The sequence below is a fragment of the Pelomonas sp. Root1217 genome, from assembly GCF_001425705.1.
Lineage (GTDB): Bacteria > Pseudomonadota > Gammaproteobacteria > Burkholderiales > Burkholderiaceae_C > Pelomonas.
Genome location: NZ_LMDC01000028.1, coordinates 531,816 through 588,967 on the forward strand (window position 1 = coordinate 531,816; position 57,152 = coordinate 588,967).

At 67.6% G+C, this 57,152-nt stretch carries 51 protein-coding genes (2 of these 51 cut by a window edge); 21 read left to right on the top strand and 30 right to left on the bottom strand.

Features of this window, described 5'->3' with window-relative positions:
* A protein-coding gene (locus ASC95_RS22435; protein ID WP_057299910.1) for an excinuclease ABC subunit UvrA crosses the window boundary here: on the top strand, nt 1–954 show its 3' portion. Its footprint begins 1,419 nt before the window's first position; 954 of the gene's 2,373 nt are visible here — the last part of the coding sequence; the start codon falls outside the window, past its left edge; it ends in the stop codon at nt 952–954.
* On the opposite strand, the gene ASC95_RS22440 is transcribed toward ASC95_RS22435, so the two are convergent.
* Complete coding sequence (locus tag ASC95_RS22440; RefSeq protein WP_157256458.1) at nt 951–2,618, bottom strand: ATP-binding protein; 1,668 nt, start codon at nt 2,616–2,618, stop codon at nt 951–953. The genes ASC95_RS22435 and ASC95_RS22440 overlap by 4 nt on opposite strands.
* 9 nt (nt 2,619–2,627) lie before the next feature.
* A complete protein-coding gene (locus tag ASC95_RS22445) occupies nt 2,628–3,560 on the bottom strand; it encodes an ABC transporter substrate binding protein (protein WP_057299912.1) in 933 nt (310 codons plus the stop codon).
* A 493-nt stretch (nt 3,561–4,053) separates the two neighbouring features.
* Between ASC95_RS22445 and ASC95_RS22450 the strand changes: the two genes are divergently transcribed.
* A complete protein-coding gene (locus ASC95_RS22450) occupies nt 4,054–6,177 on the top strand; it encodes a TonB-dependent siderophore receptor (protein WP_057299913.1) in 2,124 nt (707 codons plus the stop codon).
* Here ASC95_RS22450 and ASC95_RS22455 read toward each other — a convergent pair.
* From ASC95_RS22455 to ASC95_RS22500, 10 genes are all read right to left on the bottom strand, one after another.
* Nucleotides 6,145–7,314 carry a cytochrome P450 gene (locus tag ASC95_RS22455; protein WP_082568016.1) on the bottom strand — a complete coding sequence of 390 codons (1,170 nt, stop codon included), beginning with the start codon at nt 7,312–7,314 and terminating at the stop codon, nt 6,145–6,147. The genes ASC95_RS22450 and ASC95_RS22455 overlap by 33 nt on opposite strands.
* Nucleotides 7,311–8,120, bottom strand: coding sequence for a citrate/2-methylcitrate synthase (locus tag ASC95_RS22460; protein ID WP_057299915.1), 810 nt, complete (start codon nt 8,118–8,120; stop codon nt 7,311–7,313). The genes ASC95_RS22455 and ASC95_RS22460 overlap by 4 nt, the downstream gene beginning before the upstream one ends.
* Nucleotides 8,117–8,905: a hypothetical protein gene (locus ASC95_RS22465; protein ID WP_057299916.1), complete on the bottom strand. Its 789-nt coding sequence runs from the start codon at nt 8,903–8,905 to the stop codon at nt 8,117–8,119. Before ASC95_RS22465 ends, ASC95_RS22460 begins: the two co-directional genes overlap by 4 nt.
* The gene (locus tag ASC95_RS22470; protein ID WP_235538016.1) at nt 8,902–10,755 is read right to left on the bottom strand and encodes a thiamine pyrophosphate-binding protein; all 1,854 of its coding nucleotides are present in this window, start codon (nt 10,753–10,755) and stop codon (nt 8,902–8,904) included. Before ASC95_RS22470 ends, ASC95_RS22465 begins: the two co-directional genes overlap by 4 nt.
* Nucleotides 10,756–11,067: 312 nt before the next feature.
* Nucleotides 11,068–12,309: a M28 family metallopeptidase gene (locus ASC95_RS22475; RefSeq protein ID WP_057299917.1), complete on the bottom strand. Its 1,242-nt coding sequence runs from the start codon at nt 12,307–12,309 to the stop codon at nt 11,068–11,070.
* Nucleotides 12,310–12,342: 33 nt separating this feature from the next.
* Nucleotides 12,343–13,254 carry a hypothetical protein gene (locus ASC95_RS22480; protein ID WP_057299918.1) on the bottom strand — a complete coding sequence of 304 codons (912 nt, stop codon included), beginning with the start codon at nt 13,252–13,254 and terminating at the stop codon, nt 12,343–12,345.
* Nucleotides 13,255–13,299: 45 nt separating this feature from the next.
* Nucleotides 13,300–13,779 carry a carboxymuconolactone decarboxylase family protein gene (locus ASC95_RS22485; RefSeq protein WP_057300466.1) on the bottom strand — a complete coding sequence of 160 codons (480 nt, stop codon included), beginning with the start codon at nt 13,777–13,779 and terminating at the stop codon, nt 13,300–13,302.
* Between the two features lie 43 nt (nt 13,780–13,822).
* Nucleotides 13,823–14,779, bottom strand: a complete 957-nt coding sequence (sigJ, locus tag ASC95_RS22490; RefSeq protein WP_057300467.1) for an RNA polymerase sigma factor SigJ — start codon at nt 14,777–14,779, stop codon at nt 13,823–13,825.
* 57 nt (nt 14,780–14,836) lie between these two features.
* Nucleotides 14,837–16,642, bottom strand: coding sequence for a glycoside hydrolase family 9 protein (locus ASC95_RS22495; RefSeq protein ID WP_057299919.1), 1,806 nt, complete (start codon nt 16,640–16,642; stop codon nt 14,837–14,839).
* Nucleotides 16,639–17,748, bottom strand: coding sequence for a hypothetical protein (locus ASC95_RS22500; protein ID WP_082568019.1), 1,110 nt, complete (start codon nt 17,746–17,748; stop codon nt 16,639–16,641). The genes ASC95_RS22495 and ASC95_RS22500 overlap by 4 nt, the downstream gene beginning before the upstream one ends.
* Before the next feature lie 384 nt (nt 17,749–18,132).
* Between ASC95_RS22500 and ASC95_RS22505 the strand changes: the two genes are divergently transcribed.
* The 7 genes from ASC95_RS22505 to tsaA all read left to right on the top strand — a co-directional run bounded on the left by ASC95_RS22505 (nt 18,133) and on the right by tsaA (nt 27,565).
* Entirely contained in the window at nt 18,133–19,386 is a 1,254-nt protein-coding gene (locus tag ASC95_RS22505) for an ROK family transcriptional regulator (RefSeq protein ID WP_057299921.1), read from the top strand.
* A gap of 64 nt (nt 19,387–19,450) precedes the next feature.
* Nucleotides 19,451–20,401: a carbohydrate kinase family protein gene (locus ASC95_RS22510; RefSeq protein ID WP_057299922.1), complete on the top strand. Its 951-nt coding sequence runs from the start codon at nt 19,451–19,453 to the stop codon at nt 20,399–20,401.
* 5 nt (nt 20,402–20,406) lie between these two features.
* Nucleotides 20,407–21,639 carry an MFS transporter gene (locus tag ASC95_RS22515; RefSeq protein WP_057299923.1) on the top strand — a complete coding sequence of 411 codons (1,233 nt, stop codon included), beginning with the start codon at nt 20,407–20,409 and terminating at the stop codon, nt 21,637–21,639.
* Nucleotides 21,640–21,716: 77 nt separating this feature from the next.
* The gene (locus ASC95_RS22520) at nt 21,717–24,353 is read left to right on the top strand and encodes a TonB-dependent receptor (RefSeq protein ID WP_057299924.1); all 2,637 of its coding nucleotides are present in this window, start codon (nt 21,717–21,719) and stop codon (nt 24,351–24,353) included.
* A gap of 333 nt (nt 24,354–24,686) precedes the next feature.
* Nucleotides 24,687–26,453, top strand: coding sequence for a phospholipase D-like domain-containing protein (locus tag ASC95_RS22525; RefSeq protein ID WP_057299925.1), 1,767 nt, complete (start codon nt 24,687–24,689; stop codon nt 26,451–26,453).
* A 278-nt stretch (nt 26,454–26,731) separates the two neighbouring features.
* A complete protein-coding gene (locus tag ASC95_RS22530; RefSeq protein WP_057299926.1) occupies nt 26,732–27,127 on the top strand; it encodes a YciI family protein in 396 nt (131 codons plus the stop codon).
* 30 nt (nt 27,128–27,157) lie between these two features.
* The gene (tsaA, locus tag ASC95_RS22535; RefSeq protein ID WP_056195984.1) at nt 27,158–27,565 is read left to right on the top strand and encodes a tRNA (N6-threonylcarbamoyladenosine(37)-N6)-methyltransferase TrmO; all 408 of its coding nucleotides are present in this window, start codon (nt 27,158–27,160) and stop codon (nt 27,563–27,565) included.
* Here the strand turns inward: tsaA and ASC95_RS22540 are convergent.
* The gene (locus tag ASC95_RS22540) at nt 27,562–28,305 is read right to left on the bottom strand and encodes an ankyrin repeat domain-containing protein (RefSeq protein ID WP_057299927.1); all 744 of its coding nucleotides are present in this window, start codon (nt 28,303–28,305) and stop codon (nt 27,562–27,564) included. The two genes, tsaA and ASC95_RS22540, sit on opposite strands and share 4 nt — an antisense overlap.
* 134 nt (nt 28,306–28,439) lie before the next feature.
* Here ASC95_RS22540 and ASC95_RS22545 point away from each other — a divergent pair, with 134 nt between their 5' ends.
* The 4 genes from ASC95_RS22545 (at nt 28,440) to ASC95_RS22560 (ending at nt 32,593) form a co-directional block, all read left to right on the top strand.
* The gene (locus tag ASC95_RS22545) at nt 28,440–30,011 is read left to right on the top strand and encodes a sodium:proton antiporter (protein WP_057299928.1); all 1,572 of its coding nucleotides are present in this window, start codon (nt 28,440–28,442) and stop codon (nt 30,009–30,011) included.
* Between the two features lie 147 nt (nt 30,012–30,158).
* A complete protein-coding gene (locus ASC95_RS22550) occupies nt 30,159–30,761 on the top strand; it encodes a DUF1326 domain-containing protein (RefSeq protein WP_057299929.1) in 603 nt (200 codons plus the stop codon).
* Nucleotides 30,762–30,843: 82 nt separating this feature from the next.
* Nucleotides 30,844–31,734 carry a DUF2182 domain-containing protein gene (locus ASC95_RS22555; protein WP_082568020.1) on the top strand — a complete coding sequence of 297 codons (891 nt, stop codon included), beginning with the start codon at nt 30,844–30,846 and terminating at the stop codon, nt 31,732–31,734.
* The gene (locus tag ASC95_RS22560) at nt 31,727–32,593 is read left to right on the top strand and encodes a DMT family transporter (protein ID WP_057299930.1); all 867 of its coding nucleotides are present in this window, start codon (nt 31,727–31,729) and stop codon (nt 32,591–32,593) included. The genes ASC95_RS22555 and ASC95_RS22560 overlap by 8 nt, the downstream gene beginning before the upstream one ends.
* On the opposite strand, the gene ASC95_RS22565 is transcribed toward ASC95_RS22560, so the two are convergent.
* The 15 genes from ASC95_RS22565 to ASC95_RS22630 all read right to left on the bottom strand — a co-directional run bounded on the left by ASC95_RS22565 (nt 32,594) and on the right by ASC95_RS22630 (nt 48,032).
* Nucleotides 32,594–33,109 (bottom strand): hypothetical protein, encoded by a 516-nt coding sequence (locus ASC95_RS22565; RefSeq protein WP_057299931.1) that lies wholly within the window; start codon nt 33,107–33,109, stop codon nt 32,594–32,596.
* Between the two features lie 56 nt (nt 33,110–33,165).
* A complete protein-coding gene (locus tag ASC95_RS22570) occupies nt 33,166–34,734 on the bottom strand; it encodes a hypothetical protein (protein ID WP_057299932.1) in 1,569 nt (522 codons plus the stop codon).
* On the bottom strand, nt 34,731–35,597 hold the full coding sequence (locus tag ASC95_RS22575) for an ABC transporter ATP-binding protein (RefSeq protein ID WP_057299933.1): 867 nt from the start codon (nt 35,595–35,597) through the stop codon (nt 34,731–34,733). The genes ASC95_RS22570 and ASC95_RS22575 overlap by 4 nt, the downstream gene beginning before the upstream one ends.
* Nucleotides 35,598–35,717: 120 nt before the next feature.
* Nucleotides 35,718–36,419, bottom strand: a complete 702-nt coding sequence (locus ASC95_RS22580; protein WP_057299934.1) for a phosphodiester glycosidase family protein — start codon at nt 36,417–36,419, stop codon at nt 35,718–35,720.
* A complete protein-coding gene (locus tag ASC95_RS22585; protein WP_057299935.1) occupies nt 36,419–36,634 on the bottom strand; it encodes a DUF3820 family protein in 216 nt (71 codons plus the stop codon). Before ASC95_RS22585 ends, ASC95_RS22580 begins: the two co-directional genes overlap by 1 nt.
* Entirely contained in the window at nt 36,631–37,296 is a 666-nt protein-coding gene (locus tag ASC95_RS22590; protein WP_057299936.1) for a response regulator, read from the bottom strand. Before ASC95_RS22590 ends, ASC95_RS22585 begins: the two co-directional genes overlap by 4 nt.
* 17 nt (nt 37,297–37,313) lie before the next feature.
* The gene (locus tag ASC95_RS22595) at nt 37,314–39,998 is read right to left on the bottom strand and encodes a DUF4118 domain-containing protein (protein WP_057299937.1); all 2,685 of its coding nucleotides are present in this window, start codon (nt 39,996–39,998) and stop codon (nt 37,314–37,316) included.
* Entirely contained in the window at nt 39,995–40,963 is a 969-nt protein-coding gene (locus tag ASC95_RS22600; protein WP_057299938.1) for a magnesium and cobalt transport protein CorA, read from the bottom strand. The genes ASC95_RS22595 and ASC95_RS22600 overlap by 4 nt, the downstream gene beginning before the upstream one ends.
* Before the next feature lie 16 nt (nt 40,964–40,979).
* Complete coding sequence (gene kdpC / locus ASC95_RS22605; protein ID WP_057299939.1) at nt 40,980–41,564, bottom strand: potassium-transporting ATPase subunit KdpC; 585 nt, start codon at nt 41,562–41,564, stop codon at nt 40,980–40,982.
* Between the two features lie 3 nt (nt 41,565–41,567).
* Nucleotides 41,568–43,619 carry a potassium-transporting ATPase subunit KdpB gene (gene kdpB, locus ASC95_RS22610; protein WP_057299940.1) on the bottom strand — a complete coding sequence of 684 codons (2,052 nt, stop codon included), beginning with the start codon at nt 43,617–43,619 and terminating at the stop codon, nt 41,568–41,570.
* A complete protein-coding gene (gene kdpA, locus ASC95_RS22615; protein ID WP_057299941.1) occupies nt 43,616–45,307 on the bottom strand; it encodes a potassium-transporting ATPase subunit KdpA in 1,692 nt (563 codons plus the stop codon). The genes kdpB and kdpA overlap by 4 nt, the downstream gene beginning before the upstream one ends.
* Nucleotides 45,304–45,396 carry a K(+)-transporting ATPase subunit F gene (gene kdpF, locus ASC95_RS30135; protein ID WP_082568021.1) on the bottom strand — a complete coding sequence of 31 codons (93 nt, stop codon included), beginning with the start codon at nt 45,394–45,396 and terminating at the stop codon, nt 45,304–45,306. Before kdpF ends, kdpA begins: the two co-directional genes overlap by 4 nt.
* Before the next feature lie 177 nt (nt 45,397–45,573).
* The gene (locus ASC95_RS22620) at nt 45,574–46,278 is read right to left on the bottom strand and encodes a riboflavin synthase (protein WP_057299942.1); all 705 of its coding nucleotides are present in this window, start codon (nt 46,276–46,278) and stop codon (nt 45,574–45,576) included.
* A 49-nt stretch (nt 46,279–46,327) separates the two neighbouring features.
* Entirely contained in the window at nt 46,328–47,533 is a 1,206-nt protein-coding gene (locus tag ASC95_RS22625; protein ID WP_369820631.1) for an ammonium transporter, read from the bottom strand.
* Nucleotides 47,534–47,669: 136 nt separating this feature from the next.
* Complete coding sequence (locus ASC95_RS22630) at nt 47,670–48,032, bottom strand: Spx/MgsR family RNA polymerase-binding regulatory protein (protein ID WP_057299943.1); 363 nt, start codon at nt 48,030–48,032, stop codon at nt 47,670–47,672.
* A 23-nt stretch (nt 48,033–48,055) separates the two neighbouring features.
* On the opposite strand from ASC95_RS22630, the gene ASC95_RS22635 reads away from it, so the two are divergent.
* From ASC95_RS22635 to ASC95_RS22645, 3 genes are read left to right on the top strand one after another with little or no spacing between them, the layout of a single operon-like run.
* On the top strand, nt 48,056–48,787 hold the full coding sequence (locus tag ASC95_RS22635; protein ID WP_057299944.1) for a leucyl/phenylalanyl-tRNA--protein transferase: 732 nt from the start codon (nt 48,056–48,058) through the stop codon (nt 48,785–48,787).
* Nucleotides 48,784–49,521: an arginyltransferase gene (locus ASC95_RS22640; RefSeq protein WP_057299945.1), complete on the top strand. Its 738-nt coding sequence runs from the start codon at nt 48,784–48,786 to the stop codon at nt 49,519–49,521. Before ASC95_RS22635 ends, ASC95_RS22640 begins: the two co-directional genes overlap by 4 nt.
* On the top strand, nt 49,518–50,435 hold the full coding sequence (locus ASC95_RS22645; RefSeq protein WP_057299946.1) for a hypothetical protein: 918 nt from the start codon (nt 49,518–49,520) through the stop codon (nt 50,433–50,435). Before ASC95_RS22640 ends, ASC95_RS22645 begins: the two co-directional genes overlap by 4 nt.
* A gap of 18 nt (nt 50,436–50,453) precedes the next feature.
* Here the strand turns inward: ASC95_RS22645 and ASC95_RS22650 are convergent, their stop codons facing one another.
* Nucleotides 50,454–51,716 carry a pyridoxal-dependent decarboxylase, exosortase A system-associated gene (locus ASC95_RS22650; protein ID WP_082568022.1) on the bottom strand — a complete coding sequence of 421 codons (1,263 nt, stop codon included), beginning with the start codon at nt 51,714–51,716 and terminating at the stop codon, nt 50,454–50,456.
* Nucleotides 51,713–53,302 (bottom strand): acyl-CoA ligase (AMP-forming), exosortase A system-associated, encoded by a 1,590-nt coding sequence (locus tag ASC95_RS22655; protein WP_057299947.1) that lies wholly within the window; start codon nt 53,300–53,302, stop codon nt 51,713–51,715. Before ASC95_RS22655 ends, ASC95_RS22650 begins: the two co-directional genes overlap by 4 nt.
* Before the next feature lie 98 nt (nt 53,303–53,400).
* Between ASC95_RS22655 and ASC95_RS22660 the strand changes: the two genes are divergently transcribed.
* The 5 genes in view from ASC95_RS22660 to ASC95_RS22680 are tightly spaced (at most 23 nt apart) and all read left to right on the top strand, a layout consistent with a single transcriptional unit that may run on beyond the window.
* The gene (locus tag ASC95_RS22660; protein WP_056195895.1) at nt 53,401–53,655 is read left to right on the top strand and encodes an acyl carrier protein; all 255 of its coding nucleotides are present in this window, start codon (nt 53,401–53,403) and stop codon (nt 53,653–53,655) included.
* A 17-nt stretch (nt 53,656–53,672) separates the two neighbouring features.
* Nucleotides 53,673–54,854: a DegT/DnrJ/EryC1/StrS family aminotransferase gene (locus ASC95_RS22665; RefSeq protein WP_057299948.1), complete on the top strand. Its 1,182-nt coding sequence runs from the start codon at nt 53,673–53,675 to the stop codon at nt 54,852–54,854.
* Between the two features lie 23 nt (nt 54,855–54,877).
* Nucleotides 54,878–55,903, top strand: coding sequence for a GNAT family N-acetyltransferase (locus tag ASC95_RS22670; protein WP_057299949.1), 1,026 nt, complete (start codon nt 54,878–54,880; stop codon nt 55,901–55,903).
* The gene (locus ASC95_RS22675) at nt 55,900–56,709 is read left to right on the top strand and encodes a hydrolase 2, exosortase A system-associated (protein WP_057299950.1); all 810 of its coding nucleotides are present in this window, start codon (nt 55,900–55,902) and stop codon (nt 56,707–56,709) included. Before ASC95_RS22670 ends, ASC95_RS22675 begins: the two co-directional genes overlap by 4 nt.
* Nucleotides 56,706–57,152, top strand: the 5' portion of a protein-coding gene (locus tag ASC95_RS22680; RefSeq protein ID WP_057299951.1) for a hydrolase 1, exosortase A system-associated. The gene runs 408 nt beyond the window's last position; 447 of the gene's 855 nt are visible here — the first part of the coding sequence; the start codon lies at nt 56,706–56,708; the stop codon falls past the right edge of the window. Before ASC95_RS22675 ends, ASC95_RS22680 begins: the two co-directional genes overlap by 4 nt.

The window sequence follows — 57,152 nt, forward strand, 5'->3', positions numbered from 1 at the left end:
AAAGACACCGTTCGCAAATCCAAGGCCGCGCTGAAGGTGCGCGGCGCCAGCACGCACAACCTGCAGAAGGTCAATGTCGACATACCGCTGGGCGTGCTGTGCGTCGTCACCGGCGTGGCCGGCTCGGGCAAGAGCTCGCTGATCCACGGCTCGGTGTCCAAGCTGGAGGGCGTCGTCGCCATCGACCAGGCCGCCATCCGCGGCTCGCGGCGCAGCAACCCGGCCACCTACACCGGCCTGCTCGATCCCATCCGCAGCGCCTTCGCCAAGGCCAATGGTGTCAAACCCGCGCTGTTCAGCGCCAACTCCGAAGGCGCCTGCCCGACCTGCAATGGCAACGGCCTGATCTTCACGGACCTCGGACCGATGGCAACCGTGTCGACCGTCTGTGAGGACTGCGGCGGCAAGCGCTTCCAGGCGGCCGTACTCGAATACAAGCTGGGTGGGAAAGACATCAGCGAAGTGCTGGCCATGTCGGTTGCTGAGGCGGCGGCGTTCTTCTCCAAGCTGACACCCGCTGCGCATGCAATTCTGGAAAGGCTGTCAGACGTCGGCCTGGGCTATCTCAGCCTCGGCCAGCCGCTAACCACCCTGTCAGGTGGCGAACGCCAGCGCCTCAAGCTCGCCACGCAGATGGCCGAGAAGGGCGACGTCTACGTGCTGGACGAGCCGACCGCCGGCCTGCATCTGGCTGACGTCGAGCAACTGCTGGGCCTGCTGGACCGGCTCGTCGACGCGGGCAAGTCCGTCATCGTCATTGAGCACCACCAGGCCGTCATGGCGCATGCGGACTGGATCATCGATCTTGGGCCGGGTGCGGGGCACGACGGCGGGCGCGTGGTTTTCGAGGGCACACCGGCCGATCTGGTTGCCAAGCGCTCCACCCTGACGGGTGAGCATCTGGCGGACTACGTCGGCGCGGCCAAGCCCAAGGGGCGAGCCAAGAAATCCTAGCCCTGCACGGGCACGCTGATCTCGAACCAGAACCGGCTGCCCTGGGCCAGCCGGCTCTCCAGCTTGATTTCGCCGCCCATCATGCGCACCAGCTGCCGGCTGATGGCCAGGCCCAGGCCCGTGCCGCCGACACGCTGCTCGGCATTGCCGGCCTGCTCGAAGGGCTCGAACAGGCGGTAGACCTGGTCGTCGGCGATGCCCACGCCGGTGTCCTGCACTTCGAAGCACAGCCGCACATGGCCCGGCTCCGTGTCGGCCAAGGGTGGCAAGGCGCGCGCCATCAGCAGCACGCCGCCGACATGGGTGAACTTGACCGCGTTGCCCAGCAGGTTCAGCAGGATCTGGTTGAGCCGCTTTTCGTCGGTCAGCACCACAGCAGGCAGATTCGGGTCGAGCTGCAGATCGAGCGTGATGTGCTTGCCCTCGGCCATGACGCGCACGATGTCGATGACGGCCTGCAGGCGCGGGACCAGCTCGATCGGGCCGATGCGCAACTCGGCCTTGCCGGCCTCGATGCGCGACAGATCCAGGATGTCGACGATCAACGTCAACAGGTGCTGGCCGCTGCTGTGAATGATGTCCAGGCCGTTGCGTTGCTTCGGCGTCAGGCCGTCGTCCATCTTCAGGATCTGCGCGTAGCCCATGACGGCGTTCAGCGGCGTGCGCAGCTCGTGGCTCATGCGCGCCAGGAACTGGCTCTTGGCGCGGCTGGCGATCTCGGCACGCTCCTTGGCGTCGCTGAGTTCCAGCGTCCGCTCGGTCACCAGGTCCTCGAGGTGGTCACGGTGGGCGCCGAGCTCGGTCTCGCGCTCCTGCAGCGCCGTGATCATGCGGTTGAAGGTCTCGGCCATCGCCGCGATGTCGCGCGGGCCGCCGGCCGGCGCACGGGCATCGTTGTCGCCCAGCTCGACCCTCTCCATGGCCTCGGACAAGGCGCCCAGCGGCCGCGTCAGGCGCAGGATGAGAAAGCGCACCGCCAGCAGGAAGATGGTTGCAAACAGCACGGCCACGCCGAAGTTGGCGAGGAAGAGCGAGGCCTGGGTGCGGTGCAGCGTCGCCTTGCTCAGCACGATGCGCACATGGCCGAGCAGTTGCGCGGGGCGCAGCGTCACGTCGAATGGTGAGGCCTCGGGGCGGGTCCAGACCGGTGCAGCGAAGGCCCAGCTGTCTTCCGTCTCCTGGTCGAGCCAGGGTTCGCTGGCCGCCGGGTCGGGCACGGCCGGTGACGTGGTCGTGGGCAGGCGGTCCCGCTCGGGGCCGAGCGCCAGCAGCAGGCGGCCCTTGGTGTCGCGGATCTCGATGCCCATCACATCCGGGAAGGCCAGCGAGGCGCGCACCGCCTCCTCGGCGTTGTCGGCGGAGGCGTACAGCAGGGCCAATGAGCTGTTGGACGCCAGGTTGGCTGCCACACGACCGCCCTGCTCCATCAGCATGGCCCGCACCTGGCGACCACCTTGCCAGGCGTTGACGACCGCCATCAGCAAGGCCAGGCAGAGCGTGCCCAGCGCGACGGCGACGCTGAGATGGCGGCGGAACGAGGTCTCGCGCAACCAGCGCGCGTAGACGCGCAGCGGCCACGACCGCTGCGGCGGCGCGGCCACAGGCACGCTTTCATCCCGAAGGATGAGGGGCGGCTGGCTGTCCAGTGGAACGGGTGGCGTCACTCTCGAACCTCAGCTGGAGGGGTAGACCAGATCGAATCCCGACTGCACGGAGGCGACGTCAAGCCCCAGGTGCGCGGCGGTGCGGATGTTGATGGCGGCGCGGGCCTGGCGCAACGGCAGCACACCCGCCGCGCCCGATTTGGGGTTGGACGCGAGGCGTTGGGCAGACACGGCCAGTGAACGCCCGAGCTCATGGTTGTCCGGGTAGAGCGAAAACAACGCGCCGCGCTTCACATGCGCCAGGTGGCTGGAGAACACCGCGATATTGCGGTTCCAGCCTTCCTTGAGTACCAGCGTGAGCACGACGTTGTCATCCACGGTCGTCGGGTCCTGCGGCAGCCAGACGGCATCGCGGGCCGGGTCGGCCGAGGCCAGCAACTGGGTGTAGGCACGCAGAGCCTCGGCCTGGTCGGCGGCTTCCTGGGCCAGCAGCTCCAGCCCTTCGGTGCGGGCCGCCTCGCGCGCCAGCTTTACCAGCCAAGCGTTCAGCTTGGGGTCGTAGACCAAATGCACACGACGCATGGACGGCTTCAGGCGCCGCAGCCGTGCGAGCAGCAGGGCCGGGTCGGGCGCCAGTGTGTGGATGGGAAAGTTGCGAGCCTCGGACTCCTGAACCGACACGACGCAGCCGACCATCACGGCCAGTTCGTCGGCCAGCGCCGCCGCGACGCGCATGCCGCCGCGCCCGAGGCCGATCAATACCTTGACGTCTCGCTTGCGCACGTCGTCGGCGACCTGTGCCGGATTGGCGTTGCTGGCCAACGTGAAGGTCGTGACCGCGCCGCCGAGCCTGTCCTCGATGCCTTCGATGATGGTGGTGAAGACCTGGCGAAAGGGCTCGCCGAGCTCCGGGTAGACAACCACCAGCGAGCGCCCGAGCTCCGCCGCCGCGGCTGAACCGCCGGTCAACACCACGGCACCGCCCAGGGCCTGTTGCAACAAGGCGCGGCGCGTGGCGGGGCGGAGGCAACCGGGCTCAGTCAAAAGAAGAACGCTGTGTGGCAGGGTCGGGAGGGGTGGGCGGCATTATGCAAAGGCCCGCGCGCCATGGCGGAACAGGGCCGGAACAGCGGCGCGCGACGACGAACAGCGTCGTCCTCGACGAGCCACTGCGCAGCAGCGGTTCAAGCATGAACAGGTTGCAGATGCCGAGGCAGGTGCACGCCGGCACGGACCGGCCGGGCACCGCCGAAAGCCCGTCGCAATGGCGCATGGCAAGGGGCTTTCGATGGGCAACCGGAGGCAATCAATGGGGCTCTAGGCGTTCCGACGCCGGGCGCAGGGTGGGGCATTATGCAGACGGCCACCGGCCTTATGCGCGCCACTCCGGGAGGAGTTCACGATCACGCCACAGTCCCTGACGCCACTCGCTGGACCACCCCGGGGTGACAGCACAATACGCGCCCATTCACCCTCCACCTCGGAGACGCTGGCGATGAGACCTTTCTTTGGCTTGGTGATCCTATGCGGCGTCTGCTGGGCAGCCGGGCTGCCGGCCGCGTTTGCGCAGCCACCGAGCGAGGAAGAGGAACTGGCGCAGATCTACGGCGACAAGACGACCATCAGCATCGCCACCGGCGCAGCCCAGGCCTTGCGCCGCGCACCCGCCGTCGCCACGGTGATCACTGCCCAGGACATTGCCGCGATGGGCGCGACGGGCATCGACGAGGTGCTGGAGAGCGTGCCCGGCATCCATGTCAGCCGCAGCAACAACTCCTTTGCGCCGCTGTACCTGATCCGAGGCATCCACAGCGAATTCAATGCCCAAACGCTGATGCTGCTCAACGGCGTGCCACTGACCACCCTGTTCGTCGGCAACCGCGGCCTGGGCTGGGGCGACATGCCGGTGGAGAACATCGCCCGCATCGAGATCATCCGCGGGCCGGGCTCGGCGCTCTATGGCGCCGACGCGTTCTCGGGCGTCATCAACGTCATCACCAAGACGGCGGCCGACGTGGCGGGCACGGATATCGGCGCCCGCCTGGGCTCGTTCCGCAGCCGGGACGGCTGGCTGCAATACGGCGGAAAGGTGGGCAGCTATGACGTGGCCGCTTACCTGCGCGTCGGCAGCACCGATGGCCAGCGCGAGATCGTCGGCGCCGACCAGCAGAGCTTTCTGGACGGCCTCTTCGGCACCAAGGCCAGCCTGGCGCCCGGGTCCATGAACGTCGGCTTCAAGGCCCTGGATGCCAACGCCGACGTCAGCCGCGACAAGCTGCGCCTGCGCGGCAGCTACAAGCTGCGCGACGATCTGCAGACGGGCGCCGGCGTCGCCGGTGCGCTGGACCCGGTCGGGCGCTACAGGATCGAGCGAGTTACCTCGGACTTCTCCTGGTCGGACATCGAGCTCGGCAGCGACTGGCGAGGCACCGCGACGGCCAGCTACCTGCACTACAAGCAGACCTTCAACGTGCCGCTGCAACTGTTCCCGCCAGGCGCCTTTGGTGGATCGTTTCCCAAGGGCATGCTGGGCGCGCCCAATACCTGGGAGCGGCAGATCCGGCTTGCGGCCGTAGCGTCCTACGGCGGCTTCAAGGGCCACAACCTGCGCATCGGCGTCGGGCATGACGACCTCGACATGTACCGCACGCAGGAGTTCAAGAACTTCACCATCATCCCCAGCGGCCCCGCTGTCGGCCTGCCCGTGCCGCTGCCCAGCGGCCAGGTCCAGGAATTCCCCCCCGCGGAGTCCTTCGCCGAGCCGCACCGACGCGCGGTGAGCTACCTGTACGTACAGGACGAATGGAGCGTGGCCAAGGATTGGACGCTGACGGCGGGCCTGCGCCACGACCGCTACTCGGATTTCGGCAGCACCACCAACCCGCGCGCGGCGCTGGTGTGGGACGCCAACCTCGACCTTACGGTCAAGTTGCTGTACGGACGCGCCTTCCGCGCGCCGGCTTTCACCGAGCAGTACAGCATCAACAATCCCGTCATCCGCGGCAACGACGCGTTGAAGCCCGAGACGATCAGCACCTGGGAGGGGGCGTTTTCCTGGCAAGTCCGCTCTGACACCCAGCTCAACCTGAGCCTGTTCCGCTACGACATGAAGGACATCATCCGCACGAGCGACACCGGCGGCGGGACGGCCCAGTTCAACAACATCGGCGCCCAGCACGGGACTGGCCTGGAACTGGACGCGCAATGGGACGTGACGCGCAAGCTGCGCCTGAGTGGCAACCTGGCCCTGCAACGCTCCACCGAGGACATGACGGGCACTGACGCGGGCTATGCACCGCGCCAGCACCTGAACGCCCGGGCCGACTGGAGCATCGTGAACGGCTGGCTGCTCAGCGGGCAGGTCAACTACGTGGCCGAGCGCAAGCGCTCCGCGGGCGACGTGCGAGCACCCATCCCTGACTACACCACCGCGGACATCACCTTGCGCACCGGCAATGGCAAGAGCAGTGGCAAGGGCGCCTGGGACTTCGCGGTCTCGGTGCGCAACCTGTTCAACGCCGACGCCCGCGAGCCCAGCATGGCGCCCGGGCTGGCCCTGCCGGGCGACATCCCGCTGGCGCGGCGTTCACTCTACGTTCAGGCCGCCTACCACCTCTGAGGTCACCTCCGAGGCCTCGAAGCGCACCGGCAGGCTGCTGAAGCCGAACAGCACGAACGACGACAGCGGCTCGGCCGCGCGTTGCTCGTCCAGGCGCAACCCGCTGAAGCGACGCAGCAAGGTGGCGATGGCCACGCGCGCTTCCAGCCGGCCCAAGCCTGCGCCGAGGCAATAGTGGATGCCATGGCCGAAGCTCAGGTGCCGGTTGACGGTGCGAGTGATGTCGAAGCTGTCCGCGTGCGGGAAGGCCGACTCGTCACGGTTGCCCGAGGCGTTGAAGGTCATCACCTGCTGGCCGGCCTTGATGAGCTGGCCGCCCAGCACCACGTCGCACTTGGCGATGCGGGCGAAGAACTGGAACGGCGTGTTGAAGCGCAGCGCTTCTTCAATGGCCGACGGGAGCAGTCCGGGGTCCGCGATCAGCTGGGCGAGCGCTTTGGGATGGGACAGCAGCAGCTGCAGCGTGTTGCCGATGAGGTTGGCCGTGGTCTCGAAGCCGGCGATGAGCAGCAGCCGGCAGGTGCTGGCGACTTCCTGCAGCGTGAGCTTCTCGCCTTCTACTTCTGCAGCCAGCAGGCCGCTGACGAGGTCCTGGCGGGGCGTGTCGCGACGCTTCTCGATGAGGTCGGCGAGGTAGGCGTCGAGTTCGTCGACGGCCTGCGTCAGCTCGGGCGCCGGCACCTGGCCCATCAGCTCCATCTCCGCGGCGCGGATCGCAGGCACCGACCATTGCTTGAACTTGTCGCGGTCAGCCACCGGCAGGCCCAGCAACTCGGCGATCACCGTGACCGGCAGCGTGAAGGCCAGGTCGCTGACGAGGTCCATGCGGCCGGTGCTCTCCACACGGTCCAGCAGCTCATCGGTGATGGCCTTCACACTGGGCTCCAGGTCAGCAACGACCTTGCTCGTGAAGGCGCGCGCCACCAGGCGGCGGAACTGCGTGTGCCGCGGCGGGTCCATGAAGACCATCATCTTGCCGTCCGACAGGTCCGACGAAAAGGTCTTCGCATCGCCCAGCACCGTCTGGATGTCGTGGTAGCCGTAAACCTCCCAGACACCCAGCGCGTCGTTGAAATGCACGGGTGTCGTGGCGCGCATGTGCGCGTAGTGCGGGTAAGGGTTCATGTGTGCGGTCATGGTTGTGATGGAGCAGTGGGCCAGCGGCGTTCGGCCGGACCTTCATAGGCGATGTGGGCGCAAGACATCGGGAACACCGTGCCCGGCGCCCGCTCGGCGGCCTCGATGAAGCAAGGCGACATGCCGGCCAGGAACACCGGCACCTGGAAGTGGTGCATCTCGGTCGGCGAGAAGCCCAGGTCGGCGCACAGGGCTGACATCAGCGCCGCGTAGTTCATGCGCAGCTTGGGATTGCACTGCACCAGCAGCCGCTCGACTTCGAGCGCGATGTGCAGATGCGGGCCGTCGTCCAGCCGAAGTTCGCGGGCAATGCCCAGCACCCAAGGCAGGCGCTCGTCGATGCTGGCGATCGGGCGGCCGTAGCCGTAGATGCGGCCCTTCGCCAACTCGGCGTCGACGAACTCGTTCAAGGCTCCGATGCCATGCTGCTGCGCGCGGATCAGGAAGTCGATGCTGCTGACATAGGGGTGGCCGCCATAGATGGTGGCCTCTGACATCGCCAGCGCCGCTGCGATGCCCAGGCCCGGCGTGCTGCGTACCGAGCCGGCCAGCGCGGCCGTGCGGTTGTTCCAGATGCGCGCGTCCGGGTAGCTGGTGCAGACCCACAGGGCATGCAGCAGCTTGATCTGCGGCTCGGTGTGATGGCGCCCAGTGATGCCGAGCACATACAGCGCCATCCAGTCCAGATGACGCAGCTCGGCATGCAGGTCCTGGCCGCGGAAGACGGCGCGGGTGCCGACGAAGGCCTGGCCCATACGGGTGCTCATGCGGTCAGCGCTGCTCACCAGTGCTTCGGGTCCGTTCATGCCTCACCTCGCGGATCGTCCTGCAGGTCCAGGGCGAAGAACGGGAAGCTCTTGTGGCCCAACTCCTTTTGTTCCAGCGCATGCGCGGCCGCGCCGGGCAGCCGCAGCAGCAGGTGCAGCATTTCGCCCTGGTCGGGCGTGAAGCCCAGGTCGACAAAGGCGGCGGCGGCGACGCCAGTCATGGCCAGGCCACGGCCCGCGGCGGCTTCCAGCGGGACCCGGCTCTGGAGCAGCCAGGGCAGGCAGGGGCCGTCGCTCAGCGCGGCGAGCACCTGCAGCGTCCGCTCAACGACGCCGCCGCACCGTGCAGCATGCAGCTCGAACCCTGGTGGGTGGTCGGCCTGCGGCCAGATGCCGGCGCGCTCGGCAGCCGGTGTGGCCAGCGCACGCTCCCAGGCAGACGGGCTGCGGCCGCAGTCTTTGAACAGCTGTATCGCGGCCCAGACCTCACGCGCACCGCCTGCCTTGCCGGCGCCCACCGACAGTGCGGCGATCAGCGCCGCGGCAGCGGTCGAGCCGCCAACGCCGGCGCACATCGCGGCATGCACCGCCGCATCGCGCGGCCCAGGGTTGGACAGCGCAAGGGCCAACGCCTCCAGCATTCGCGCCTGCCCGGCGGACGGTGCTTCGCCGCGGAACAACAGAAAGAGCATGTCCACCCAGCGTGCTTGACCCAGCATGTCGCCATAGACGTCATAGCCGTGGCAGAGCGCGCGGCGAGCGGCGAAGCTGTTGTCGGGTTCCGGTTCCTCGTGCCAGATGCGCGTTCGGACCTGCGCTGTCATCGCGCCGTTCCCAGCGTCTTCATACGCAGGTTCATCGGCGGCACTTCCTCGCCGTCGATGCGGATGTCCAGCAGCGTCGGCCCCTGGCGCGACAGCAGCGCGTCGAAGTCCAGCGCGTCCAGGTCCTTTGGCGAGCGGATCACGTGTCCGGGGATGCCCATGGCAGCGGCCATCATGGCGAAGTCGACCTTGGGCAGCTGGAAGCCGATGGGTTCTGCGCCGGCCAGGCGCTGGCCATGCTTGACCATGCCCAGGGCCCCGTCGTTGAGCACCACATAGAGCACCGGCAGGCCCAGCTCAGCGGCCACCGTGATCTCCTGGCCGTTCATCAGGTAGCTGCCGTCTCCCGTCAGGCAGACGACCGGGCAGCGCCGGTTGGCCATCGCAATGCCGACGGCGGAGCCGATGGCCCAGCCCATGGGCGCGAAGTCCATCGTCACGCGCAGCCAGCTGGAACTGCGCGTGCGCCTTTCCTTGCCGGCCGGCAGATAGGCGCCACCCGGCATGCGGGCGCGCTGGTCATGCGGCGCCAGGTAGTGCACGGCCCAGGCCGCGCTGTTGCCGGCGTCGGCTACGAAACGGGTCTGCGGCGGGCAGCGCTCGCTCAAGGTCGCCAGCAGGCGCTGCGGCTTCACCGGCGCGCTGTCGCTGTGGATGGCTTGCGGGCTGTCGACCATGGCCTCATAGGCCTGGCGCGCCGTCTGCGGATGCATGAAAGGCAGCAGCTGCCCTTCCGGACCGTTCTGCGATGGCGCCAGCAGCGTCATCAGTTGCTCGCAGACCGACTTGATGTGGCCGCGCACATGCAGCCGCGCCATTTGCGAGCGCATCAGGTTCTCGTCGCTGTCGTCCACGTGGACGAGGCGGCTGTTCAGCAGCGCGGCCGACCAGCCCCCGCTGTTGAACTCGCCAAAGCCCGTGCCCAGGGCGATGACCAGGTCAGGCTCGCTCGACAGCAGCTCGGCCGCGCTGGCGTGGCCACCAAAACCGAACACGCCGCGGTAACGCGGGTGGCGCGGGTTGATGAAGCCCTTGCCGTCAGGCGTCGTGATGAAGCTGCCGTCGGTCAGCTGCACCAGCTGCATCAATTCGTTGGCGGCATCGCCGCAACCGTCACCGATCAACCAGACGGGCTGGCGGGCCGAGAACAGCAGGCGTGCGAGCTGGCGCACGGCGGGAAGGTCGACCATGGCCGGCGCGCGGCGCAGCAGGCCGGCGAAGTCCGGCGTCTCCATGTCGTCGGGCAGGGGTTCGCGCAGGATGTCCACCGGGATGGACAGGTGGCTCGGCCCGCTCGGTGCGCGCTGGGCCTGCATCAGTGCATTGAAGAGCTTGGTGGGCAGTTGCTCGACATGCGAGACCAGCGAGTTGTAGCGCGTGCACGGGCGGAACATCGCCATCGTGTTGATGCCGGTGCAGCTGGACTCCTGCAGCGCGCCCTTGCCGAAATTCTTGATCGGCGGCTGGCCGGTGATGACCAGCATCGGCACGTTGTTGTCATAGGCGCAGGCCACGCCGGTGATCAGGTTGGTGGCACCCGGCCCGGAGGTGGCGATGCACACGCCGATGCGGCCGGTCTCGCGGGCATAGCCGTCGGCCATGTAAGCCGCACCTTGTTCGTTGCGGGCCACGACGGCCTGTGGGCCACCGCGGCGGGCGCTGCGCGCGAGGGCGTTGTAGAGCGGCTCGATGGCGCCACCCGGCACGCCGAAGACGTATTCCACGCCCAGCGCGGCCAGCGCATCGACGAGCAGGTCCGCTGCGTCGCGCGCGGCAGGTTCGCGCGCCCCATCCGACGCCGGATGGGACGCCTCGGTATAGAACGGGGCGAGAGCAGTATTTGATTCCACGTTGCAGCAGTCGATAGACACCGCACCGGAAGGCCGCATGGCGCTGCGAACAGCGCCATGCACCTGCTTGTCGGCACGACATCGGGAGAGATGAATCCACCCACGGTGGACCCCGAACGGCCGCCGGGCAAACACCCGAACGACCTTGCCCCTCCCTGCGTGCGCTTGGGGCGCCGGCGCTGACTACACCTGGCCCTGCAACATCTAATGGCTGCGCATGAATACGTTTCCGCAACCGCACAACAACCGCAACTGTATCTAGTTGCAACAATTTCGCATCCCCGCAAATGCGGGCGGCAGGACGTCACGGGGTCAAGGCTTGACCTTCGCTCCCGTAAGTTGCGCGACAGCTGCGAGTGTTGTCTGTGCCGCGTTGAGGCCGAGCAGGAAGTCCTTGTCCGAGTAGTTCACGAACAGGTCGCTCGGCTGGTGCCAGTGCGGGTTCCAGCCGGCACCAATCTGCTGGCCGCGCTCGTTCTCGCGCAGCGAGATCGCCGGCACTTCGTCCATGAACGGTGTCGAGTCGGTATTGGTCATGTGAAAGCCTACGGCCGCCGGGTAGTTCGTCGCGTACCGGTCGTTGGCCGCGCGGAAATGCCAGGCCAGCTTGGCCGCCGCATCCGCGAACCGGGACGTGGACTGGTACTCGATGTTCACGTCGGCCTCGGCACGCTGCTCCTTGGGCGGCGCGTAGACCGGCTGGCCCTTGGCATCCAGCACTGGCTTGCCCGCCGCGTCCAGCTTGGGCACGGGCATGCCGTGGTCGAACATCATCATGTCGTGCTGGATCATGCCCAGCCACTTCGGCTCGGGGTAAAGCCCCGAGCCCTTGGGCGACTCGATGCCCTGCAGGTCCTTGCGCTGGGCAACATAGGCATGGGCGCCGTTCAGGCCGGTCTCCTCGTTGTTCCACAGCACGAAGCGGATGGAGCGTTCGGTCGTCACGCCCGGCAGGCTGAAGATGCGCGCCAGCTCCATGACCAGGGCCGTGCCCGAGCCGTTGTCGTTGGCCGCCTCGCCCCAGCCGATGCCATCCATGTGCGCGCCGACGATGTACATCTCGTCCGGCCGCGTGGCGCCGACCTTGGTGCAATAGACGTTCTCGCGCAGCGAAGTGCCCTCGGGCGTCGGCTCGGCGTTCAGCTTGCGCAGGCGCTCGTCGGGCTGCGCCAGCGGATCGGTGTTCACGCCGATGGGCGCGCGCTTGCCGAACAGCGTGCTGCCGCCCTGCCCGGCTGGTCCACCAGCCAGCGGGTCACGGGGTGCGGCCGGCGTGCGTTTGGCAGGTTCGGTGAAGGAGTACTGCAGCCGCTCGGTGTTCGTGCAGCCATAGCTCTTCAACTGCGTCTCGACCCAGTCCAGCGCTGCCCGGTTGCGCGCCGTGCCTTGGCGGCGGTCACCGAACTGGGTCAGGCCTTTGATCGTCGCTTTGTACTTCTCGAGGTCAAGGTGGTTGACAAGGGTGGCGACGGGGTCGGCCGAATCGGCGGCTTGCGCCTGGGCCTGACCGGCGGCGAGCAGTGCGACGACGACAGTGGCGGTCTTGAAGGACATGGCTGGCGGAGTTGAATCGGGCAGGCACGCATCCTAGGCCGGCAGCGCCAGGTTCGCCGACAGCAGCAGGGCCGGCGCAGCGCGATCGTCCGGGTCGGTCACCAGCAACAGTTGCAGCACACCGTTCTCGACGGTCGCAGCAATCCCCTCGGCCTTGCATCGCAAGGACAGCGGCAACACGGCGCGCAGCTGACCGTCAGCGGCAACTACGCCGACGGCCGATCCACGGCAAGGCCCGTCCGCGTAGTTGTCATCGGTCGCTTCCGCTGCCGCGCAGAACACCCAGCGGCCGTCGGGCAAGGCGGCGCCGTCCGTAAAGCACAAAGGCACGCCGTCGATGCTGCCGAGGTCATAGGGCGCGCTGGAGACCGGCTCCGGCGCTGGTGCGGTGCCGCTGAGCCAGGCCTGAACGGCCAGCCAGTCGAAAGTGATCAGCACATTGGCCGCGTTGGTGGCATTGCCCCGCTGCAGCAGGCAGAACCGACCTCCACCGACAAAGGCGCCCTCGATATTCAGGTGTTCGTGCTGTACGTGCAGCGGCGCGTACAAGGCGGACAAGTCAAGTTCGCGCACAGCGCCCCGGAGATCACCCACCTCGTCGCATGCCAGCAGCGCCGCACGCTGACGCTGGGGGCGTGAGCCCGAGCCCAAGACCAGCAACGCGCCCTGTGGCCAGCTTTGGCAGGGTGGCAACTGCGCCAGCGCCTCCAGGTCCGGCTTGGCCTTTTTGCGGGCCTTGTGGGCCGCCGGCAACTCGCCGTCAAAGAGCCGGCGCAGCGAGCCGGGCGCGTCGCCAACCAAACCGAACACGGCCAACTGGAGCTCGTCATCGGCGACGACATAGAGCCGCTGCCCCACGCGCACCAACCCGCTGGCGGCGCTGAGGTGGCCCGCACCTGAACCCGTCTCCATCGACAGCGTCCGCACCACCTCGACGTCCAGCATCGCGACACACCTCCGAAAAGAAGTGCGCGCGATCCTAGCTGCCACTCAGTTCAGGCCCGCCTTGTCCAGCCCGAACATCTTGTCCGCCGAGCCCGGCACATTGCGCACCGCCACATTCATGCGATTCCAGCCGTTGATGGCAGCAACGCGCCAAGTCAGCTCTGACAGTTCCTCGGGCGGGAAATGCTCGCTGACCTCGACATAGGCAGCGTCGGAGACGCCTTCGGCCGGGATGCGCGTCAACAGCTCCGTCCATGCCAGGGCGGCACGCTCCTTGGGCGTGAACAGCGGCGACTCGCGCCAGATGGCGACGTGGTGCAGGCGCAGCTCGCGCTCGCCGTGCATCTTGGCCTGCTTGACGTGCATGTCCAGACAGAAGGCGCAGCCGTTGAGCTGCGACGCGCGGATGTCGATCAGCACGGCCAGCGTCTTGTCCATGCGGAAGGCCATGCTGAAGTCCAGGTACTTCTTGGACAGGTCGGCGGACTGGCGGAAGTAGTCGAGGCGGGCTTGGTGCGTGCTCATGATGATGTCCTTAGGGTGTTGCGGGCCGGCGAAATCGCCGGCCTCATACACAAGACGGATCAGCCTCGCCGGTTGTGACACGCGCGGCGATCGCGGCGAGTTTGTCGGGGTTGCGCTGGATGTAGACGGCACCGACCTGGCCCGGCTCGGCGGCCGGCGCGAGCGCGATGGTCTGCACGAGGCGGCCGCCGGCGCTGTCGTCGACGATCAGCAGGCCGGGCAGGCCGTTGACCGTGGTGGGCACCAGCCGCCAGCCCTGGCTGGTGGACATCTGCGCAAAGCCGATGAAGGTGCGTGCGATGACGGCGCCGCCATGCAGCGGCTTGGGCACCGCGCTGACCTTGCCGCCGCCATCGGCCATCAGCACGGCGTCCTCGCTCAGCAACTGGGCCAGGGCCGACACGTCCTGGCTGCGCACCGCGTCCATGAAGGCGGTCACCAGCCGGTCGGCCTCCTCCTTGGCCACCTCGCGGCGCGCATAGTCGGCCTTGATGTTCTTGCGCGCCCGGCTGATGAGCTGGCGGCAACTGGCCTCGTTGCGGTCCAGGTGGCGGGCGATCTCGTCGTAGTCGAGGTCGAACACGTCGTGCAGCAGGAAGGCCGCGCGCTCCAGCGGTGACAGGCGCTCCAGCGCCAGCATGAAGGCGATGGACACGTCCTGGGCGAACTCCGCCTGCTTCTCGGGCCCGGGCGTCCAGCCGAACAGGGCTTCGTCCTCCAGCATGGGCTCCGGCAGCCAGACGCCCACATAGTGCTCGCGCTGCACGGCGGCCGAGCGCAGCTTGTCCAGGCACAGGTTGGTCACCAGCCGCGACAGGAAGGCGCCCTCGTGCTGGACGGTGGCTACATCCACCTCGGCCCAGCGCAGCCAGGCCTCCTGCACGATGTCTTCGGCTTCGGCGCGCGAGCCGAGCATGCGGTAGGCCAGCGCGCGCAGGCGGCGCGCGTGGTCACGGTCGTAGCGCAGGGCGCGGGCAGTGGGCGAGAGATCGTCGGTCATGGCGGAAGTTTCGTGGTTCAACTCCCTCCTGACGAAACAGATCCCACGTTTGTGACATCAGCGCGCTGTTGCGACCGCCGCTAGCAGCATCCAGGCTGAATGCGGAATCCACTGCTCCACCCAGCGCCACTGCTCGCCGTCGGGCCCGGGTCCAAAGGCGATGCCCTCGCCGGTGTCACTACCCACCGCACCGGTGATGCCGTTGGAGATGCCACCGGCGAACATGTCGCCGGCGCTGGATGCCACTGTCGGCGGGTTGCGTTTGCCAAAGCCGTAGAGCATGGAGATGCCATAGGGGTTGCGGCCCAACGTCCAGTCGAGCTGGCTCTGCGCATAACCGGCCCAACCCTCCGGCATGCCGGCACCGAGCTGGCGACCGGCAACGGCCATGGCCGTGCTCAGCGAGGCCAGCCGTGCGCTCTCGCCCTGCCACCAGTAGCCGGTCTCGTTCTTGTGCGGGATGAAGAAGCCCTCCATCACCTCGCCTTCGGCCTTGCCGTTCAGCGCGAGCTGGAAGGCCTGGCGCGCATAGCCATAGGGGTTGGAGACGCTCTGCGTGATGGCGATCTCGTACTTCAGCGCCGCCGCGATGGTCGCGGTCGTGCGGCCGCGACGCGCCTCCTGCGTCTCGACTTCGAGGTAGTAGGCCAGGCTCAGCACCGGCAGACCCGCTTCGACCGCGTGGTAATACGGCCGCGTGCCGCCATCGCTGATGAAGCCACCGGCAGCCGTCTGGCGGCCCATCAGGCTTTCGGCTCGCAGACGCGCGGCGTCGAGGAAGCGCGGCTCGCGCGTGGCGTTGAACAACTCGGTGGCGGACATCAAAGCCGCGTAATCGTCGATGATGTTTTCGACGCCATTGGCCGTGTACTGCGCGTTGAACTGCTGCAGATGATCGAAGGCCTTGATTGCGTCGGCCAGATAGGTCGCGCCGCTGAACTCGCCCTGTCGCCCCGACTGCTTGGCCAGCAGCGAGGCCCGCGCCAGCGCCGCGATGGCCATGCCGCCCCCCGCACGGTAGGCCGAGCGGTAGAGCCGGGTGTATCTGCCGTCCTCGCCCTCGTAGCCGACGATCATGCGCTCGGCTTTCTCGTCGCCCCATTTGTCGAACACCGTCGTGTAGAAATAGCCCTCCGCGTCGAGGATGCGGTGCAGATAGTCGGCACCCCAGAAGGCCTCGGTCTCGGCGCGCTTGAGCAGGCCCGCGCGGCGGTAGAGGTCGGCCGAGGTGTGCGCTGTGTAGGCCAGCACCCAGGCCGCCATCGACGTCTGCTGCGGGTTGAAGAAGTTGGCGTAGCCGAGGTGGGACAAATACTTGCCCGTGTCGCCGCCGGCATCCTTCCAGCCGCCATGCACGTCGACGAAGCGGTTGGTCTCGAAGATGCGGATGCGGCTGTCACCCTTGCCCGTGTGGCGACTGCGGTGGAAGTAGTCCAGCGTCTTGTCGGCGATGGTCGTGAACAGCGCCTGGTCACGCACTCGCACGGGCGCGGACAGCACCCGTGCGCCACCCAGCGTGGCCTCGACGCGGTAGACGCCCGGCGCCTGCAGCGCCGAGAAGTCCACCTCGAAGTAGCGCTTGCCCGCGCCCCAGGCCGAGAACTCGGGCAAGGCCTTCAGTTCGCCCTGGGCGACGACCTTGGCGCCGGCCAACACACGGTAGCGCCCGGCTTGCGCCGGGCCCGTGGACTCGACGACGGCCCGTTTGGGGCCGACGCGTTCCAGCGCCACCTGGTTGATCTGCACCAGCAGCGGCTCGGTGGGCAGTTGCACCGAGACCGTCGTCACCGGCGCAGCCGCCTCGGCGGCAACGGCCAGCGGCATGGCGGCCGCCAGGGCCGCCGCAATCAGGATTCGCTTCATTCCCATGCCATGTTCTTGGACCACTTGATGCCCGAAGTCGGGCACTTGCCGCTGTTGTTCGGGTAGCTGCTGTTGATGACCGAGTTGACCGTGCTGACGCTGTTCATGGCCGGGTTCTTCTTGTAGATGTCCAGGGCCATGCTGGCACGCCAGCAGTTGCCCGCATCGTCGCCGAGGCTGCTGGACTTGAGCCAGCGGATGTACTGGTCGGTCAGGTAGGTGGCGAAGCAGGTCTCGGCGCTCAGGCTGCCGCAGTTGCCGGCGTTCTTGACCGAGCTGAAGGCCGACACGCTGCTGATGGAACCGGTGTTGACCTGCACCTGGAAGGCCAGGCCCACGAGGTTGTATTTGTCGAAGGCCGTGAAGCCGATGCCCTTGAGGGCACTGAGCACCGGCAGCAGCTTGTCGTTGTTGATGTGCGCGTAGTGGCTCATCACATACTTGTCCTGCTGGGTGTCGAAGGCCGACTGCAGGGCCTTGCAGATCTTGGTCAGAGCCGCGCGCTTGGTGGAGTTGGAGCGGCTGAGGTTGGGATAGGGATCCAGCTGCGAGTCGTCGGCCTTGAAGTTGCTGGCCGACACGCCGGTGACCTGCACGCCCCAGTTCTTCATGTCGGTGTTGGTCGCACCCGTCTTGCCCAGCACATAGGGGGCGAAGGCGTTCTTGAAGTAGTCAGGGAAATCGCCCACCGTCGTCACGCCGACCGGGCCGAAGGTGTTGCCGCGGTAGTCCGAGATGCCGACGCTGGCCTCGTAGTCCACCTCGCAATAACGCCATGGCCCGACGTCCTGGTAGTTGGTGGTGCCGTTCTCGGGATAGGCGTCCATGCTGAGCACGGCCTGCCACTGGGCGACCGTCAGCTTGCGGTTCTTGTCGAAGACATTGCCCCAGACGCGCGAGTCCCCCACGGGGATGACACCGCTGGCGGCGGCCGGCTGCACGGCCGTCACCAGGGCCTGGCCACTTGCAGTCTCGGTCTTGGTGTACAGCCAGCCGTCCTGCACAAAGGCCGTGCCCTTGGCCGCGTTGCTGCCGGCCGCAAAGGCCAGCGAAGACAGGCTCAACAGGGCGAGGGCCGCACAGGAGCCGATCCGGAGTGATTGCATGTTTGCCTCAACAGAAGTCGTGTGGCGAAAAAGGGCCACGGGTTGTGGATGCCCACGAGCGGTGCGAAGAAAAGGGAGTGCACCGCCGGCGAGGAGCGCAACTTCACTGCGGGATGCGCCGGGCTGGACCTCGTCCCTCCAACGGGACTTCACGTCTCATGGGCGGCGAATGTAGGGCCGCCAAGCCGGCATCGTCAATATTTAAATCCAATGGTTGTATAAATTTATTACAGCCACACGATGATGTTTGGGTTGACGGCTCAGTCAGAATCGCCACCACCCTCAGGTCAAGCCCCAGAGAGCGCAGAACGCAGCTCATGGACCGGCCGCCCGGCTTGAGGCCGCCCACTATCATCGGCGCCACGAAAGGCGCCGCCAGCACGCATGAGAACCACCGGCCGAGGAGCCAACCAGCAGTCCAGCGCCCCCTACAACCGCCGCGTTGTGCTGGACTTCATCCGCCAGCAAGGCGCCGCCTCGCGCAAGGACATCGCCGACATGGTGTCCCTGAGCCCGCAGACAGTGGCCAACATCACCAACGACCTGGAGGCCATCGGCCTCATCGTGTCGCGGCGCCAGAAGGTCGACAAATCCCGCGGCCAGCCACCCATCGCCTTCGAGCTGAACCCGCAGGCGGGCAACTCCATCGGCATCAGCCTGGAGCCGGGCCGCGCCTCCGCTGCGCTCGTCAATCTGGTCGGCGAGGTGCGCAGCCGCTGCGAGGTCGAGCTGGACACCAGCGACCGCCAGCAGATGCTGGCCTCGATGCTGCAGGTCGTCTCTCGGCTGCGCCGCGAATCAAGCGAGCGCCTGTGGGGCATCGGCATCGCCCTGCCCGGCCCGCTCGGCCACACCGACATCAGCTTCATCGGCCCGACGGCGCTGGAGGGCTGGAACGACCTGTCCGTGCTCGATGAGCTTGGCGAACTCACCGGCCTGCCGCTCTTCTACCGCGTGGACAGCGTTGCCGGCGCCCTGGGTGAGACGCTGTTCGGCGTGGCCCGCCACCTGGACGACTTCTTCTACCTGCACCTGGGCCTGGGCCTGGGCGGCGCCCTCGTCATCGGCCGCTCGGCCTTTCCCGGCGCCGACGGCAACGCCACCGAGATCGGCCACGTGCCCATCGTGCCCGGCGGCACGCCTTGCTACTGCGGCAACCGCGGCTGCCTGGAGCGCTATCTGTCCATGCATTCGCTGGCCGAGGCGCTGGGCGTGTCGGACCACGATGTGTGGGCCGTCGACCTGGCCCGGCGCCTGCAGCAGCCCGCCGACGCGGCCCTGCACGGCTGGTGCCGCCAGGCAGCGGACCGCCTGCGCGACGCCGTCTGCATGATCGAGAACATGCTGGACCCGCGGTCCATCGTCATCGGCGGCTCGGCGCCCAAGGTGCTGGTGGAGCACCTCGTGGCCCTGGCCCAGCCCTGGCATCGCTCGGTGCGGGGCGGCGTCGCCAGCCCCGAGACGCGCCTGGTGCTGTCTGACCGCCAGGACGACAGCTCCATCCTCGGCGCGGCCGTGCTGCCCTTCTACGAAATGCTGTCGCCACGCCTGGAAGTGCTGCAGCAGGAACGCCGCCCGGACGTCGACGCGGCCGAGCTGATGGGCCACCGCGCACCGCCTTCGCGTCGGGCTCAATAAATATTTCAATCCACTGGATTTAATTATTGACAGGCCATTTGGCGCACTCCTATAGTTGGCGCCCATGGACACGGCACGCCTTCATCTCGACCCTCACCTCAGCATCGTCGGAGACGTCGGCGTCGATCTCGTTCTCGGCACTCTGGACGCCTGGCCGCGCATCGGCACCGAGCTGCTGATGCCCCGCAGCGAGCTGCGTGCCGGTGGCTCCGGCGCCAACGCCGCGCTGGCGGCCCGCCATATCGGCCTGAACACCCAGCTCATCTCCGCCGTCGGCAACGACCACTTCGGCCATTGGTTGGCCGAGCAGTTCACTGGCATCCGCTGCAACCTCGAGGCCTGCGACCGCGAGACGACGATCTCGGTCGGCCTCATGCATGCCTGCGGTGATCGCAACTTCTTCACCACACACGGCCATCTGCAGCAGCTGTCGGTACAGCATGTGCTCAAGCACCTGCGTCCGACCGATGCGCCGGCCATCGCCCTGTTCACGGCGCCCTTCCTGCTGACCGAACTGCGCGGCCGCTATGCCGATCTGCTCGCCGAGGCCGCCACGCGCGGTTACCGCATCGCACTGGACACCGGCTGGCCGCCTGAGGGATGGACACCCGACGTGCGCGACGAGGTACTGACCTGGCTGCCGCACTGCGACCATCTGCTCATCAACGAGCTGGAGGCGCGCAGCATTGCCGGCACGGAAGACCTTGACGCGGCACTGGTGCTGATCGGCCGGGAACTCAAAGCCGGCGCCAGCCTTGTCGTCAAGGTCGGCGCGCGTGGTGCGATGGGTTTCGAAGCCGGCCGCCGCAGCGCGCATGACGCCGAGCCGGCCGACATCTTCGACACCATCGGCGCCGGCGACGCCTTCAACGCGGGTTACCTTGCAGCCCGGCTGCGCGGCGGTCATCTCGCAGAAGGGCTCGCTGCCGGCTGCCGCACGGCCCGCGCCATCCTGTCGCGCTTCCCGCGCAAGACCATTCGTGCCGGCGAGTTCGCCGACTGCATCGCAGCCTGAACATCATGAAGCAGCGCGCGCTGATCGTCGGCTACATCCTGCTGATCTGGTTCGTGATCTCCTTCGTCACCAACCTCATCGGCCCGCTGATGCCGATCATCATCCAGGACTTCAAGCTGAGCCTGGCAATGGCGGGCTTCCTGCCGTTCTCGTTCTTCCTGGCCTACGGGCTGGTGTCCATCCCGGGCGGCATGCTGGTGGAAGCGCGCGGGCCGCGCTTCACGCTGCTCGTGGCCTTCGTATCGAACTTCGCCGGCTCGCTGGCCATCGCGCTGTGGCCCAGCTACGCAACGGCCATCGGCGGCTTGTTCGTCATCGGCCTGGGCATGGCACTGCTGCAGGTCGTCATCAACCCGTTGATGCGTACCGCCGGTGGCGAGGCGCACTTCGCGTTTTTCTCGGTGATGGGCCAGCTCGTGTTCGGCCTCGCATCCTTCCTGAGCCCCTGGGCCTTCCAGCTCTTGATGGAGCGCCCCGGCGCGGCCGGCAGCCCGCTCGTGTGGGTCGCGTTCTACTGGATCTTCATGGCGGCCTTCATCGCGCTGATCGTCATGAACCAGGCACTGCCGCTGCCCCGAGTCGAGCTGAAGGACGACGAGCGCACCGGTGGCTGGGGCGCCTACCGCGAGCTGCTGGCGCGGCGCGACGTGCGGCTGTTCTTCCTGGGCATCATGGCCTACGTCGGCACCGAGCAGACGCTGGCGAACTGGATATCGCAGTTCCTGTCGACCTATCACGGCATCTCGGCCACGGCCGAAGGCGCCGACGCCGTCGCGCGCTTCTGGGGCCTGATGTCGCTGGGCTGCCTGCTCGGCCTGCTGCTGCTCAAGCTGCTGGACTCGCGCCTCGTGCTGGCCGGCTTCACGGTGCTGGCGATCGGCAGCGTGGCCCTCGCCCTGTTCGGACCGGCCGCCGCGTCGCAGCTGGCCTTCCCGGCCTCGGGCTTCTTCCTGTCGGTGATGTTCTCGGTCGTGTTCTCGCTCGGCCTGAACTCCGTGCCCCGCCACCACGGTGCCTTCTCGGGCGTGCTGTGCACCGGCATCCTGGGCGGCGCCGTCTTCCCCCTCATCGTCGGCGTGCTCGGCGATGCCATCGGGCTGCGCGCCGCGATGTCCACCGTCTTCCTGACCCTGGCCTACATCCTGAGCGTGAGCGCCTGGGCGAGGCCCCTGGTGCGCAACGAGACCGTCTCGCTGGCGCAGCTGTTGTCCCCCACCAGGCCCAGACCCGAGGCCTGAGTTCCCGATTCAAAACACGCCATGGCTTGCGGGCCAGGACGGCGTCCGCCCATACACAGACACAAGGAGCGAGAGCGATGAGACCGAACCGAGCAGCATTCACCAAGACCGTCACCGCCGCGGCCGTCGGCCTGCTGGCCGGCACGGCCTTCGCGCAGGAGTCGCCGCAAGACAAGGACAGCGCTCGCAACGAGCTGCCCACCGTCGTCGTCAACGCCACCCGCGTCAGCACCAGCCTGCTGAAGACGCCGGTCGCCGTCACCGCCATCACGCAGGAGGCGCTGAGCCGCGAAGGCATCCACGACGTGCGCGGCCTGTCGGGCACGATCCCCAACTTCCAGATCTCCTCGGGCGCCGACTCGGGCATCCAGATCAACATCCGCGGCGTGGGCTCCACCAACTTCACCGAGATCGGCGACCCCGCCGTCGGCCTGCATGTGGGCGGCCTGTATTCGCCGCGGCCGCAGGGGGCCCTCGCGCTGATGTTCGACCTCGAGCAGGTGGAAGTGCTGCGCGGCCCGCAGGGCACGCTGTTCGGCCGCAACTCCACCGGCGGCAGCGTCAACATCATCCCGGCCAAGCCCGAGTTCGGCTCGACCTACGGCAGCCTCGAGGCCGACCTGGGCAACTACCGCAAGCGCCAGGTCAACCTGATCCAGAACATCGCCGTCAACGACAGGTTCGCGCTGCGCGCCACGGTCAACAAGGTGCAGCGCGACGGCTGGATCAACCAGCAGCAGGACTTCTATGACGTCAACCTGCCCACACACGGCATCAATGCCGACGGCATCCCCGATGTCGACCAGCGCCGCAACACGCTGGTGCCCAAGAGCAAGTACTACTCCAACCGCGACGAATGGGCCGCCCGCATCGCCGGGCGCCTCAAGCTCGCCGACAACGTCGAATGGCTGCTGGCTTACGAGAAGTTCCAGAACAACAGCGCCGGCGACGTCGCGATGAAGGACTGCGACATGGCGGCCGGCACCGCCTTCGCCTGCACCGGCGGCAAGTGGGACGTCAAGATCAACGTGCCCGGCAAGACCGACATGAGCATCGACACGCTGCGCTCGAATCTCGTCTGGAACCTCAGCCCCAGCAGCAGCATCGAATACGGCTTCGCCTTCGCCAACCAGAAGCGCAGCCAGCAGTCCGACGACGACGGCGGCTACCACCCCATCGCCAGCCAGGTGACGGCCAGCCTGCCCGTCGGCCCCGACGGCGACTGGGGCACCTGGCCCGTCAACGACATGACCTCGTTCACGCTCGGCTCGACCTACAAGTCCAGCGTGCATGAGCTGCAGTTCAAGCATCACACCGACACGCTGCAGCTCGTCACGGGCCTGTTCTGGATGCACGAGAAGAACGCCATCGACTATGCGCAGGAGCAGCTGGTCACGGCGCCGTATGGCTTCCCGACCAGCCAGTTCTATCACCAGCCCGACCGCCAGATCGACGCCAAGGCCGTGTTCGCCCAAGCCGACTGGAAGTTCGCGCCGACCTGGACGGCCACGCTCGGCGCGCGCTACAGCGTCGACAAGAAGACCGACAAGGGCGGCCAGGTCTTCGGTGGCTGGGACGGCTCCACGCCGGCCTACTACAACGGCCTCTTCCACCCCGGCACGCCCGGCGAGCCTGGCTTTCGCGCCCACAACGGCCGCGACCTGACCGAGCTGATGGGGCCCTTCGCCGGCACCGGCGCCTATGCCGAATGGGGCCCGCCGGCCGGCAACGACAACTCCGAGACCTGGAAGAAGATCACCTACCGCCTGGGCCTGCAGAAGCAGCTGACGCCGCTGGACATGGTCTACACGTCGCTGTCCACCGGCTACAAGGCCGGCGGCTTTGGCGACAAGGACGACCGCTGCGGCGGCCACGACTGCGTGGACGGCCCGGCCGGCCCGCAGTACACCTTCTTCTCTTACAAGCCCGAGACCGTCACCAACTTCGAGATCGGCTACAAGGGCCTGATGCTGAACAAGCGGCTGAGCCTGTCGGCCACCCTCTTTTTCAGCCGCTACAAGGACATGCAGGTCACCGGCGACAACTTCGCCTCGCGCATCAAGCGCACCGAGCCCTGCCCCGAGGACAACCCGACCTGCGACATCGTCACCAAGTGGCAGACCGTCAACGTCGGCGTCGTCAACATCCCGGGCATCGAGTTGGAGGTCGACTACAAGCCCTGGGCCGGCGCGCGCCTGGGCGCCTTCTTCAGCTACATCAACAGCAAGACCAAGAACTACCCGTCCTACAGCGACACCTGGAACTGCGGCGTGCGCGCAGAGGCCGGCGCACCGGCCTGCCCCGAGCCCTACAGCGGCCCGGTACGCGAGTTCGCCGGCCGCCAGATCCTGGACATCACCGGCAACCACCTGCCCCTGTCGCCCAAGTACAGCTTCGGCATCAACTTCGCGCAGAGCTTCATGATGGGCGACGGCTGGGAGCTGACGCCCTGGGTCAACCTGAAGTGGCAGGACAAGATGTACTTCACGCTGCTCAATCTGGACAACCCGCACATCTCCGACGGCCAGAAGGCCTTCACCAAGATCGACGCCAGCCTCAAGCTGCAGGCACCCAAATACTGGCGCGCCGAGCTCTACGTGCTGAACGCGACCAACAAGATGACCAAGAACGCGGTGCAGGACGGCGGCGGCTTCGTGCGCGCCTACTGGAACGACCCGCGCACCTACGGGATTCGGGTAGGGATCGACTACTGAGGTAGCCACCGCAAAAAACTCGAACCGTCAGCATTGGGCGCGCCCTAGCAGGCTGTTGAAAATGGCTTTCAGGTGGGGCGCAAGCGGCCACTTGAGGGGTCCTCGACCCCTTGACCAGCGTCATAACGCTCTGACGGTGAGCCATGGCGGACTGTCCGGGGCCCCCTCAGCCCTTCTCTCAAGACCGGGACTGCGCTGAGGAAAACCCTTCAATCGTTTTGAGGACGTGCGCACTGAAAATCTTGCCGGCGAGGTAGCGCCACAGGTGCCCTGATCCCTAGACTTTGGGAAGGCAAGCAGGCTGGCACTTCAGCGACCCTGGGAGGGGCACACATGCAAAACGCGATCGCGTTCGCGGACAACGATGTTGTCATGGTGGCTTGGAGCTATGGGCGTCAGTTGCCGGGCTGCATGGGATTTGCAGTGCACCGGATCGACGAAGCTGGCGTCGAGACGCCACTGCCTTCAATGGCCGTCTTCCCGGGTTTCAAGCGCAAGGCGGGCCAGACGACCGATGAGTTCCCGATCCAAAAGTTCTACTGGAAGGATCCATACGCCCGCCTAGTCGCCGACAAGTCAGGCTCTCGCAGGTTCCGCTACAAGGTCGTTCCTCTGGAGGGCAAGCCAGGAAAGCTCAAACCGATGTCGGTCGGCTACGCCGTTTCGAACGAGGTTGAGGTCACGCCGTTCCTGTCAGACACGCTTGCAGCCTACTTCAACCGCGGAATCATCTCGACGCAACACGTCTCGCAGGCTCTGGACGGGAAGCCAGAAAAGGGCAAGTTGCTTGAGCGTGTTACCGACCAAGCGGATTCGCTTCGCGGTGACCTCGCCGGCGGCATGATTGAGGCGCTGACAGGATTCGTGGGCGAGGCCAAGACCAACGACGAGTTGTACTGCGCGCTCTATGAACTTGGCGATGACGAACTGATCTCTTCGCTAGCGAGCCTGAAGTCCCGACTGCACGTTGTGCTCTCGAACCCAAAGGCCAGCGACGGGCAGAGCGCGAGCGGCGTCACCGATGGCAACAGCACTTCCCGCCAGACGTTGAAGCACGCTGGTGCTGAAGTGATTGATCGAATGTTCCGGACAGGACAGATCGGACACAACAAGTTCGCGGTCCTGGTCAAGAAGAAAAAGCCTGTTGCAGTTTTGTTCGGTTCGACCAACTGGACATCGACGGGGCTGTGCACACAGACCAACAACACCATCATCTGGCGTAACCCTGAACTGGCTCAGCGTTACCTCGACTATTGGAACGAGCTGAAGAAGGACACTGAGGCCGCCGGCGATGACCCGAAGGCCTTGCAGGCCGCCAAACTGCGCACATGGGATCGGAAGTCCAAGACCTTCAACCTTGAGAACGGCGCCACTGTCACGAGTTGGTTCTCACCGAACGCCCCGGCGTTGCGCAAGGGGACCGGCGCCAACGAAACGCGCCCTGTCGACATGGACGAGGTGGCGAAGCTGATGCTTAGAGCCAAGAGTGCGATCCTTTTCCTGGCGTTCTATCCCGGCTCGCCGAGCCTCGCAAACTGGGCAGCGCAGGCGCAGAAGGCCAACCATCAGCTCTTCGTGCGAGGCTGCGTGACCAACCCCTCAGCGGCCGATGGCTTTGTGTACGAGCTCAAAGGCATTACTCCGCCCAAGGAAGGCGACGGTACGCCACCTGTCAAGCAAGACCCGCGTGTTGTCACGGCGGCGGCACTGTCGCGAACCATCCCCGCTGGATGGATGAAGGAAATCCTCACTGCCGGCTTTGCAGTCACCCACGACAAGATCGTCGTTATCGATCCGTTCTCGGATGACTGCGTTGTCGTGACCGGCAGCCACAACCTTGGCCATCGTGCTTCTTTCAACAATGACGAGAACCTCGTCATCGTCAAAGGTCAGCGGTACCTGGCAGAGGCTTATGCGACGCATGTCCTCGACATCTACGACCACTTCTCGTGGCGCTCGATGGTTCAGCGCGATGGCGAGAAGGCGGACGCCAGCCTCAAGGTGAAGCCTGAAGAATGGCAGTCGCGCTACTACAACGACGATGGCTCCATCCGGAACGCTCAATTGCGTTTCTGGCTATCGGCGATTCCTTCGGACTGAGCGAGTTGCTTCGCTCCTAGACTTCGATCATTTGCCGAGACCAAACCGGATCTAAGGCCGAACGTTGCCTGCCCGGCTTCAGGGTTCATGGATGAACAGCGCGGTGCTTGAGCATTGCAGCATGCTCGCCTGAGGCAGTCCGGCACCGCCCGCTTCCACCTGAACCTGCCTATCGGTGGCTTCAGCGGTCTATGCCAATGCTGCGATGTGAAAGGTCTGGTTTCGCAACTCGGCCTCCGCGGAACGCTCCACGGTCCCCCTGCATTTACCATCCACCCATGAACCAACCGCAGCACGAATACCTCGTTGTGTCGCGCGGCCAGTGGGACGAAAAAGCGTCTCGCGAGGACGTCCAGCGCGCCATCGATCAGTTCTACGTTTGGTACGAGGGCCATCTCGCGGCGGGGCGGATGAAACCCGGGAGCCGGTTGGCGCCCGAAGGCAAGCTCGTTGCCCATGGGCTGGTCACCGACGGCCCCTTCGCGGAGACCAAGGAGATCGTCGGCGGCTACTGGTTCATCGTCGCCACGAGCCTGGAGGAAGCGGCCGAACTCGCCGCGCAGAACCCCTGCCTGGCCTTCGGTCTGACGCTGGAGATCCGCCCCCTCGACGCCGAGCGGGCGCGGGCGACGGACATCACCAACGAAACGCCGCCGCCCTGGCGTCAGCGTTGAGGCCTGGCGCCGCGCCGTCGCGCAGAACAGATGTTCGTCCTCCAACCCATCGGCCATGTGCGTTCACCGCTGACGAGCCGGGAGCAGGCGCCCAAGCAAGGCGATGAAGGCGCCCCCACGGCGTGGCTGGAGTTCCTGCCCGCATTCGAAGCGGGCCTGCGCGACCTGCAGGTCGGTGACGACATCCTGCTGCTGACCTGGCTGGACCGCGGCCAGCGCGAGACCTTGAGCGTGCATCCACGCGACGACCTGAACGCCCCGCTGCGCGGCGTGTTCAGCACCCGCTCGCAGGACCGGCCCAACCCGGTGGGGCTGCACCGCGTCACGCTGGTCGAGAAAGACGGCCCGCTTCGCTACCAGGCACTCCATCTCGAAGCCTTCGACGGCACGCCGATCATCGACGTCAAGCCGGTGCTGGATCGCCTGCGGGAGCGCTAGCGCAAATACCGGTTCGGCACATTGCCCAGCCGCGGCGCGGGCCGCCCCAGGGCCGCGAGCAGTTCGACGATGTTGGCGTAGGTATCGGCCTCGATGCGCTGCATCTGCGGCAGCAGGCCGAGTTGGGCGTAGGACAGCGGCGTCACGTCGTAGCAGACCGTCTCCCAGTCGAAGCCGCGGCCCCAGGTGATGCCCTGAACGCGCACGTCCGCCCTCGCGCCAGCCGCGAGCAGCAGGCGCATGACGGGCGCCGAACGGTTGGCATTCGAGTTCACGGCGTGGAAGAGCGGCGTCTGGCCGTTCAGCCCGTCGGCGTCGACATCGGCCGCTGCGTTCGGGTCGGCGCCCAGTACCAACAGCCGCTCGGCGACCTCTGCGTGGCCGTACTCCGCCGCCACATGCAGCGGCGTGGCGCCGTCAAGCGGCGTGAAGGTGCAGGGCATCTGCGTGCGGTGACGCAGCAACACCGGGTTCGCCGCCACGGCCGAGGCCAGCGCGTCGGCGTCGTTGAGCAGCACCGGCGCCAGGTGCGGGTCGTCCAGCACGGCGCCACGTTCCAGCAGCAACCGAAGGCAGGTGGCAAACCGGTCCGAACGAAAGTACATCTCGATCAGATGGTTGACCACCGTCTTGCCGCCGATGCTTGAACTCGCATCGAAGCCGGCATCGAGGACGGCCCGGATGTCTTCAACGTCGTGCGTTTCAAAGGCGGTGAGCAGACGCTCGGAGATGCCGGTCATGACTTGCTTTCGGTAAGCAACCGGTGCGCCTTCACGGCGCGGCCTGGGGACTGGGTGTTGGGAAGCGATGCTACGACCGCCGGCCTGCCGAGCCCGCCTTCCTTTGCCAGGGCGAGGTCGCCATACTCCGGCCGGTGCAGGAACTTGAACAAATCCTGATCATCTTCATCGCCGCCGTGGCACTGGCTGCCGCCGCGCGGCGTGCGGGCGCGCCCTACCCGGTGTTCCTGGCCATTGGCGGCGCGCTGCTGGCCCTGGTGCCGGGTGCACCCAGCCCCAGCCTGCCACCCGAGCTGGTGCTGGCTCTGTTCGTCGCTCCCGTCCTCGTCGATGCCGGTTACGACGCCTCGCTACGAGATCTCAGGGACAACTGGGCGCCGTTGGTCAGCCTGGTGATCTTCGCCGTCTGCCTCACAACGGCCGCAGTGGCCATGGTGACCCATGCGCTCGTGCCAGGCATGCCATGGGCCGCCGCGGTGGCACTGGGCGCCATCGTCGCACCGCCCGATGCTGTGGCGGCCACCGCGGTGCTGCGGCCGCTGCGCCCACCGCAGCGCATCCTGGGCATCCTCGAAGGTGAAAGCCTGCTCAACGACGCCAGTGCGCTGCTGATCTACCGCCTGGCCGTTGGCGCAGTTGCGGCGGGTGGCTTCTCGGTGCAGGCGGTGGCGCCAACTTTCCTGCTGGCCGTGCTGGGCAGCCTGATCGCCGGCCCCGCTTTAGGCTGGCTGGTGCAGCGCCTGTTCGAGCGCGTGCAGCACATTCCCACGGCCATCATCCTGCAGTTCATCGGCACCATCAGCGTGTGGCAGCTGGCGGAGCATGTGGGCCTGTCGGGTGTGCTGACCACCGTCTGCTTCGCCATGACGCTGGCGCGCACGGCACCGGCGCGCATCCCTGCGCGCGTGCGCATCCCCACCAATGCGGTCTGGGCCACGGTGGTGTTCGCGCTGAACATCTTTGCGTTCATCTTCATCGGCCTGCAGATCCGCCCGATCCTGATGGCGTTGGAGCCGTCGGCGCGAACGCAATACCTGCTGGTGGCCGCCGCCGTGCTGGTCACCGTCATCGTCGTGCGCGTCGCCTGGCACATGTCCTTCAATGCCGCCATCCGCTGGCGCGACCACCGCCACGGCTTCAATCCGCCGCGGCCCATGCTGCGGCCCAGCGTGGGCAGCGGGCTGGTGATCTCCTGGGCGGGCATGCGCGGCGTCGTCACGCTCGCGGCGGCGCTGGCGCTGCCCGAAGGCTTTCCGGGGCGCGACCTGATCGTGCTGACGGCCTTCCTCGTGGTGCTGGGCACGCTGCTGATCCAGGGGCTGACACTGAAGCCTTTGCTGCGCGCGCTCAATCTGAAAGACGGCGACCCGGTGGCGCACGAAGAGCATGTCGCGCGCCAGCGCATGCTGGAGGCCGCCTTTGAGCAACTGCCCGCAGAGGGCTCCGCCGCCGTGAGCCTGGTTCGCAAGAACCTGAAGATGCACCTGGGCCGGCCGCTGCACGAAAGCGGCAGCCCGTTCGCTTCATTCGGCGCCGAGTACGACGACCGCTACCGCGCCGCCCTGCAGGCGGCCCGGCAGGTGCTGCTGGCCATGCGCGACGCCGGCAGCATCGGCGATGACGCCTTCCACACATTGGAGAACGACCTGGACTGGCTGGAGGTGTCGGACCCATTGCGGGCGGCGAATGCCGATGCAACGGAGTAGATGCGACGAAGTAGGGGGTGATCGATTGAGGATGCCGTCTTCAACGAACCTGGACTCGACCCGGCACCGCGGCGTAGGATGATTTTTCGCCTTGCCGGCCGTGCCGCGGCGACAAGTTCATTGTGTTTGGCTTTGACGGAGAGTCATATGGGCTATCACTTGGAAGGTCGTCTGCTGGAGGTCTGCAACTGCAATGTGCTGTGTCCCTGCTGGATCGGCGAGGATCCTGACAACGGCACCTGCGACACCATCGTCGCCTGGCGCATCGACAAGGGTGTGATCGACGGGGTGGATGTCGGCGGCAACACCATTGCGGCCGTGGCCCATGTCCCGGGGAACATCCTCCAGGGCAACTGGACCGCCGCAATCTTTGTCGACGACCAGGCCTCGGCGGCGCAGGAGGCAGCCCTGCTCAAGGTCTACACGGGCCAGGCCGGCGGGCCGGTCGCCGATCTCGCCGCCCTCATTGGCACGGTGGTGTCGGTCGAGCGGGCGCCCATCAAGTTCACCGTGCAAGACGGCAAGGGCATCCTCGAGATCGGCACCAACTACTACGCCGAACTCGAGCCCTATCGCGGCGCGATGGGCGGCCTGACGACCTTGTCCGACACCGTGTTCTCGACCGTGCCGGGCGCGCCGGTGTTCGTCGGCAAGGCGCCGACCTACCGCTCCAAGAACCCGGCCCTGGGCATCGACCTCGATCTCAAGAACCACAACGCGCTACAGAGCACCTTCGTCTTCGACGCATGAGCGCCGCGCCGGGCCGCCCCAAGCAAGCTCGCTCCCGCTTGGCGGGAGTGAGCCCGGACATGGGATGCCCTGTGGGCATCCCATGCCTGGCGAACGCCTGGCCGCGCTGTCGGCCAGGCAAGGCCGCAGGCCGAAGGGTGCACCATTGAGCGCTGCTGGCGGCGCCGTAGCGGCGGACCCGCCAGGCGGCGATTCCCGCCATCGCCGCGTGTTCCTCGTCGTGCTGAGCGCGCTGGCCGGGCTCGCCTGGCTGGCGCTGTGGGCTTGGTCGGGCAGCCCTTATGGGCGCTACCTCGACCACGGCGACTGGACGGCCTCGGGCCCGGCCGCCTTCGTCTGCCGGGCCATCCCGGGCGGCGACATCATCGTGCCCGCCCTGCTCTACAGCGCCGCCTGGATCCTGATGACCACGGCCATGATGCTGCCGACCACCCTGCCGCTGTTCAATGCCTTTGACCGGTTGACAGCACGCCGAGCGGACCACCGGCGGCTGCTGGTGCTGCTGGGCCTGGGCTATATAGCCGTGTGGGGCGGCTTCGGGCTGGCGGCCCATGTGCTGCACGCGGGGCTGCTGGCGCTCGTCAACGGCGTGCCCCTGCTGGCCTGGCATGGCTGGCTGATCGGCACGTCCATCATCGCCCTGGCCGGGGCCTTCCAGTTCAGCAGCCTCAAGCACCGCTGCCTGGAGAAGTGCCGCACCCCCTTGAGCTTCGTCATGCAGCATTGGCGCGGCCACGCCGAGGCGCGGCACGCGTTCATGCTGGGCGCCCACCACGGCCTGTTCTGTGTCGGCTGCTGCTGGGCATTGATGCTGCTGATGTTTGCGCTCGGCACCGGCAGCCTCGGCTGGATGCTGTTGCTGGCCGCGGTGATGGCGGTTGAGAAGAACGTCCGCTGGGGCCACCGGCTGAGCACGCCGCTGGGCGTTGCGCTGCTGGGTTGGGCGGCGGTCCTGGTGGTGGCTCATGTCTGAGGTGCGCGCCGGCCTGCCCTTGCTGAAGACGCTGGCCCTGACCACGGCGGCGATGCTGGCCTTCGCTGCGAATTCGCTGCTGTGCCGGCTCGCGCTGCGGCAGGATCTCATCGATGCGGCCAGCTTCGGCAGCATCAGGCTGGCCGCCGGGGCGGTCACGCTCGCGGTCATCGTGCGGCTCAGGCCGGGCCAGGCTGCAGCCACCCATTCCGACTGGCTTGCCGCGGCCATGCTGTTTGCCTATGTCGCTTTTTTCTCCTTCGCCTACCTCAGCCTGTCCGCGGGTACGGGCGCCTTGATCCTGTTCGGCGCGGTCCAGGTGACGATGTTCAGCGCCGGGCTGCGCGCGGGCGAGAGGTTCCGGCCCCTGGCCTGGTTCGGCCTCGCCCTGGCGGTCGCGGGGCTGGTCTATCTGGTGTCGCCCGGTGTGGCGGCGCCGCCCGTCCTGGGCGCGGCCATGATGGCGGCAGCGGGCATGGCCTGGGGCCTGTACTCGCTGCGCGGCCGCGGCGTGAGTGACCCGCTGGCGGCGACGGCAGGCAACTTCCTGCGCGCCACGCCACTCGCTCTGCTGGTGAGCCTGCTGTTCGCAACCCAGGCGCGCGCCAGCACCACCGGTATCGCCCTGGCCGTCGCCTCGGGCGCCGTCACGTCCGGCATCGGCTATGTCATCTGGTACGCCGCGCTGCGCGGGCTGTCCGCGCTGCGGGCCGCGACCGTGCAGCTGTCGGTGCCGCTGATTGCCGCATTCGGCGGCGTGGCGCTGCTGTCGGAGGCCGTCACCCCGCGCCTGCTGGCGGCCTCGGCGGCCATCCTGGGCGGCATTGCGCTGGTGCTGGCCAGCAGGTCGCGGCGCTGATCACGGGCAGCGCAGGAAAACGCCTTGCACCGTGCATGTGCCCCGCGGTCCGACAAGCGTGGGGCCGACGCGCGTCAATGTCGAGCCGTCGCTGGCCAGGCAGGTCGCGGCATTGCACTGCGTCACGGTGACCGGCGCTTGTGGGCGCGGCAAGGCCACGGGCGGCGCGGTCGGCATCGGCGCCCGGGGCGCCAGCACCGCGGCCCGTGCGGGCGCGGTCGGCACCACCCAGCTGTGCTGCGAGGGCGGCGGCGACGTGGTGAGCCCGCCAAGGCAGGCATCCCCCACGCGCTTGCGCAGTGGCTGCAGGCGCGCCGCCACCACGTGCTGGCGCTCTTGATCTGACAGGCTGGGCGATGAGGCGCCCGCGGCGGCGGCGATGGCCTCCTCTGCTCCGTCCAGCGCCTTCAGCGCGGTGCGGCAGGCCGCTGATCTGGGCAGTTCCTCGCCCCGGGCAGCGCCCACCATGCCGCAAAAGGTGGCGGCGATCAGGAGGACGGCGAAGCGTGCAGTCATGGCATATCAATCCTGCGTCATTCCTCGCGCGGGCGCTGTAGGCCTGGGCCGGCGGATCAGGTCCGACGCAGCCGCGGCCAGGCCAGCAAGGCCGCCAGCCCCAGCCCGCCCGCCAGCGCATAACCGGCGACGCTGACGGCATTGGCCGCACCGTCCACACCCAGCAGGTCCAGCGCAGCCACGCCGGTCTTCTGCAGGTTGAGGTAGAGCGCAAACAGGAACAGCGCGAGAAAGGTGCGCGAGCCCTGCGTCAGCCGGCCCAGCAGCGTGGCGCCCGCGCTCAAGAAGAGCAGCCCGGCCACGCAGGCCAAGGCTTGCACCGTTGAGATCCGCAGCAGGGCCGGCAAGGCCAGCAGCAGTCCCAGTCCCAAGGCCGCCAGGGCCTGGCGCCAGCCGCGCTCCCACGCACCGCCCGGCACTGCGCTGGCCAGGGCCCATGTGCCGCTCTGCAGGTCACGCGAACTCACGTCCGCCACGGCCATGCCCCAGGCGCACAGCGTCGCGGCCAGCAGCGCGGGCAGCACCTCCGTCGGCGCCACCGCGCAGGCCACCGTGCCGCCCCCCATCACCAGGGCCAGCAGCGGCTGGCTGAGCAACACCAGGCTCACGTCCGCCAGCCAGCGGCCAGGCAGGCCCGGCAGGCGTGCGCTGGCGCGCAGCAGCAGGCGCAGGGCTAAGGTGAAAGGCCGCAGCAGCGGGCGCAGCAGCCATTGCAGCAACTGCACGACACGCCAGCGACCGGCCGGGTTGCGCAGCTTCACGCGGTCGGGTGCATAGCGATGGAAGAACATCACGGCGGGCAGCAGAGGCAGCAAGGCCAGCGCCATCGAGCCCAGGCGCAGCGCGATCAGCTCGGTGCTCCACAGGCCCGCGGGCATGTGCAGCATGGGCAGCGTCGCGTCGAAGGGGCTGCCGCCCACGCTGATGTGATTGACGTCCATCAGCCGGCTCACACCCACCAGCAACGGCGACATGCCATTGATGTCAAAGACCTGCCAGCCGGTCAGCCGCACGGCGCCCTGCCCCAGCGTGGCCGGGATGAAGGCGAACTGCACCATCCAGAAGACCCAGTAGAGCGCGTCACCCCGCTTGCCCATCAGCGGCGCCCAGGCGTCGGCCAGCACAGCGAGGCTGGCGCACAGCATCAGGCCGGGCGCCAGCCCGAACACCAGCATCTGCAGATAGGGCAAGGGCTGCAACGGGCCTTCGCCACGCACGAGTTGCAACACCCAGACCGTCAGCATCAAGACGGTGCCCAGCGAAAGCAGGAAGCCGAAGGCGCCCAGCCAGCGCGTGCCCAGCAGCTGCGCGTTGCTGACCGGCGTGGCGGCCAGCACGGCAGCCGTGCCGCAGCGCAGGTCTTCCTGCGTGCGGCCGCGCGCCAGGTAGAAGCCGGCCATGCCGAACAGCAGCGACGCGATCAGGTTGGTGGCGAAAGCGAGCGCCTGGCTTTCATAGGCGATGCGCTGCTTGCCCACGACCATCATGGCCATGCCGCTTTTCGGGTCCAGCACCATGAGCCAGCTCACGGCCACCACGGCCAGCAGGATGACGAGGCTGCTGAGCCGGCGGCTGCGCAGGCGCCATTCGTTCAGCACCAGGGTCTTGTACAGACTGGTGTTCATGCTGCCACCCGCGCATCGGCATAACGCTGGGCCATCAGCGCCTCTTCAAGGCTGGCGTTCGCGGGCTCGGCCTCGGCAAAGGGGCGCGACGGATGCGCCATGCGCACCTGAATACGGCTGCCCTGAGGCTGAGCCTGCAGCACCTGCACATGGCCCTTCAGCGCTTCGTAATCGGCAGGCGCGAGCTGGGCCGTCCAGACCTTGCCCACGGCGCGAGCGATCACGACTTCAGGGGTTTCGAAGGCGACAAGGCGGCCCTGACGCATGACGGCCAGGTGCGAGGCCATGTTCTCGACGTCCGACACGATGTGGGTCGACACGATGACCAGGCGCTTGCGCCCGAGGTCGCCCAGCAGGTGGCGAAAGCGCAGGCGCTCTTCGGGGTCGAGGCCGGCCGTGGGTTCGTCGACGATGAGCACGTCGGGGTCGTTCAACAGGGCCTGCGCGATGCCCAGGCGCTGGCGCATGCCGCCCGAGAAGCCGATGGCCGGCCGATGGGCCTGCTCGTGCAGGTTCACGAGTTCAAGCAAATCGTGCAGCCGCTGCCGGTCGCGCACGCCCTTCAGCGCCGCGAAATACTGCAGGAACTCCAGTGCGGTCAGATGCGGGTAGACCCCGAAGTCCTGCGGCAAATAACCCAGGCGCCGGCGCATCAATTCGGGCTTGGCGACGATGTCCTCACCGTCCAGCAGGATGCGCCCGCTGGTGGGCCGCGTGAGCGTGGCCAGCATCTGCATCAGCGTGCTCTTGCCCGCGCCGTTGTGGCCGATCAGGCCAACGACGCCGGGCTTCAATTCCAGCGACACACCGTCAACGGCGTTGAGTTTTCCGAAGGTCTTGGAGACGTTTTGGATCTGCAGCATGGCCGCTCCTCATCTTGTGAATGAGCGCAGCCTAGGGATCCAGGGGGCAACCTCCAACGCGCTTGCGACAGACCGCTCAGCGCGCGGTTCAGGCCGGCGAAAGCGTGGCCTGGGCCGACGTCACTCGACGACGCCGAACAGTGGCCCGAGCTCGCTCCAATGGTCGTTGCGCCCGAGCCGGGGCACGTAGAGGCTGGACACGGCGCCGTCGAGGTAGAGCGCGTCCTTGCATTGCAAATCGTCGCGGAAAAAGCTGGCGAACTCATGCAGCGTGACAGGCCGCTCGGTGATCACGAACAGGGATTGCGAACCCAGCACACAGACGCCATTGCGGATGTAGCGCGACGCCGAATTGGCGCTGAAGGCCGGGTGGATCTGGCCGTCCTTGAGCAGCAGAGGCCCGGATTGCGTAGCGAACAGGACGCCTTCGCGCAGCGCCGGGTAGTCCACCGCATCCACGACCCGAGCGCCCTGCGCGGTCAGCAGGAAAACCCCGTTGGGCTTCAGAAAGAAGTTGCCTTCGCCGCTGGACAGATTGAGCGGCGCGATCTCGCGCCCGTCGATGACCAGCAGCCCGACGGGGCTCGCGTCCGCGTGGTACATGCCGGCGTTCATGCCAAAGGCCAGGGTCTTGCCCTGAGACTTCAGCCAGGCCGAGAGCTTGTCCAGCCGGCGCAGCGGCCGACCCTTGTCGTCGTGCCAGAACAGACGCAGCTGCTGCGTGGCGAGGTCCACACGCACGACGGTGAAGAGCCCTTCCCCTTCGGCGCGGGCCGCATGGCTGGCGAATGCCAGCACCAACGCCAACAGCACCCGCTTCATCAGCCACGCCCCCGCAGCGGCTTGAGCAGGTCCCGCAGGTCGTTGTGATCCATCTCGTACATCAAGGCCAGCAGCCGTCCGATCTCGCCCTTGGGAAGGCCTTCGCGCGCAAACCAGCCCAAGTAGTTGCCCGACAAGTCCGCGATCAGCGTGCCCTTGTGCTTGCCAAAGGGCATCTCGGTCGTGACGAGCTTGAGAAGATCTTCCGGGTTCATATTTTCAAGCGGTAGCCCACGCCCGCTTCGGTCACCAGCCACTGCGGCCGGTTCGGATCGGCCTCCAGCTTCTTGCGCAGATTGGCCATGTGCACGCGCACGTAATGCACGTCCTCGGCATGGCCCGGGCCCCAGACCGCCTTGAGCAGGTGCTGGTGGGTCAACACCCGCCCGGGCGCCGTGGCCAACTCTTGCAGCAGCCGGTATTCGATGGGCGTCAGGTGCAGCTCTTCGCCGGCTTTGGTGACCGTGCGCAGCGCGCGGTCCATGGCGACGTCACCAAAGCGCAGCACCGGATCGGCGTCGTTGCCGCCGCCGCCGTGCCTGCGCAGTTGCACGCGCACACGGGCCAGCAGCTCGGCCACGCCGAAGGGCTTGACGAGGTAGTCGTCGGCACCGGCGTCCAGGGCCTGCACCTTGCGGTCCTCGCCCTCGCGGGCCGACAGCACCAGGACGGGCGCCTGCGACCAGCCGCGGAACTCGCGGATGAAGTCCAGGCCGTCGCCGTCGGGCAGGCCCAGGTCCAGCACAACCAACTCGGGTCGGCGCGTGGCCGAGTCGATCAACCCGCGTTGCAAAGTCACCGCCTCGAAGACCTCCAGGCCTTCGCTCTCCAGCGCCATGCGCACGAAACGGCGGATCTCTGGTTCGTCTTCGATCATCAACACGCGTGCAGCGCTCACTCTGGCTTCTCCACCGGGGGCTGACCGAGGGGAAGCTCGATGCGTACACAGGCGCCCCCCGTCGAGACATTGTGGGCGCTGATGCGCCCGCCATGCGCCTCTACGATGGCCCTGCAGATGGCCAGTCCCAGGCCGACACCGGGCGTGGCGCTCTCGCGGTCGCCGCGCTCGAACTTGTCGAAGAGCTTGTCCTCGAGCCCCGCGGGGAACCCAGGGCCGGCGTCGCTGACGTCGATCTCGACATGCCGCCCCGCCGTGCGCGCGCTGATCTGGATGGCGCCGTCGGCGTACTTGGCCGCGTTCTCCAGCAGGTTGACGAACACGCGCTCGATCAGCACTGCGTCCAGCTCGACCAGGGGCAGATCCGGCGGCAGATCCACGACAACGTCACGGTCGAGCAACGCCTCGTCCAGGCTGGCCAGTGCGCTGCCGACAACCTCCTGCAGTGGCAGCCAATGCCGGTTCAACTGCACGGTGCCGGATTGCAGCCGCGCCATGTCGAGCAGGTTGCTGACCAGCGCAGTCATGCGCAGCGCCGAGCGGCGCATCGCATCGGCCACCTCGGCCTGAGGCGCGTTCAGCGGCGTGAGCTTGAGCGCATCCGCCAGCCCCACCAGCGCCGCGAGCGGCGTGCGCAGGTCGTGGGACACGGCCGTCAGCAGAGAGTTGCGCAGCCGCTCGGACTCGATCTGCAGCGTGCTCTGCTGCGCCACCTCGATGTAGTGGATGCGCTCCAGCGAGATCGCCAGCAGGGCCGCACAGGTCTCCAGCAGCTCGCGCTCCTCGGGCGACCAGCGGCCGTTCTTCCCGTTGACGCGACCTTGGACGGCAAGCACGCCACGCAGCCGCATGGGTGCGGTCAGTGGCAGCATCAGGCAGGGGCTGGCCGGCAGCGTGTCGGTGCCCTGCCCGGCCGGCTGGCCATGGTCGAAGGCCCATTGGGCGACACCCAGGTCGGGCTGCACGCCAGCGCCCGGCAGCGCAACCAGCACCTCGCGGCCGGGCGTGGCCCCCAACGGCGGCGCCAGCACGGCCGACGCGGCGCCGAACTCGGCGCGCAGGAAGCGCGTCGCGATCTCGGCCACCTGTTCCGCCACCAGCGCTGCACCGAGGTCGCGCGACATCGTGTACAGGCCCCGCACGCGCCGCTCACGCTCCTGGGCCGCGCGGGCCTGGGCCTGCAGCCCGGCCGCGAGCTGGCCGATGACGAGGCCGACGAGCAGCAGCACCGAGAAGGTGACGAGATATTGCGCATCGCCGACGGCAAAAGAGCCCCTGGGCTCGACGAAGGCGAAATCGAAGGCCGCCACGCCCAGCAGCGCCGCCAGCGCGGCCGGCCCGCGGCCAAATCGCAGCGCCACGCCGACGACGTTGAGCAGGTAGAGCATGGCGATATTGGTCGGCGCCATGAAGCCCAGCAGCACGTGGGCCAGGGCCGTCGTCAGCGCGACGCCCGCCAGCGCCGCTGCATGGCCGCGCCAGGCCTGGGGCGCAAACAGTGCGGCCCGCGTCGGCGCGGCAGGCTGTTCGCGCGCACCAGTGGGCAGTGCCACCTGCAGCACGTCCATCTCGTCGGCCAGGCGGCTCAGCGCCTCGGCCAGGGACGGTCGGCCCGGCCAGCGCCAGGCCCGCTCGCGGCGGCCGACGACGAGGCGGGCCAGGTTGTGCTCGCGCGCATAGCCCACCAGAGCCGCAGCGACCTCGGGCGCCGACAGCTCGGCCGTGCGGGCACCGAGCGACTGCGCCAGCTCCAGCGTGCGCTGCACACGCTGGCGTGCGGCGTCGCTCAAGCCCTGGGCCGTCTGCACGTGCACGGCGTGCCAGTCCAGCCCCAGCTGCTGTGCCAGCCGGGCGGCGCTGCGCACGACCTTTTCGCTCGCCGCCGCCGGGCCGATGCAGGCCAGCAGCGATTCACGGTTGGGCCACACCGTCCCGGCGCTGTGCTCGCGCCGGTAGGCCTGCATCTGGTCGTCCACGCGGTCGGCCGTGCGGCGCAGGGCCAGCTCGCGCAGGGCCAGCAGGTTGCCCTTGCGGAAGAAATTTTTGGCGGCGCGCTCGGCCTGGGTCGGCAAATAGACCTTGCCCTCCTTGAGCCGCTGCAGCAGCTCGTCGGGCGGCAGGTCGACGACGACCACCTCATCGGCCGCATCGAAGACCTTGTCGGGCAGGGTTTCCCAGACACGGATGCCGGTGATGCCGCCAACGACATCGTTCAGACTCTCCAGGTGCTGCACGTTCAGCGTCGTCCACACCTCGATGCCGGCCTCGCGCAGCTCCTGTGCGTCCTGCCAGCGCTTGGCGTGGCGCGAGCCCGGTGCGTTGCTGTGGGCCAGTTCATCCAGTAACAGCACGCCGCCGGCTTGCTCCCGGCCCCAGGCCAGGGCGGCATCGAGATCGAACTCGCGCAGGGTCTGGCCGCGGTGGGCGATGTCCTTCAACGGCAGGCGCGGCAGATCGCGCGCGATGGCTTGCGTGTCCGCCCGCCCATGGGTCTCGATGACACCGATGCGCACGGCCCGGCCCTGGGCCATCGTCGCCTGCGCGGCGGCCAGCATCGCAAAGGTCTTGCCAACGCCGGCATTGGCGCCGAAGAAGATCTTCAGCCGGCCGCGCTGGGCCGCCGCGTCATCGCGTTGCAAGCGCGCCAGCAACGCGTCCGGATCGGGTCGTGCGTCGGTCACAACCACTTCAGGCGCTTGAAGCGCCAGTAGAGCGCGCTGCTGACGAGCACGATGACGCCCAGCGCCATCGGATAGCCGAAAACCCATTTCAGCTCGGGCATGTGCTCGAAGTTCATGCCCCAGATGCCCGCCAGGGCCGTGGACGCGGCAAAGATGGCAGCCCAGGCAGCCAGGCGCTTGGTGACGAGGGACTCGTCCAGCGTGACCAGGGTGAGGTTGACCTGGGTCGCCGCGATGATGGTTTCGCGGGCGGCGTCGATGCTGGCCTGGATGCGCAGCAGGTGGTCGTAGACGTCGCGGAAATAGTCCTGCAGAGCCTTGCAGACCACGGGCACACGGCCACCATGCAGCTTGGACGTCACCTCCAGCAGCGGCGTGACTGCATGGCGCAGCGTGGCCAGGCGCTGCTTCAGGCCGAACAGTCGCTGCACGACTTCCTGGCGGTCCTGGCGGGGCTGGAACATGGTCGCCTCCAGTTGCTCCAGCTCGGCCTCGATGGCGTCCATGTGCGGGAAGTAGCGGTCCACGACCGCGTCCATCAGCGCATAGAACACGAAGCCCGGCCCCTGGCGCAGCAGATCGGGTTCACGCTCGGCACGCCCGCGCACGCCCAGGAAGCCCTGGGCGCTGCGATGGCGCACCGACACGATGAAGCGCGCGCCGACGAAGACATGCACCTCGCCGACTTCCAGGCCCTCGGGGCCTTCCTCCAACAGATGCATGGCGGCGAACAGCATGTCGCCGTACTCCTCCAACTTGGGGCGCTGGTGGCCCTTGCGCGCGTCCTCGACGGCCAGCGGCGGCAGGTCCAGCTCGCGCTGCAGCAGGTTGAGCTCCTCATCGCCTGGGTCGCGCAACGCGATCCAGACAAAGCCGCTCGTGCGTTCAAGCGCCTCGGACACCCCCTCCAGGCTCGGCTCGGCCACGATGCGGCCATCCTCGTACACGGCGCTGTTGATCAGCATGGCGGTCTGTATGGAGTCATCTTCCTTTGATCGTCGCACGCTCCAGCGCGAGGTTCAGGGCCAGCACGTTGACGCGCGGCTCGCCGAGAAAGCCCAGCCAGCGGCCCTCGGTGTGCTGGTCGATGAGGGCCTTCACCTTCTCGACCGGCAGGCCGCGCACGCGGGCAACGCGGGCGAGCTGGTAGTCGGCGGCGGCCCGGCTGATGTGGGGGTCCAGGCCGCTGGCGGACGCCGTCACCAGGTCGACCGGCACCGGCGCCAGGTTGCCCGGGTCGGCTGCGCGCAAGGCGTCGATGCGCGCCTTGACCGCATCGACCAGGGCCGGCGCCGTCGGCGCGAGATTGGAGCCGCCGGAATTGGCCGCGTTGTAGGGCGCCGGCGCCGTGGCCGAGGGGCGGCTCCAGAAATGCCCGGGGTCGGTGAAGGCCTGGCCGGTCAACGCGGAGCCGATCGGCCCGCCATTCTCAACAATGAGGCTGCCGTTGGCCGCATGCGGGAACAGCGTCTGCGCAATGCCGGTGACCACCAACGGGTAGGCCAGACCCGTGACAAGGCTGAGCAGCACGAAAAGGGTCAGTGCGGGGCGAAGTTGGGTGTTCATGATTCAGGCGAGGTGAAGGGCCACGAGGAGCAGATCGATGGCCTTGATGCCGATGAAGGGCACGATGACGCCACCCAGACCGTAGACGAGCAGGTTGCGGCGCAGCAGTGCGGCGGCGCCGATGGCGCGGTAGCGCACGCCCTTGAGCGCCAACGGGATCAGCACGACGATGATCAGCGCGTTGAAGATGACGGCGCTCAGGATGGCCGAGCTGGGGCTGGCCAGGCGCATGACATTGAGAGCGCCGAGCTGCGGGTAGGTCGACACAAAGGCGGCCGGCAGCACGGCGAAGTACTTGGCCAGGTCGTTGGCGATGCTGAAGGTCGTCAGCGATCCGCGTGTCATCAGCATCTGCTTGCCGGTCTCGACAATCTCGATGAGCTTGGTCGGGTTGCTGTCCAGGTCGACCATGTTGCCGGCCTCCTTGGCCGCCTGGGTGCCGCTGTTCATGGCGACGGCCACGTCGGCCTGGGCCAGGGCCGGGGCATCGTTGGTACCGTCGCCGGTCATGGCCACCAGGCGACCCTGGGCCTGGTGTTCTCGGATCAGCGCCAGCTTGGCCTCGGGCGTGGCCTCGGCGAGGAAGTCGTCCACGCCGGCCTCCGCCGCGATGGCCGCAGCTGTGAGGCGGTTGTCGCCGGTGACCATGACGGTCTTGATGCCCATGCGGCGCAGCTGCGAAAAACGCTCCTTGATGCCGGGCTTGACGATGTCCTTGAGTTCGACGACGCCAAGGACTTGCGCGCCATCGGCCACGACAAGCGGCGTGCTGCCGCGGCGGGCTGCTTCGTCCACGCTGGATTGAACGCTGGCAGGCCAGCGGCCGCCGAGCGACTCGACGCGTGCGCGCACGGCGCTGCCGGCGCCCTTGCGGATCTGGCGCCGGCCCAGGTCGACGCCGCTCATGCGCGTCTGCGCAGTGAAAGGCACGAACTCGCCACGCTCGACGGCTGCGGCCGCCCCGAACTTGCGGTCGGCCAGGGCCACGATGCTGCGGCCCTCGGGCGTTTCGTCGGCCAGCGAGGCCAGCCGGGCGGCGTCGGCCAATTGCGCCTCTGACGTGCCGTCCTGCGGCCAGAACGCATCGGCCTGGCGGTTGCCCAGCGTGATGGTGCCGGTCTTGTCCAGCAGCAGCACGTCGACGTCGCCTGCGGCCTCGACGGCGCGGCCCGAGGTGGCGATGACATTGGCCTGCAACATGCGGCTCATGCCCGCCACACCGACGGCCGACAGCAGGCCGGCGATGGTGGTCGGGATCAGGCAGACGAGCAGCGCGACGAGCACCAGCAGGCTGACGGGCTCCCCGGCACCTGCGGCGCTCACGCTGAACTGTGAGAACGGCAGCAACGTGGCGACGACGCCGACGAACACCAGCGTCAGCGCCACCAGCAGGATGGTCAGCGCAACCTCGTTGGGTGTCTTCTTGCGCTTGGCGTTCTCGACCATGGCGATCATTCGGTCAACGAAGGTCTCGCCCGGGTTCACGGCCACGCGGGCCACGACCCAGTCGGACAGCACGCGGGTGCCGCCAGTCAGCGCCGAGAAGTCACCGCCGCTCTCGCGGATGACGGGCGCGGACTCGCCGGTGATGGCGCTCTCGTCGACGGATGCGACGCCATCGACGACCTCGGCATCGGCCGGCACGACGTCACCGGCCTCGATCAGCACGACCTCGCCCTTGCGCAAGGTGCCGGCTTCACGGGGATGCCATTGCAGCGCACCACGCTCCAAACCCGGCTTCCAGCCCTCGGCGACCTTGGCCCAGGTTTCCTTCTTCAACCCGCGCAGCGACGCCGCCTGCGCCATGCTGCGCCCTTCCGCCAGGGCCTCGGCGAAGTTGGCGAACAGCACCGTGAACCACAGCCAAAGCGTGATGGCGATGGTGAAGCCAACGGGCTGGGCGATGGCCAGCGCCGTCGTGAACGCACTCCCCAGGTAGACGACGAACATCACCGGGTTGCGCAACTGCACGCGGGGATCGAGCTTGCGTACGGCATCTCCCAGCGCTGCGCGGGTCAGCTTGGGATCGAACAGGGCAAAGCTGGCGCGAATCATCGAGCGCTCCAAAGGATCAGGTGCTCGGCGACAGGCCCGAGAGCGAGCGCCGGCACGTAGTTCAGCAGGCCGACCAGAATCACCACGCCGATCAGCAATGCGATGAAGAGCGGGCCGTGCGTGGGCAAGGTGCCCTCGCCCGCCGCCAGCCGCTTCTTCGCCGCCAGTGAGCCGGCCAGGGCCAGCACCGGCACGATGACGCCAAAGCGGCCAATCCAGATCACCAGACCCAGCAGCAGGTTGTAGAAGGGCGTGTTGGCCGACAGGCCGGCGAAGGCGCTGCCGTTGTTGTTGGCGGCCGAGGAAAAGGCGTACAGCACCTCGCTGAAGCCATGCGCGCCGGGGGCGGCGATGCCCACGCGGCCGGGCTCCAGCAGCACCGCCAGCGCCGTGCCGCCCAGCACGGCCAGCGGCACCAGCAGGATGGCCAGCGACACCATCTTCATGTCGAAGACCTCGATCTTCTTGCCGAGGTATTCGGGCGTTCGGCCGATCATCAGGCCGGCGATGAAGACGGCCAGCAGCGCAAACACCAGCATGCCGTACAAGCCCGAGCCGACACCGCCGAAGACGACCTCGCCGAGCTGCATCAGCGCCATCGGCACGGCACCACCCAGCGGCGTGAAGCTGTCGTGCATCGCATTCACCGCGCCGCAGCTCGCGGCCGTCGTGATGACGGCGAACAGCGACGAGGCCGCGATGCCGAAGCGCACCTCCTTGCCTTCCATGTTGCCGCCAGCCGCATCCACGCCGAGAGCCGTCAACTGCGGGTTGCCGGCGGCTTCAGCGGCCGTGGTGACGACGACGGCGACGACAAAGATCGCCGTCATCGCGCCCAGCAGCGCCCAGCCCTGGCGCATATCACCCACCTCGCGGCCCATCACGAAGCACAGTGCGGCCGGGACCAGCAAGATGGCCAGCATCTGCAGCGCGTTGGTCACCGCCGTCGGGTTCTCGAAGGGATGGGCCGAGTTGGCGTTGAAGAAGCCACCGCCGTTGGTGCCCAGCATCTTGATGGCGAGCTGCGAGGCGACGGGGCCAAGAGCCAGGGTCTGGCTCTGGCCTTCCAGCGTGACGACTTGCTGACCGGCCTGCAGCGTCTGCACGGTGCCCAGGCCCGCCAGCGCGATGGCCAACAGCAGGGCCAGCGGCAGCAGCACCCACAGCGTCGCGCGGCTCAGGTCAGCCCAGACATTGCCCACGGTCTCGGTGCTGTGACGGGCGAAGCCACGCAGCAATGCCATGACGACGGCGATGCCGGTCGCCGCGGACAGGAAGTTCTGCACCGTCAGCGCCAGCATCTGGGTCAGATGGCTCATCGTCGTCTCGCCGCCATAGCCCTGCCAGTTGGTGTTGGTGACGAAGCTGATCGCCGTGTTGAAGGCCGAATCTGGCGACACGGGGCCGAAGCCCTGCGGGTTCAGCGGCAGCAGATGCTGCAGGCGCTGCAGCGCATAGACAGCGACAACGCCAAGCGCGTTGAAGAGCAGCAGGCCAAGGGCGTAGCGCAGCCAGCTCTGCTCGGCGTCCGGGTCGACGCCGGCCAGGCGCAGCAGCGGGCGCTCAAGGCGGCGCAGCCATTCGACGCGACCTCCCATCGCTGCGTGAATCCAGTGTGCCAGCGGCCAGGCCAGCGCAAGCAGCACGACGAGGAAGACCACGAGCTGGATCCATGCGGAAGCACTCATGACAAGTCCTCCGGGAACAGCAAGGCCCAGAACAGATAGCCGATCAGCCCGACAACCAGCACGGCGGCGGCGAGTTCGAAGCCGTTCATGACTTCCTCCTCGCCAGGCGGTCGCAGCCCCAGGCCGCGAACCCGGTCAGCAGCGCGAGAGCCGCGGCCAGTCCCAGAAAAACGATGTCCATGACACCTCCATAACGATGGAAGTGATTCTGGAAATCGCGCCGTCAAACCGCCGACAAGATGGCGGCGGGCGGCATCAAGAAAGCATCAAGACTTGCCGATGGCCAACTGGGTGATGTCGATGCCGCGCTCCCGCGCGATGGCTTCCAGCACCGGCAGCAGCGGCCCGAGCTTCTCGTCCAGCGCGTCGCGCACCGTGTCGACGACGACCTGCGTGCTGCGTTCGATCTCGATGTGCACCGCGTCGCCCACGCCCTTGTCGCCAAAAGTGGTCATGCGCAGCGTCTCCGGAATGAGCCAGACCTCGAACCAGCCCGAGCCGTCGCGCTCGCGCTGGGCCTCGGCCACGGTCAGGCTGCAGCCGTTGACACCGATATAGCCCTTGGCAAACACATAGCGCATCCACGGCGCGGGCAGCGCGAAGCGGATGACGTGGTTGTTGTCGGGCTTGCGGATCTCGGCAATGCGGGCAGAGACATCGACATGGCCGGACAGCGGATGGCCGCCGATCTCGACGCCCTCGCGGGCTGCGCGCTCGACGTTCAGGCCCGAACCGGCCATCAAGCCGCCCAACGTGGTGAGCCTGAGCGTCTGCGCCATCACGTCGAAGCTGGCCACGCTGGGCGCCGGCCGCTCGGTGACGGTCAGGCAGACGCCGTCGCAGGACACACTGGCGCCGATGGCCAGGTCCGCGTCGAAGCCCTCGGGGAACTTCAGGTGGAGGGTGTGCAGGCCCTCGCGGGCCTCGATGGATTCGACGCGGGCGACGCCCTGGACAATGCCTGTGAACATGAAGAAAACAGGCCTCCGGGGAGGCCTCTTGAACAGCGTTCAGGCCAGCTTACCAGCTGACCTCCCGGTCGGGCGTCGAGCCGATCTTGTGAATGGACAGGTCGGCGCCTTCGAACTCCTGCTCGGCATCCAGGCGCAGGCCCGTGATGCGCTTGATGACGCCGTAGACCACCAGACCGCCTGCCAGCGCCCAGGCCACGCCGCCGACCGTGCCGATCAACTGCGCGCTGAAGGACACGCCGCCGATGCCGCCAAGGGCCTTCTGGCCAAACACGCCACAGGCAATGCCGCCCCAGGCACCGCACAGGCCGTGCAGCGGCCAGACGCCGAGCACGTCGTCGATCTTCCAGCGGTTCTGCGTCAGGGTGAAGAACTGTACGAACACCCAACCGGCAATGCCGCCGGTGACCAGCGCGCCGAGGGGATGCATGACGTCCGATCCCGCGCAGACGGCCACCAGGCCGGCCAGCGGGCCGTTGTAGACAAAGCCCGGGTCGTTGCGGCCCAGCAGCACGGCCGCCAGCGTGCCGCCCGCCATGGCCATCAGCGAGTTGACGGCGACCAGGCCCGACATCTTGTCCAGCGTCTGCGCACTCATCACGTTGAAGCCGAACCAGCCCACCGTCAGCACCCAGGCGCCCAGGGCCAGGAAAGGGATGCTGGACGGCGGATGGGCGCTCATGGCGCCGTCCTTGCGGTAGCGGTTCAGGCGCGGCCCCAGCAGCAGCACGGCGGCCAGGCCGATCCAGCCGCCCACGGCGTGAACGACGACGCTGCCGGCGAAGTCATGGAACTCGGCGCCGGTGACCGCCTTCAACCAGGCCTGGATGCCGAAGGCCTGGTTCCAGGCGATGCCCTCGAAGAAGGGGTAGATGAAGCCGACGATGACCGAGGTGGCCGCCAACTGCGGGCCGAAGCGGGCCCGCTCGGCGATGCCACCCGACACGATGGCGGGAATGGCCGCCGCAAAGGTCAGCAGGAAAAAGAACTTGACCAGTTCGTAGCCGTTCTTCTGCGCCAGCTGCTCGGCGCCGACGAAGAAGTGGGTGCCGTAGGCGACCAAGTAACCGACGAGGAAGTAGGCCAGCGTGGACACGGCGAAGTCCACGAGGATCTTGACCAGGGCATTGACTTGGTTCTTCTTGCGCACCGTGCCCAGTTCGAGGAAGGCAAAGCCCGCATGCATGGCGAGCACCATGATGGCGCCCAGGAGGATGAAGAGCGCGTCCGCGCCCTGCTTGATCGATGACTCCAACGCTTTCTCCGGCCGGCGGCTCCAGACTTGGGCGACATGCACCAAGCCGAACCAAACCGCACCGAAATTGCAAATTCAATGCCCGCCTTTAAGGCGCGATCGGCCGCAGCCAGGCACCACAAACAAGCGAAATGCTCTACTTTGGTGCCATCAATGCACTCTTCTCGAACGCGTCCGCACTGAATCCGAGCGTCCAGTGGCCGTCAGCCCAACGCACGACGGGACGCTTGATGACACTCGGCTCGGCCAGCATCAGTGCCGCAGCCGCGGCGTCGTCCGCCACAGCAGCCTTGGCGGCATCGTCCAGCTTGCGCCAGGTGTTGCCTGCGCGGTTGACGATCCTGTCGCGGCCAAAGGCCTTGATCCAGGCGGGCAGCAGCTCGGCCGGAACGCCCTGCTTCTTGAAGTCATGGAAGGCGACTTCCAGGCCTTGTTCGGCCAGCCAGGTGCGGGCCTTCTTGACGGTGTCACAGTTGGGAATGCCATAGACGCTGATCATGGGCGCCAACTTACCATGGCCGCATGATCGACTGGCTTGACGAAGCTTCCCTCGACTTTCCACCCAGCTCGCGGGCTTTGGGGCCTGGCACCGATGCCCCCGGCCTGCTGGCCGCCGGCGGCACCCTGGAGCCCGAGCGCCTGGAAGCCGCCTACCGCCGCGGCATCTTCCCCTGGTACGGCCCGGGCCAGCCGCCGCTGTGGTGGGCGCCTGATCCGCGCATGGTGCTGCAGACGGCCAACTTCAAGTTGTCACGCTCGCTACGCAAAACGGTCCAGCGCTTCGCCGCCACCCCGGGCTGCGAGATCCGCATCGACCATGACCGCGCCACCGTTCTCAAGGCCTGCGCCAGCGTGCCGCGCGAAGGCCAATCGGGCACCTGGATCGTGCCCGAACTGCAGGCCGCCTACCTGGCCTGGCCGGCGATGCACAGCATCGAGACCTGGATGGACGGCGAACTCGCCGGCGGCCTGTACGGCGTCAACCTGGGGCGCATGTTCTATGGCGAGTCCATGTTCATGCGGCGCACCGACGCTTCCAAGATCGCCCTCTGCGCCCTGATCTGCCTGTGCCGCGAATTCGCCATCCCCTGGATCGACTGCCAGCAGAACACCCCCCACCTGGCCTCGCTGGGTGCGGCAGAAGTCCCACGGGCGGCCTTCGAGGACCACCTCGCCACCCACGTGGGTGGGCCTACGCCCGGCCCCTGGACCTATCATCCGAACTACTGGCACAGGCTTCTGACCTCGACGTGACCCACCCTAAAGAACTGCCGCTCGCGCAGATCCAGTTCTACGCCACGGCCGCCTATCCGTGCAGCTATGTGGCAGGCCGCCAGGCGCGCTCCCAGGTTGCCACCCCCAGCCACCTGATCCACGCCGACGCCTATTCCAACCTGGTTGCCGCGGGTTTCCGTCGCAGCGGGCTGTTCACCTACCGCCCCTATTGCGACCAATGCCGCGCCTGCATCGCGCTGCGCGTACCGGTGGGCCGATTCGAAGCCACCCGCAGCCAGAAGCGCGCCTGGAAGACGCACCGCCACCTGAATGCCAAGGTCATGCGCCTGGGCTATTCACCCGAGCACTACGCCCTGTATCTGCGTTACCAGGCCGGCCGGCACTCGGGCGGCGGCATGGACCATGACAGCGTCGACCAGTACACCCAGTTCCTGCTGCAGTCGCGCATCAACTCCCGCCTCGTGGAGTTCCGCGAGACCATGCCTGACGGCAGCACGCCGCTGCGCATGGTGTCCATCCTGGACATCCTCACCGACGGGCTGTCGGCGGTCTACACCTTCTACGACCCCGACGTGCCGGGCAGCTTCGGCACCTATGGCGTGCTGTGGCAGATCCAGCAGGCCAAGGAGCTCAAGCTGAGCCACCTGTACCTGGGCTACTGGATCGAGGAGAGCCCGAAGATGGCCTACAAGGCCGGGTTCAGGCCGCACCAGATCCTGCAGAACGGCGTCTGGGAAGACCCGAAAGGATGACGGTGACCGCCAAGGGACTGGTGGCCGGTCTCGCCGCTTTCATCGCCATCGGCAGCATCGCCTGCGAGGCCCGCGCGCAGCCCCCGTCCTTCCAACCGTTTCACTGGCATGTCGGCAGCCTCGGCGGGCTCCCACCAGCGCCCTTGGCCCTGCTGGTGCCGGTCGCCCTGGGTGAGCGCACCTGCGACATGCAGCTTGACACCGGTGCCAGTGCCGCCGTGATCTGGCATACGGCAACAGAGCAGCACGAGCCCCGGAGGCCGCTGAAGCTGCGCCTGGGCGGCCTGGAGACCGGGGTCGAAGTCGGATCGGCGACACAGCGCTCGATTGACGAATGCGTCTCGGGCAGTCCAGTCGGTACCCTGGGCAATGCCTTTTTCGAGCGCGGCACGCTGACCCTGGACGTCGCGCACCAACGGCTGGCCTGGCAGGCCGGTTCCACCCTTGACAACCAGCCGCGGGCCCGGCGCTTCTTCTATGCCGCGCCTGCACTCCAGGAAGGATGGATCCAAACCGGCGGGCACATCTTCATCGAGCTTGATGTCCAACAGGCCGGCAAAGGCTACGGGATGCTGGACACCGGCGCAGCGTCCGCAGGAATCGGCGTGTTGGACGCCCCATGGTGGGCACAGCTCACAGGGGCTGCCGCGACGCAGGGACCGCACATCACCAACTTCACCGTGCCCTCATGGGGCCGCTCGCTTGCCTGCGCGTCCGCGCCGACGGTTGCGGCGGTCAGCATCGACGGCTTCGGCCCCGTGGCGCGGCGGGCCACCTTCTGCCCCGGACTGGCCTTCCAGCCCACCATCCGCGTGATCGGCCTGGTGGGCCTGGCTCCGTTCATGCACAGCGTCCTGACCATCGACTACCCCGGCCGACGCTGGCTGGTCAAGGCGGCAGCGCCGTCGCCGTAAGGTGAGCCGACTGACGGATCAGACCAGCACTTCCACGCAAGCCGGATGCCCCAGGAAGCCCTCCGGGCTGGCGCTGCGGCCATAGGCGCCGCTCTGGTAGACGACCGCGAGGTCACCGATCTCGCCCTTGGCCATGTCCATGCGGTCCGCCAGCAGGTCCAGTGGCGTGCACAGGGGGCCAACGACGCTGGCTGACTCAGTCGTTGACTCGTTGCGGCCCTGGGGCTCAACCGAGGCCGGGTAGTTCTTGCGCAGCACCTGGCCGAAATTGCCCGAGGCTGACAGATGATGGTGCAGGCCGCCATCCGCCACCAGGAAGACCTGGCCGCGCGAGACCTTGCGGTCAACGATGCGGCTGACGTAGATGCCCGCCTCGCCGACGAAGTAACGACCCAGCTCGATGACGAGCTTGGCCAGCGGCAGGTCGGCCTTGGCGCGGACCTGCAGCGTGGCGAGGTTGTCGGCAATGGCGGTGAGGTCCAGCCGTGCCTCGCCCGGGAAATACGGAATGCCAAAGCCGCCGCCCAGGTTCAGGAACTTGACGGGCGACGGTGCGGACTCGGCCAGGCGCAGGGCCAGCTCGTAGCTCTTGAGCTGGGCTTCGCAGATCGCCTCGGCCTTGAGGTTCTGCGAGCCGGCGAACAGATGGAAGCCCTCGAAGGCCAGCCCATCACCACCCAGCCGGCCCACCTCGGCCAGCACCTCGGGCAGCGCTTCGGCGTCGATGCCGAACTGCTTGGGGCCGCCACTCATGCGCATGCCCGAGCCCTTGAGCTCGAAGTCGGGATTCACGCGCAGCGCGACGCGGGCCGGCAGGCCCAGTCGCTGCGACGCGCGGGCCAGCGGCGCCAGCTCGCGTGCCGATTCGACGTTGACCAGCACGCCCGCCGCCACGGCCTGGCCCAGCTCGACGTCCCGCTTGCCGGGGCCGGCAAAGCTGACCTCATGCGGGTCGGCACCGGCGTTCAGCGCCACCTGCAGCTCACCGGCCGACGCCACGTCGATGCCGTCCACCAGACCGGCCATGAGCTGCACCAGCGCCGGCATCGGGTTGGCCTTCATCGCGTAGTGCAGCTCGATACCCTGCGGCAGCACGGCCCGAAGCTCGGCGACGCGGCGTTGCAGCAGGCCACGGTCATAGGCGTAGAACGGTGTCTGGCCGACTCGCTCGGCGAGCACGGACAGGCGCTGGCCGCCGACCAGCAGTTCGCCGTCAGCATTGCGGGGGAAGAGCACGGGGGCGTGCTCGAGGGCGCGCTTCTGGGGGATGGGATCGCTCATGCAGCGTGCTGTTCAAGCCAGTCGGTCGAGAGGGTTTTGCGATCGATCTTGCCGTTGGGGTTGCGCGGCAACGGGCCCGAGCGGATGTCGACACCATGGGGCACCATGTAGGCCGGCATGCGCGCCTTGCAGGCGGCGGTCAGCGCCGCCAGGTCCAGCTCTGCCGCGCCTTCGGGTGGCGTGGCGATGACCTGGATGGCCTGGCCGAGGGTGTCGTGATAGACGCCGAAGGCCACGCATTCGCCCACCAGGCCGGTGGCGTACAGCACCTCCTCGACCTCGGTGGGGCTGACCCGGTAGCCCGAGGTCTTCATCATCTCGTCGCGGCGGCCGACGAAGTAGAGAAACCCTTCGGCGTCGCGCTTCACGGTGTCGCCGGAGAACACGGCAAATTCGGGCAGTTGCAGGCCACCCTCGCGGCCACCAACACCGACCGTCAAGGGCTTGTAGCGCTCGGCCGTCTTTTCGGCATCGTTCCAGTAGCCCAGGCCCACCAGGGCGCCGCGGTGCACCAGCTCGCCAGGCTCTTCCGGGCCGCATTCGCTGCCGTCCTCGCGCAGCACCAGGATCTCGGCATTCGGGATGGCCTTGCCGATGGAGTCGGGGCGGCGGTCCACCTCGCTCGGCGGCAGATAGGTCGAGCGGAAGGCCTCGGTCAGCCCGTACATCAGGAAGGGCTGGGCGGACGGTGCCTTGGCGCGCAGCAAATCCAGCGTCGCCCGCGGCATGCGGCCGCCGGTGTTGGCGAAATAGCGCAGGTGGGCGTCGATGGCAGCCGGCCATTCGAGCTGAGTCAGCTGAATGTAGAGGGGCGGCACGGCAGTGAGGCCCGTGACCTTTTCGCGCTCCATGGCCTTGAGCACGTCCTTGGGCAGCAGATAGTTCAGCAGCACGACACGGGCGCCGCTGTGGAAAGCGGTGGTCAGCTGGCTGAAGCCGGCGTCGAAAGACAGCGGCAGCGCGGCCAGCAGCGTGTCGCTGGCGCGATTCTCCAGATAGGTGGCCACGCTCTTGCCGCCGGCCACCATGTTGCGGTGGGACAGCACGACGCCCTTGGGCCGGCCGGTGGAGCCCGAGGTGTAGAGGATGGCCGTCATGTCGGTGTCGATGACGCGGTGGCCCGCACGCGCCGGGCTCTGCAGCAGTGCAGCCCAGTCATGCACAGGCACCGGGGCCGAGCCCGCACCGCTGGTCAGCACGACGTGGCGCAGCGACGGGCACTGGGTCAGCACATCACCCAGTTGGGCCAGGCGCTCGGGCGACGTGACCAGCACACGCACATCGCAATCCTGCAGGATGAAACCGACCTGATCGGGCTTGAGCAACGGGTTCAGCGGCACGAAGACGCCACCGGCGGCTGGCGCGCCAAAGCTGGCAACGACGGTCTCGAAGCGCTTTTCCAGGTAGATCGCGACCCGCTCGCCGCGGGTAAGGCCAAGTTGCATCAGGCCGCTGGCGAATCCGCGCACGGCGGCGTCCAGCTCGCCATAGCTCAGCGTCAGCGCGCCATAGGTCAGGGCCGGGGCGTCGGGCGTGCGCTCGGCGGCAACGGCCACCAACTCGTGAAGCAGCGTGGATTCGGGCATGAAAAAAGTATCTCACGCGACCCTTGAGCCAAGGGGTGCGCCCCGGGAGCAAGGGGGGAGCGCGGCTAAACTGCGCGGCTGCTTTTTGGAAGCCCCCAATGGACAAAGATCAGGTTCTCAGCCACGTGCTGAGGCTTCTCGACGAGGTGCTGAGCCTGAACGGCCGCGCCCAGACCTTCACCCGCGACACCGCCCTGCTCGGCGCCCTGCCCGAGCTGGACTCGATGGCCGTGGTCAGCCTGATCACCGCACTGGAGGAGCAGCTCGGTCTCGCCGTCGACGACGACGACATCGACGGCGACACCTTTGCCACCGTGGGCTCGCTGGCGGACTTCGTCGCCGCGCGGCTCTGACCAGATCGAGCTCGCGAATGCACGTCGACCTCACGCCTCGCTTGGCCCCCCGGCACCCGGTGCCAGGCCCGCACAACAGGCAGGTCGACACACAGGCCCAGGCACTCCCCTGTCTTCTCGACCGGCCGGGCGCGCTGCTGACCAGCAGCGGCCGTGCAGCCATCCTGCTCGGTCTGGAGAGACTGGCGCTCACGCCGGACCAGCGCGTGCTGGTGCCCAGCTATCACTGCCCTACCATGGTGTCGCCGGTGCTGACGCTGGGGCATCAGCTGGGCTTCTATCCCATCGACGCAGATGGCCGCCCCAACCTGGCCTGGTTGGAGCAGCATGCACCCGCCGACACACGCGTGCTGTGCGTGGCCCATTTCTTCGGCCTGCCACTGGACCTGCGCGATGTGCGCGCCTGGTGCCAGCGCCGCGGCGTGCTGATGCTGGAAGACTGCGCGCACGCCATGTTCGGTCAGGGTGAGGGAGGCGCCGTAGGTGCCCTGGGCGACGTGGTCATTGCCAGCCTGCCCAAGTTCTTCGCGGCGCAGGACGGCGGCCTGCTGCTGGTCCGGCAGCCGGCTCGACCGGTGGCGCCGCTGTCACCCGTGGGCTTGAAGGGGCAGCTGAAGGCATTGCTGGACAATCTGGAAATCAGCGCACGCTATGGCCAACTGGGGCACTGGCGCCTCTGGGCAAGGCCGCTCCTGGCTCTGAAGCAGCTGCTGCGCGGCGGCAGCGCGCCGGCGCCGAGCGCCGCGCCTCAAGCTGCCCAATTTGATCCGGCGAGCGACTACGCGCGCATCGACGTGGCCCTGTGCCATCGCGCACCGACGCGCGCTGCCACCCGTGCAGCGCTGCAGACGTCCCGCGGCCGCGTCGTCGCGAGGCGGCAGCAGCATTACCGCGCGCTGGCTGAGGCGCTGGCCAACCAGGCGGGCATGCATCCCCTGTTCCCCGCCTTGCCCCAGCACAGCGCGCCCTACGTCTTCCCGCTGTGGGTGGATAAGCCGGATGCCGTCTACCAGGCCTTGAGAGCCTGTGGCGTGCCCGTGTCGCGCTGGGACTGGCTGTGGCCTGGCGTGCCGGATCTGGCCGGTGATCAAGGGAAGATCTGGTCCCGCCACGTGCTGCAGTTGCATTGCCATCAAGACATGAGCGACCAGGACCGAAACTGGGTGATCGACTCTCTCCTCACCTACTGCAAGAGTTGATTGCCTTGAAAACAACCTCAAAGATGGACTGGAAACTCGTCCCGGCCAAGCAGTTGGCCGCACTGGCCACGCAGTGGGATGCGCTGCAGGCGAAGGCGTTGCCGCATGCCTTCCTGCGCAGCGATTTCCTGCTGTGCCTGCTGGACCAGTTCGGCCAAGGCGGAGAGCTGCTCGCCTACCGTGAGGACGGCACCGGCTGGACGGCGGCACTGCTGATCCAGCCCCAGGGCAAGGGCCGCTGGAACAGCTTCCAGCCGTCCCAGCTGCCGTTGGGACCCGTGCTGCTGCCGGAGGACGACGGCATCGAGGCGTCTTTGCAGTCCCTGCTGCGCGCGTTGCCCGGACTGGCATTGACCGTGGGGCTGACGCAACTGGACTCGCTGGCCCACGCCGGGCCTTTCGACAGCGTGCGGCTGCGCCACCAGCATTACATCGACACGGCCTGGGTCGACATCGAGAGCGGCTTCGAGGCTTACTGGGAGGGCCGCGGCAAGAACCTGCGCCAGAACACGCGCAAGCAGCTGAAAAAGGTCGAGGCCACCGGTGTGACGCCGCGGCTGGAGATGATCGATACGCCCGGGCCGGTCGCGTTGGCCATCGAACAGTACGGCACGCTGGAAAGCAGCGGCTGGAAGGCCGAAGTCGGGACCGCCATTTCGGTGGACGGCATCCAGGGGCACTTCTACCGCCAGGCGCTGGAAAGCGCCGCAGCAGCCGGTCGCGCCCGGATCTACCGCTACTGGTTCGGCGACGAAGTCGTCGCGATGGACCTGTGCGTGCACCAGGATGACTGCCTGGTGATCCTGAAGACGGCCTACCAGCAGGCCCACCAGGCGGTGTCCCCGTCGACGCTGATGCGCGCCGAGGAGTTCAAGGCCCTCTTTGATGAAGGCCGCTTCAAGCGCATCGAGTTCTTCGGCCGCGTGATGGAATGGCACACGCGCTGGACCGAAAACAGCCGCAAGCTGTTCCACCTGACCGCCTACCGATGGGCCTGGCTCAAGGCGCTGCAGGACTGGCTCAACCGCAGCAAGACCCGCGCCGCTTGAAAACCTCCGCTGACGTCTTCTTCCTGTCGGCTGGCGGCGAGCAGCGGCTGTGCCTGTTGCATGCGCCGGCAGTTCCCCCGCGCAGCCGGGTGCTCTATGTGCATCCCTTCGCCGAGGAGATGAACAAGTCGCGCCGCATGGCCGCCCTGGCTTGCCGCGCGCTGGCAGAGGCGGGCCACGCGGTCCTGCAGATGGATCTGCGCGGCTGCGGCGACTCATCTGCCGACTTTGGCGACGCCAGCTGGTCGGACTGGCGGGCCGATGTGCGACTGGGCCTGGAATGCCTGGATGCCCGCTTGCCTGACGCGGTTCAGGCACCGCTGTGGCTCTGGGGCCTGCGCGCGGGGTGCCTGCTGGCCGCTGCCGACTGGGGCCGGCCGGTGAACTACCTGTTCTGGCAGCCGATGACGAACGGCAAGCTGGCGCTGCAGCAGTTCCTGCGCCTGAAGCTGGCCGCCGAGATGGCCGGCGGTACGAACAAGGGCCTGATGGAGCAGATGAAAACCGAACTGGCCGCGGGTCGCCCGGTCGATGTCGCTGGCTATCGTCTGGGTGCGCCACTCGCCCTCGGGCTGGAATCCGCCAAGCTGGCGCCCGCCGGTACGCCCGGCCGGCTCGAGTGGCTGGAGCTCAGCACCCGCGAGGACGCCGCGCTGACGCCGGTCAGCGAGCAGACCATCAAGGCCTGGCAGGACGCCGGCTGGGCCGTGCGCCCGCAGATCGTGCAGGGGCCGGGCTTCTGGACCACCAGCGAGATCGAGCTGGCGCCCGCACTGATCGCCCGCACCGTGGAGGCCATGTCGTGAAGGAATCGGTGCTGAGCTTCGACTGCAAAGGCGAGCGCCTCGTCGGCATCCTGGCCGAACCGGCGAGCGCCGCACCGGCCGAGGTGGGCGTGATCATCATCGTCGGCGGTCCCCAGTACCGCGCCGGCAGTCATCGCCAGTTCACGCTGCTGGCCCGGCATCTGGCGAATCACGGCGTTGCCGCACTGCGCTTCGACTACCGCAGCATGGGCGACAGCCCCGGGGAGACGCGCGATTTCCTCGACGTCGACGCCGACATCGCCGCGGCCATCACCGCGCTGCTGGCGGCCCGCCCGGCACTCAAGCGCGTCGTCCTCTGGGGCCTGTGCGATGCGGCCTCAGCCGCCCTGCTCTACCTGGAATCGACGGCCGACCCGCGCGTGGCCGGCGTGGCCCTGCTCAATCCCTGGGCGCGCTCCGCCGCGACGCTGGCGCAAACCCAC

Coding starts and splice junctions, on each gene's coding strand:
- ASC95_RS22560 (WP_057299930.1), top strand. CDS start 31,727: ATGTCTGAGGTGCGCGCCGGCCTGCCCTTGCTGAAGACGCTGGCCCTG.
- tsaA (WP_056195984.1), top strand. CDS start 27,158: ATGTTCGTCCTCCAACCCATCGGCCATGTGCGTTCACCGCTGACGAGC.
- ASC95_RS22620 (WP_057299942.1), bottom strand. CDS start 46,278: ATGTTCACAGGCATTGTCCAGGGCGTCGCCCGCGTCGAATCCATCGAG.
- kdpF (WP_082568021.1), bottom strand. CDS start 45,396: ATGAACGGCTTCGAACTCGCCGCCGCCGTGCTGGTTGTCGGGCTGATC.
- ASC95_RS22455 (WP_082568016.1), bottom strand. CDS start 7,314: ATGACCGCACACATGAACCCTTACCCGCACTACGCGCACATGCGCGCC.
- ASC95_RS22465 (WP_057299916.1), bottom strand. CDS start 8,905: ATGACAGCGCAGGTCCGAACGCGCATCTGGCACGAGGAACCGGAACCC.
- ASC95_RS22580 (WP_057299934.1), bottom strand. CDS start 36,419: ATGAAGCGGGTGCTGTTGGCGTTGGTGCTGGCATTCGCCAGCCATGCG.
- ASC95_RS22645 (WP_057299946.1), top strand. CDS start 49,518: ATGACGGTGACCGCCAAGGGACTGGTGGCCGGTCTCGCCGCTTTCATC.
- ASC95_RS22570 (WP_057299932.1), bottom strand. CDS start 34,734: ATGAACACCAGTCTGTACAAGACCCTGGTGCTGAACGAATGGCGCCTG.
- ASC95_RS22525 (WP_057299925.1), top strand. CDS start 24,687: ATGCAAAACGCGATCGCGTTCGCGGACAACGATGTTGTCATGGTGGCT.
- ASC95_RS22505 (WP_057299921.1), top strand. CDS start 18,133: ATGAGAACCACCGGCCGAGGAGCCAACCAGCAGTCCAGCGCCCCCTAC.
- ASC95_RS22630 (WP_057299943.1), bottom strand. CDS start 48,032: ATGATCAGCGTCTATGGCATTCCCAACTGTGACACCGTCAAGAAGGCC.
- ASC95_RS22585 (WP_057299935.1), bottom strand. CDS start 36,634: ATGAACCCGGAAGATCTTCTCAAGCTCGTCACGACCGAGATGCCCTTT.
- ASC95_RS22575 (WP_057299933.1), bottom strand. CDS start 35,597: ATGCTGCAGATCCAAAACGTCTCCAAGACCTTCGGAAAACTCAACGCC.
- ASC95_RS22650 (WP_082568022.1), bottom strand. CDS start 51,716: ATGAGCGATCCCATCCCCCAGAAGCGCGCCCTCGAGCACGCCCCCGTG.
- ASC95_RS22530 (WP_057299926.1), top strand. CDS start 26,732: ATGAACCAACCGCAGCACGAATACCTCGTTGTGTCGCGCGGCCAGTGG.
- ASC95_RS22600 (WP_057299938.1), bottom strand. CDS start 40,963: ATGCTGATCAACAGCGCCGTGTACGAGGATGGCCGCATCGTGGCCGAG.
- ASC95_RS22475 (WP_057299917.1), bottom strand. CDS start 12,309: ATGTCCTTCAAGACCGCCACTGTCGTCGTCGCACTGCTCGCCGCCGGT.
- sigJ (WP_057300467.1), bottom strand. CDS start 14,779: ATGACCGACGATCTCTCGCCCACTGCCCGCGCCCTGCGCTACGACCGT.
- ASC95_RS22480 (WP_057299918.1), bottom strand. CDS start 13,254: ATGCTGGACGTCGAGGTGGTGCGGACGCTGTCGATGGAGACGGGTTCA.
- ASC95_RS22495 (WP_057299919.1), bottom strand. CDS start 16,642: ATGAAGCGAATCCTGATTGCGGCGGCCCTGGCGGCCGCCATGCCGCTG.
- ASC95_RS22460 (WP_057299915.1), bottom strand. CDS start 8,120: ATGAACGGACCCGAAGCACTGGTGAGCAGCGCTGACCGCATGAGCACC.
- ASC95_RS22510 (WP_057299922.1), top strand. CDS start 19,451: ATGGACACGGCACGCCTTCATCTCGACCCTCACCTCAGCATCGTCGGA.
- kdpC (WP_057299939.1), bottom strand. CDS start 41,564: ATGAACACCCAACTTCGCCCCGCACTGACCCTTTTCGTGCTGCTCAGC.
- ASC95_RS22540 (WP_057299927.1), bottom strand. CDS start 28,305: ATGACCGGCATCTCCGAGCGTCTGCTCACCGCCTTTGAAACGCACGAC.
- ASC95_RS22520 (WP_057299924.1), top strand. CDS start 21,717: ATGAGACCGAACCGAGCAGCATTCACCAAGACCGTCACCGCCGCGGCC.
- ASC95_RS22635 (WP_057299944.1), top strand. CDS start 48,056: ATGATCGACTGGCTTGACGAAGCTTCCCTCGACTTTCCACCCAGCTCG.
- ASC95_RS22590 (WP_057299936.1), bottom strand. CDS start 37,296: ATGATCGAAGACGAACCAGAGATCCGCCGTTTCGTGCGCATGGCGCTG.
- ASC95_RS22555 (WP_082568020.1), top strand. CDS start 30,844: ATGCCTGGCGAACGCCTGGCCGCGCTGTCGGCCAGGCAAGGCCGCAGG.
- ASC95_RS22485 (WP_057300466.1), bottom strand. CDS start 13,779: ATGAGCACGCACCAAGCCCGCCTCGACTACTTCCGCCAGTCCGCCGAC.
- ASC95_RS22450 (WP_057299913.1), top strand. CDS start 4,054: ATGAGACCTTTCTTTGGCTTGGTGATCCTATGCGGCGTCTGCTGGGCA.
- ASC95_RS22515 (WP_057299923.1), top strand. CDS start 20,407: ATGAAGCAGCGCGCGCTGATCGTCGGCTACATCCTGCTGATCTGGTTC.
- ASC95_RS22550 (WP_057299929.1), top strand. CDS start 30,159: ATGGGCTATCACTTGGAAGGTCGTCTGCTGGAGGTCTGCAACTGCAAT.
- ASC95_RS22670 (WP_057299949.1), top strand. CDS start 54,878: ATGGACTGGAAACTCGTCCCGGCCAAGCAGTTGGCCGCACTGGCCACG.
- kdpB (WP_057299940.1), bottom strand. CDS start 43,619: ATGATTCGCGCCAGCTTTGCCCTGTTCGATCCCAAGCTGACCCGCGCA.
- kdpA (WP_057299941.1), bottom strand. CDS start 45,307: ATGAGTGCTTCCGCATGGATCCAGCTCGTGGTCTTCCTCGTCGTGCTG.
- ASC95_RS22660 (WP_056195895.1), top strand. CDS start 53,401: ATGGACAAAGATCAGGTTCTCAGCCACGTGCTGAGGCTTCTCGACGAG.
- ASC95_RS22500 (WP_082568019.1), bottom strand. CDS start 17,748: ATGCAATCACTCCGGATCGGCTCCTGTGCGGCCCTCGCCCTGTTGAGC.
- ASC95_RS22665 (WP_057299948.1), top strand. CDS start 53,673: ATGCACGTCGACCTCACGCCTCGCTTGGCCCCCCGGCACCCGGTGCCA.
- ASC95_RS22655 (WP_057299947.1), bottom strand. CDS start 53,302: ATGCCCGAATCCACGCTGCTTCACGAGTTGGTGGCCGTTGCCGCCGAG.
- ASC95_RS22565 (WP_057299931.1), bottom strand. CDS start 33,109: ATGACTGCACGCTTCGCCGTCCTCCTGATCGCCGCCACCTTTTGCGGC.